The organism is Streptomyces sp. NPDC047886 (assembly GCF_043204435.1).
Taxonomy (GTDB): domain Bacteria; phylum Actinomycetota; class Actinomycetes; order Streptomycetales; family Streptomycetaceae; genus Streptomyces.
In genome coordinates this window covers 345,531-401,898 of record NZ_JBIDCF010000002.1, presented here as the reverse complement: position 1 = coordinate 401,898, position 56,368 = coordinate 345,531, and the positions used below count along the sequence as shown (strand labels likewise).

50 protein-coding genes (2 of these 50 only partly in view) are annotated in these 56,368 nt (G+C 71.9%); 25 read left to right on the top strand and 25 right to left on the bottom strand.

What is annotated here, in order from left to right:
- The 3 genes from atpD to ACGF5U_RS07480 all read left to right on the top strand — a co-directional run.
- Positions 1-1,178, top strand: partial view of a F0F1 ATP synthase subunit beta gene (gene atpD / locus ACGF5U_RS07490; RefSeq protein WP_392711100.1) — the 3' portion only. 265 nt of this gene lie to the left of the window's left edge; the window shows 1,178 of its 1,443 coding nt (coding positions 266-1,443); the start codon falls outside the window, past its left edge; the stop codon is at positions 1,176-1,178.
- Positions 1,179-1,447: 269 nt separating this feature from the next.
- On the top strand, positions 1,448-1,822 hold the full coding sequence (locus tag ACGF5U_RS07485) for a F0F1 ATP synthase subunit epsilon (protein ID WP_392711098.1): 375 nt from the start codon (positions 1,448-1,450) through the stop codon (positions 1,820-1,822).
- A gap of 127 nt (positions 1,823-1,949) precedes the next feature.
- Positions 1,950-2,396, top strand: a complete 447-nt coding sequence (locus ACGF5U_RS07480) for a DUF2550 domain-containing protein (protein ID WP_392711097.1) — start codon at positions 1,950-1,952, stop codon at positions 2,394-2,396.
- Between the two features lie 68 nt (positions 2,397-2,464).
- Here the strand turns inward: ACGF5U_RS07480 and ACGF5U_RS07475 are convergent, their stop codons facing one another.
- The 4 genes from ACGF5U_RS07475 to ACGF5U_RS07460 all read right to left on the bottom strand — a co-directional run bounded on the left by ACGF5U_RS07475 (position 2,465) and on the right by ACGF5U_RS07460 (position 7,150).
- On the bottom strand, positions 2,465-4,327 hold the full coding sequence (locus tag ACGF5U_RS07475) for a glycosyl hydrolase family 18 protein (RefSeq protein ID WP_392711095.1): 1,863 nt from the start codon (positions 4,325-4,327) through the stop codon (positions 2,465-2,467).
- Positions 4,328-4,463: 136 nt separating this feature from the next.
- Positions 4,464-5,129 carry a response regulator gene (locus ACGF5U_RS07470; RefSeq protein WP_392711094.1) on the bottom strand — a complete coding sequence of 222 codons (666 nt, stop codon included), beginning with the start codon at positions 5,127-5,129 and terminating at the stop codon, positions 4,464-4,466.
- Positions 5,126-6,373, bottom strand: coding sequence for a sensor histidine kinase (locus tag ACGF5U_RS07465; RefSeq protein ID WP_392711092.1), 1,248 nt, complete (start codon positions 6,371-6,373; stop codon positions 5,126-5,128). Before ACGF5U_RS07465 ends, ACGF5U_RS07470 begins: the two co-directional genes overlap by 4 nt.
- Positions 6,374-6,577: 204 nt before the next feature.
- Positions 6,578-7,150 (bottom strand): cob(I)yrinic acid a,c-diamide adenosyltransferase, encoded by a 573-nt coding sequence (locus ACGF5U_RS07460; RefSeq protein WP_392711091.1) that lies wholly within the window; start codon positions 7,148-7,150, stop codon positions 6,578-6,580.
- A 211-nt stretch (positions 7,151-7,361) separates the two neighbouring features.
- On the opposite strand from ACGF5U_RS07460, the gene ACGF5U_RS07455 reads away from it, so the two are divergent.
- The 3 genes from ACGF5U_RS07455 to ACGF5U_RS07445 all read left to right on the top strand — a co-directional run bounded on the left by ACGF5U_RS07455 (position 7,362) and on the right by ACGF5U_RS07445 (position 11,958).
- Positions 7,362-8,210, top strand: coding sequence for a 3-hydroxyacyl-CoA dehydrogenase family protein (locus ACGF5U_RS07455; protein WP_392711090.1), 849 nt, complete (start codon positions 7,362-7,364; stop codon positions 8,208-8,210).
- A gap of 141 nt (positions 8,211-8,351) precedes the next feature.
- Positions 8,352-8,675 carry an STAS domain-containing protein gene (locus ACGF5U_RS07450; protein ID WP_392711089.1) on the top strand — a complete coding sequence of 108 codons (324 nt, stop codon included), beginning with the start codon at positions 8,352-8,354 and terminating at the stop codon, positions 8,673-8,675.
- A gap of 430 nt (positions 8,676-9,105) precedes the next feature.
- On the top strand, positions 9,106-11,958 hold the full coding sequence (locus tag ACGF5U_RS07445) for an ATP-binding protein (RefSeq protein WP_392711088.1): 2,853 nt from the start codon (positions 9,106-9,108) through the stop codon (positions 11,956-11,958).
- A gap of 170 nt (positions 11,959-12,128) precedes the next feature.
- On the opposite strand, the gene nucS is transcribed toward ACGF5U_RS07445, so the two are convergent.
- On the bottom strand, positions 12,129-12,800 hold the full coding sequence (gene nucS, locus ACGF5U_RS07440) for an endonuclease NucS (RefSeq protein ID WP_392711087.1): 672 nt from the start codon (positions 12,798-12,800) through the stop codon (positions 12,129-12,131).
- A 218-nt stretch (positions 12,801-13,018) separates the two neighbouring features.
- Here nucS and ACGF5U_RS07435 point away from each other — a divergent pair, with 218 nt between their 5' ends.
- Positions 13,019-13,411, top strand: coding sequence for an SCO5389 family protein (locus tag ACGF5U_RS07435; RefSeq protein ID WP_392711085.1), 393 nt, complete (start codon positions 13,019-13,021; stop codon positions 13,409-13,411).
- A 72-nt stretch (positions 13,412-13,483) separates the two neighbouring features.
- Here ACGF5U_RS07435 and ACGF5U_RS07430 read toward each other — a convergent pair whose 3' ends face one another.
- Positions 13,484-14,533 carry an LLM class flavin-dependent oxidoreductase gene (locus ACGF5U_RS07430; RefSeq protein WP_392711084.1) on the bottom strand — a complete coding sequence of 350 codons (1,050 nt, stop codon included), beginning with the start codon at positions 14,531-14,533 and terminating at the stop codon, positions 13,484-13,486.
- 217 nt (positions 14,534-14,750) lie between these two features.
- Here ACGF5U_RS07430 and ACGF5U_RS07425 point away from each other — a divergent pair, with 217 nt between their 5' ends.
- A complete protein-coding gene (locus ACGF5U_RS07425) occupies positions 14,751-15,086 on the top strand; it encodes an ATP/GTP-binding protein (protein WP_392711082.1) in 336 nt (111 codons plus the stop codon).
- 141 nt (positions 15,087-15,227) lie between these two features.
- On the opposite strand, the gene ACGF5U_RS07420 is transcribed toward ACGF5U_RS07425, so the two are convergent.
- From ACGF5U_RS07420 to mce, 7 genes are all read right to left on the bottom strand, one after another.
- Positions 15,228-16,094: an ABC transporter permease subunit gene (locus ACGF5U_RS07420; RefSeq protein ID WP_392711080.1), complete on the bottom strand. Its 867-nt coding sequence runs from the start codon at positions 16,092-16,094 to the stop codon at positions 15,228-15,230.
- A complete protein-coding gene (locus ACGF5U_RS07415; RefSeq protein WP_392711078.1) occupies positions 16,091-17,245 on the bottom strand; it encodes an ABC transporter ATP-binding protein in 1,155 nt (384 codons plus the stop codon). Before ACGF5U_RS07415 ends, ACGF5U_RS07420 begins: the two co-directional genes overlap by 4 nt.
- A gap of 175 nt (positions 17,246-17,420) precedes the next feature.
- The gene (locus tag ACGF5U_RS07410) at positions 17,421-18,200 is read right to left on the bottom strand and encodes an ABC transporter permease (RefSeq protein ID WP_392711077.1); all 780 of its coding nucleotides are present in this window, start codon (positions 18,198-18,200) and stop codon (positions 17,421-17,423) included.
- Between the two features lie 3 nt (positions 18,201-18,203).
- Positions 18,204-19,136, bottom strand: coding sequence for an ABC transporter ATP-binding protein (locus tag ACGF5U_RS07405; protein WP_392711076.1), 933 nt, complete (start codon positions 19,134-19,136; stop codon positions 18,204-18,206).
- 151 nt (positions 19,137-19,287) lie between these two features.
- Entirely contained in the window at positions 19,288-20,226 is a 939-nt protein-coding gene (locus ACGF5U_RS07400) for a cellulose-binding protein (RefSeq protein WP_392711074.1), read from the bottom strand.
- A gap of 115 nt (positions 20,227-20,341) precedes the next feature.
- Positions 20,342-24,331, bottom strand: coding sequence for a polarized growth protein Scy (scy, locus tag ACGF5U_RS07395; RefSeq protein WP_392711073.1), 3,990 nt, complete (start codon positions 24,329-24,331; stop codon positions 20,342-20,344).
- 176 nt (positions 24,332-24,507) lie between these two features.
- The gene (mce, locus tag ACGF5U_RS07390; protein ID WP_392711072.1) at positions 24,508-24,948 is read right to left on the bottom strand and encodes a methylmalonyl-CoA epimerase; all 441 of its coding nucleotides are present in this window, start codon (positions 24,946-24,948) and stop codon (positions 24,508-24,510) included.
- A 146-nt stretch (positions 24,949-25,094) separates the two neighbouring features.
- Between mce and ACGF5U_RS07385 the strand changes: the two genes are divergently transcribed.
- Together ACGF5U_RS07385 and meaB are read left to right on the top strand one after the other, a co-directional pair.
- Positions 25,095-26,297: an acetyl-CoA C-acetyltransferase gene (locus tag ACGF5U_RS07385; RefSeq protein ID WP_392711071.1), complete on the top strand. Its 1,203-nt coding sequence runs from the start codon at positions 25,095-25,097 to the stop codon at positions 26,295-26,297.
- Positions 26,298-26,322: 25 nt separating this feature from the next.
- The gene (gene meaB, locus ACGF5U_RS07380; protein WP_392711070.1) at positions 26,323-27,279 is read left to right on the top strand and encodes a methylmalonyl Co-A mutase-associated GTPase MeaB; all 957 of its coding nucleotides are present in this window, start codon (positions 26,323-26,325) and stop codon (positions 27,277-27,279) included.
- 171 nt (positions 27,280-27,450) lie between these two features.
- On the opposite strand, the gene ACGF5U_RS07375 is transcribed toward meaB, so the two are convergent.
- From ACGF5U_RS07375 to ACGF5U_RS07360, 4 genes are all read right to left on the bottom strand, one after another.
- Complete coding sequence (locus tag ACGF5U_RS07375) at positions 27,451-27,927, bottom strand: MarR family winged helix-turn-helix transcriptional regulator (RefSeq protein WP_392711069.1); 477 nt, start codon at positions 27,925-27,927, stop codon at positions 27,451-27,453.
- Positions 27,928-28,058: 131 nt separating this feature from the next.
- A complete protein-coding gene (locus ACGF5U_RS07370; RefSeq protein ID WP_392711067.1) occupies positions 28,059-28,847 on the bottom strand; it encodes an AIM24 family protein in 789 nt (262 codons plus the stop codon).
- Positions 28,844-29,494 carry an AIM24 family protein gene (locus tag ACGF5U_RS07365; RefSeq protein WP_392711066.1) on the bottom strand — a complete coding sequence of 217 codons (651 nt, stop codon included), beginning with the start codon at positions 29,492-29,494 and terminating at the stop codon, positions 28,844-28,846. Before ACGF5U_RS07365 ends, ACGF5U_RS07370 begins: the two co-directional genes overlap by 4 nt.
- Positions 29,494-30,126, bottom strand: a complete 633-nt coding sequence (locus ACGF5U_RS07360; RefSeq protein WP_392711306.1) for an AIM24 family protein — start codon at positions 30,124-30,126, stop codon at positions 29,494-29,496. The genes ACGF5U_RS07365 and ACGF5U_RS07360 overlap by 1 nt, the downstream gene beginning before the upstream one ends.
- A gap of 164 nt (positions 30,127-30,290) precedes the next feature.
- Between ACGF5U_RS07360 and ACGF5U_RS07355 the strand changes: the two genes are divergently transcribed.
- From ACGF5U_RS07355 to ACGF5U_RS07340, 4 genes are all read left to right on the top strand, one after another.
- The gene (locus ACGF5U_RS07355) at positions 30,291-30,635 is read left to right on the top strand and encodes a DUF3817 domain-containing protein (RefSeq protein ID WP_392711064.1); all 345 of its coding nucleotides are present in this window, start codon (positions 30,291-30,293) and stop codon (positions 30,633-30,635) included.
- Positions 30,632-30,925, top strand: coding sequence for an MTH1187 family thiamine-binding protein (locus tag ACGF5U_RS07350; protein WP_392711063.1), 294 nt, complete (start codon positions 30,632-30,634; stop codon positions 30,923-30,925). Before ACGF5U_RS07355 ends, ACGF5U_RS07350 begins: the two co-directional genes overlap by 4 nt.
- Before the next feature lie 202 nt (positions 30,926-31,127).
- Positions 31,128-32,894: a glycosyltransferase family 2 protein gene (locus ACGF5U_RS07345; RefSeq protein ID WP_392711062.1), complete on the top strand. Its 1,767-nt coding sequence runs from the start codon at positions 31,128-31,130 to the stop codon at positions 32,892-32,894.
- Between the two features lie 3 nt (positions 32,895-32,897).
- Entirely contained in the window at positions 32,898-34,853 is a 1,956-nt protein-coding gene (locus ACGF5U_RS07340) for a galactose oxidase-like domain-containing protein (protein ID WP_392711061.1), read from the top strand.
- Positions 34,854-34,991: 138 nt separating this feature from the next.
- Here the strand turns inward: ACGF5U_RS07340 and ACGF5U_RS07335 are convergent, their stop codons facing one another.
- Complete coding sequence (locus ACGF5U_RS07335) at positions 34,992-36,023, bottom strand: glycoside hydrolase family 6 protein (RefSeq protein ID WP_392711059.1); 1,032 nt, start codon at positions 36,021-36,023, stop codon at positions 34,992-34,994.
- A 194-nt stretch (positions 36,024-36,217) separates the two neighbouring features.
- On the opposite strand from ACGF5U_RS07335, the gene ACGF5U_RS07330 reads away from it, so the two are divergent.
- From ACGF5U_RS07330 to ACGF5U_RS07315, 4 genes are all read left to right on the top strand, one after another.
- Complete coding sequence (locus ACGF5U_RS07330; protein ID WP_392711057.1) at positions 36,218-36,727, top strand: MarR family winged helix-turn-helix transcriptional regulator; 510 nt, start codon at positions 36,218-36,220, stop codon at positions 36,725-36,727.
- A 64-nt stretch (positions 36,728-36,791) separates the two neighbouring features.
- Positions 36,792-37,130 carry a DUF3817 domain-containing protein gene (locus tag ACGF5U_RS07325; protein ID WP_392711055.1) on the top strand — a complete coding sequence of 113 codons (339 nt, stop codon included), beginning with the start codon at positions 36,792-36,794 and terminating at the stop codon, positions 37,128-37,130.
- An 80-nt stretch (positions 37,131-37,210) separates the two neighbouring features.
- A complete protein-coding gene (locus ACGF5U_RS07320) occupies positions 37,211-38,911 on the top strand; it encodes a methylmalonyl-CoA mutase (RefSeq protein ID WP_392711053.1) in 1,701 nt (566 codons plus the stop codon).
- Positions 38,912-39,013: 102 nt separating this feature from the next.
- Positions 39,014-39,532, top strand: a complete 519-nt coding sequence (locus ACGF5U_RS07315) for a GNAT family N-acetyltransferase (protein WP_392711304.1) — start codon at positions 39,014-39,016, stop codon at positions 39,530-39,532.
- 34 nt (positions 39,533-39,566) lie between these two features.
- Here ACGF5U_RS07315 and ACGF5U_RS07310 read toward each other — a convergent pair whose 3' ends face one another.
- The gene (locus ACGF5U_RS07310; RefSeq protein ID WP_392711051.1) at positions 39,567-40,211 is read right to left on the bottom strand and encodes a TetR/AcrR family transcriptional regulator; all 645 of its coding nucleotides are present in this window, start codon (positions 40,209-40,211) and stop codon (positions 39,567-39,569) included.
- Between the two features lie 285 nt (positions 40,212-40,496).
- Here ACGF5U_RS07310 and ACGF5U_RS07305 point away from each other — a divergent pair, with 285 nt between their 5' ends.
- The 4 genes from ACGF5U_RS07305 (at position 40,497) to ACGF5U_RS07290 (ending at position 44,735) form a co-directional block, all read left to right on the top strand.
- A complete protein-coding gene (locus ACGF5U_RS07305) occupies positions 40,497-41,498 on the top strand; it encodes a tetratricopeptide repeat protein (protein WP_392711049.1) in 1,002 nt (333 codons plus the stop codon).
- A gap of 604 nt (positions 41,499-42,102) precedes the next feature.
- Complete coding sequence (locus ACGF5U_RS07300; protein ID WP_392711047.1) at positions 42,103-42,762, top strand: DUF6230 family protein; 660 nt, start codon at positions 42,103-42,105, stop codon at positions 42,760-42,762.
- 94 nt (positions 42,763-42,856) lie between these two features.
- Entirely contained in the window at positions 42,857-43,402 is a 546-nt protein-coding gene (locus ACGF5U_RS07295; RefSeq protein ID WP_392711045.1) for a DUF6114 domain-containing protein, read from the top strand.
- On the top strand, positions 43,392-44,735 hold the full coding sequence (locus tag ACGF5U_RS07290) for a hypothetical protein (protein ID WP_392711043.1): 1,344 nt from the start codon (positions 43,392-43,394) through the stop codon (positions 44,733-44,735). Before ACGF5U_RS07295 ends, ACGF5U_RS07290 begins: the two co-directional genes overlap by 11 nt.
- Positions 44,736-44,896: 161 nt before the next feature.
- On the opposite strand, the gene pyk is transcribed toward ACGF5U_RS07290, so the two are convergent.
- The 3 genes from pyk to pta all read right to left on the bottom strand — a co-directional run bounded on the left by pyk (position 44,897) and on the right by pta (position 49,874).
- Positions 44,897-46,327 carry a pyruvate kinase gene (gene pyk / locus ACGF5U_RS07285; RefSeq protein ID WP_392711041.1) on the bottom strand — a complete coding sequence of 477 codons (1,431 nt, stop codon included), beginning with the start codon at positions 46,325-46,327 and terminating at the stop codon, positions 44,897-44,899.
- A gap of 119 nt (positions 46,328-46,446) precedes the next feature.
- A complete protein-coding gene (locus ACGF5U_RS07280) occupies positions 46,447-47,712 on the bottom strand; it encodes an acetate kinase (protein ID WP_392711039.1) in 1,266 nt (421 codons plus the stop codon).
- The gene (gene pta / locus ACGF5U_RS07275; protein ID WP_392711037.1) at positions 47,709-49,874 is read right to left on the bottom strand and encodes a phosphate acetyltransferase; all 2,166 of its coding nucleotides are present in this window, start codon (positions 49,872-49,874) and stop codon (positions 47,709-47,711) included. Before pta ends, ACGF5U_RS07280 begins: the two co-directional genes overlap by 4 nt.
- Before the next feature lie 281 nt (positions 49,875-50,155).
- Between pta and ACGF5U_RS07270 the strand changes: the two genes are divergently transcribed.
- Entirely contained in the window at positions 50,156-51,181 is a 1,026-nt protein-coding gene (locus ACGF5U_RS07270) for an ATP-dependent 6-phosphofructokinase (protein ID WP_392711035.1), read from the top strand.
- A gap of 203 nt (positions 51,182-51,384) precedes the next feature.
- Entirely contained in the window at positions 51,385-52,662 is a 1,278-nt protein-coding gene (locus tag ACGF5U_RS07265; protein WP_392711034.1) for a helix-turn-helix domain-containing protein, read from the top strand.
- A gap of 4 nt (positions 52,663-52,666) precedes the next feature.
- Here ACGF5U_RS07265 and ACGF5U_RS07260 read toward each other — a convergent pair whose 3' ends face one another.
- From ACGF5U_RS07260 to ACGF5U_RS07250, 3 genes are all read right to left on the bottom strand, one after another.
- Positions 52,667-53,278, bottom strand: a complete 612-nt coding sequence (locus ACGF5U_RS07260; RefSeq protein WP_392711302.1) for a helix-turn-helix domain-containing protein — start codon at positions 53,276-53,278, stop codon at positions 52,667-52,669.
- Between the two features lie 186 nt (positions 53,279-53,464).
- Positions 53,465-54,142, bottom strand: a complete 678-nt coding sequence (locus ACGF5U_RS07255; protein ID WP_392711032.1) for a response regulator — start codon at positions 54,140-54,142, stop codon at positions 53,465-53,467.
- Positions 54,139-55,872: an ATP-binding protein gene (locus ACGF5U_RS07250; RefSeq protein WP_392711030.1), complete on the bottom strand. Its 1,734-nt coding sequence runs from the start codon at positions 55,870-55,872 to the stop codon at positions 54,139-54,141. Before ACGF5U_RS07250 ends, ACGF5U_RS07255 begins: the two co-directional genes overlap by 4 nt.
- 160 nt (positions 55,873-56,032) lie before the next feature.
- Between ACGF5U_RS07250 and ACGF5U_RS07245 the strand changes: the two genes are divergently transcribed.
- Positions 56,033-56,368, top strand: partial view of a cation:dicarboxylate symporter family transporter gene (locus tag ACGF5U_RS07245; protein ID WP_392711028.1) — the start only. The gene runs 1,026 nt beyond the window's last position; only the first 336 of its 1,362 coding nucleotides appear in the window; the start codon lies at positions 56,033-56,035; the stop codon falls past the right edge of the window.

The window sequence follows — 56,368 nt, the reverse complement described above, 5'->3', positions numbered from 1 at the left end:
TGGGCATCAGCGTCCCGGTCGGCGACTTCACCAAGGGCAAGGTGTTCAACACCCTCGGTGAGGTGCTGAACCTGCCGGAGGAGAACGCCAACGTCACCGAGCGCTGGCCGATCCACCGCAAGGCCCCCGCCTTCGACCAGCTCGAGTCCAAGACCGAGATGTTCGAGACCGGCCTGAAGGTCGTCGACCTTCTCACCCCGTACGTCAAGGGTGGAAAGATCGGTCTGTTCGGTGGTGCCGGTGTCGGCAAGACCGTGCTGATCCAGGAAATGATCATGCGTGTCGCCAACCTCCACGAGGGCGTCTCCGTCTTCGCGGGCGTCGGCGAGCGCACCCGTGAGGGCAACGACCTCATCGCGGAGATGGAAGAGTCCGGCGTTCTGGACAAGACCGCGCTGGTCTTCGGCCAGATGGACGAGCCCCCGGGCACCCGTCTGCGCGTCGCCCTGGCCGGTCTGACCATGGCGGAGTACTTCCGCGATGTGCAGAAGCAGGACGTGCTCTTCTTCATCGACAACATCTTCCGGTTCACCCAGGCCGGTTCCGAGGTGTCCACCCTGCTCGGCCGCATGCCGTCCGCGGTGGGTTACCAGCCGAACCTGGCGGACGAGATGGGTCTCCTCCAGGAGCGCATCACCTCGACGCGCGGTCACTCGATCACCTCGATGCAGGCGATCTACGTCCCCGCGGACGACCTGACCGACCCGGCGCCGGCCACCACCTTCGCCCACCTCGACGCGACGACGGTTCTCTCCCGTCCGATCTCCGAGAAGGGCATCTACCCGGCCGTGGACCCGCTGGACTCCACGTCCCGGATCCTGGACCCGCGCTACATCGCGCAGGACCACTACGACGCCGCCATGCGCGTCAAGGGCATCCTGCAGAAGTACAAGGACCTCCAGGACATCATCGCGATCCTCGGCATCGACGAGCTGGGCGAGGAGGACAAGCTCGTTGTCCACCGCGCCCGTCGCGTCGAGCGCTTCCTGTCCCAGAACACCCACGCGGCGAAGCAGTTCACCGGCGTGGACGGTTCGGACGTTCCGCTCGACGAGTCGATCGCCGCGTTCAACGCGATCTGCGACGGTGAGTACGACCACTTCCCCGAGCAGGCCTTCTTCATGTGCGGTGGTCTCGAGGACCTCAAGAAGAACGCCAAGGAGCTCGGCGTCTCCTGAGCCCCTCCTGGGACTCTCCCGGGGGGCGACCCCCGGACCCCCGGTGCACGACCGGGGCCCGGCCGCGAGGCCGGGTCCCGGTCGCCCGGACCCCCGGCAGGGGTGGGTCCTGACGCTCCAGCGTCCTGACCCCTACGCAGTGTTTTCCCGGGGGGCGACCCCCGGACCCCCGGCAGGGGTGGGTCCTGACGCTCCAGCGTCCTGACCCCTACTAGACTTATGACCCAACACCCGGCGAAACCGTCGGGTGGTGACCCGAGGAGCCACCCTTGGCTGCTGAGCTGCACGTCGAGCTGGTCGCCGCGGACCGGAATGTCTGGTCCGGCGAGGCCACCCTGGTCATCGCGCGCACCACCTCCGGCGACATCGGCGTCATGCCCGGCCACCAGCCGCTGCTCGGTGTGCTGGAGTCGGGCCCGGTGACGATCCGTACGAGCGACGGCGGGACGGTTGTCGCCGCGGTGCACGGCGGTTTCATCTCGTTCGCCGACAACAAGCTGTCGCTGCTCGCGGAGATCGCCGAGCTGTCGGACGAGATCAACACCGAGCGTGCCCAGCGTGCGCTGGACCGCGCGAAGGCGGAGTCGGACGCGGCCGCCGAACGGCGCGCCGAGGTGCGGCTGCGCGCGGTAGCGGTGCGCTGACGCGCCGCACCGCAACAGTTGTGCCCTCAGCCGCGGCTCGGGCTGGATTCTCCAGACCGGGTCGCGGCTGAGGCGATGCGGGTGCAGGTTGGAACCGGAACGGGACGATGCGAGGAGGTCGGTGGAGATGTTCCTCGCTCTGCTTGTGAGCGCCGTGGTCGTCGCACTGGTGGTGATCGGGCTCTTCGTGTTCGGGCTGCGCCGGCGGTTGATCCAGCGCTCGGGCGGCACCTTCGACTGCAGCCTGCGCTGGAACGTACCGGAGGACGGGGATGTCTCCGGTAAGGGCTGGGTGTACGGAGTCGCCCGCTACAGCGGTGACAGGATCGCCTGGTTCCGGGTCTTCTCGTACGCGCCGAGGCCGCGCCGTGTCCTGGAGCGCTCCGCCATCGAGGTGCTGGCGCGCCGGATGCCGGAGGGCGAGGAGGAGCTCGCGCTGCTGTCGGACGCGGTGGTCCTCGGCTGTCTGCACCGGGGTACGCGTCTGGAGCTGGCGATGAGCGAGGACGCGCTCACCGGCTTCCTCGCCTGGCTGGAAGCGGCTCCTCCCGGCCAGCGAGTCAATGTGGCCTGACCTCTCGTGGCGTAAACGATCGAGCCGCACCCGTGGGGGTGCGGCTCGACCGTTTTCCCGGAGGGGGTCTAGCGGAGGCCGGTGCTGATCGCGCTCACCAGTTCTCCGTTGGCGGTGTCGCCGCTGAACTCCCAGAAGAACGCTCCGCCCAGGTTCTGGGTCTTGGCCCAGCTCATCTTGGACGTGATCGTCGCCGGGGTGTCGTAGCTCCACCAGTTGGTGCCGCAGTGCGCGTACGCCGTGCCGGCGACGGTGCCGTTGGCCGGGCAGGAGTTCTTGAGGACCTTGTAGTCCTCGATGCCCTGCTCGTACGTGCCGGCCGCCGGGCCCGTCGCCGTGCCGCCCGGCTCCTTCTGCGTCACACCGGTCCAGCCGCGGCCGTAGAAGCCGATGCCGAGGAGGAGCTTCGCGGACGGGACGCCCTTCGCCTTGAGCTTGGCGATCGCCTCGGCGGAGTTGAAGCCCGCCTGCGGGATGCCGGCGTACGAGGTGAGCGGGGAGTGCGGGGCCGTCGGGCCCTTCGCCGCCCAGGCGCCGAAGAAGTCGTACGTCATCACGTTGTACCAGTCGATGTACTGGGCCGCGGGGCCGTAATCGGCGGCGTCGATCTTGCCGCCGGAGGAGGCGTCCGCCGTGATCGCGGCGGTGACCAGGTTGTTCGCGCCGAACTTGGCGCGCATGGCCTTCATCATGTGGGTGAAGGCGGCGGGGCCGCTGGTGTCACAGGTCAGACCGCAGGCGTTGGGGTACTCCCAGTCCAGGTCGATGCCGTCGAAGACATCGGCCCAGCGCGGGTCCTCGACCAGGTCGTAGCAGGACTGGGCGAACGCGGTCGGGTTCTGTACGGCCTGGCCGAAGCCGCCGGACCAGGTCCAGCCGCCGAACGACCACAGCACCTTGATGTGCGGGTACTGGGCCTTGAGCTTGCGCAGCTGGTTGAAGTTGCCGCGCAGCGGCTGGTCCCAGGTGTCGGCCTTGCCGTCGACGGACTGGTCGGCGGTGTAGGCCTTGTCGTAGTCGGCGTAGGCGTCACCGATCGTGCACTTGCCGCCCTGGACGTTGCCGAAGGCGTAGTTGATGTGCGTGATCTTGGCGGCGGAGCCGGACGTCACCAGGTTCTTGACGTGGTAGTTGCGGCCGTAGACGCCCCAGTTGGTGAAGTAGCCCAGGTTGACCTTGGAGGACGGGCCGGGGCCGGGGCCCGGGTCGGTGCCGCCGCCGGTGGTGCGGACCTTGACGGAGCCGCTGACCGGGCCGGTCTGGTCGGCGGTGTCGCGGGCCTGGACGCTGTACGAGTAGTCGGTGCCCGCGGTCAGTCCGGTGTTCGTGTACGTCAGACCGGTCACCGTGGCGATCTTGGCGCCGTCGCGGAGGACGTCGTAGTTCTTGACGCCCTTGTCGTCCGTGGCCGCGGTCCAGGTGAGTTTCACCGAGGTGTCGGTGACGCCGGAGGCGGTCGGGGTGCCCGGCGCGGAGGGCGGGGTGTCGCCCGGCTGGCTGGGGCCGCCGTCGCAGGAGCCGCCGTTGAGCTTGCAGCCGGAGGGCGAGCCGCCGCCGGTGCCGTTGAAGCCGAACGAGACGGAGGCGCCGGGGGCGAGGGTGCCGTTCCAGCCGACGTTCTTGGCGGTCCAGTGGGTGCCGCTGCTGGTGACGGTGGCGTCCCAGGCGGAGGTGACCGAGGTGCCGGAGGGGAAGTCCCACTCGACGGTCCAGGAGCTGAGGGAGGTGGTGCCGGTGTTCTTCACCGTCCACTTGCCCTCGAAGCCGGATCCCCAGTCGGAGACCTTGGTGTACGTGGCGGTCGCCGAGGTCGCGGCCTCGGCGGGGGAGGCGAGGCCGACCATGGCCGCCAGGGGTATCAGCAGAGCGGTGAGTCCGGCCGTGGCTCTGGCCCGGAATCTCGTTCTGCGGGGAAGTGCTTGAGTGCTCAACGGTGCTCCTCAAGTTGCGGACGGACAAGGTGGGGGTCGTTAAGTCCGTGAAAGGTGCGCGCCGTGAGCGTAGGAAGGTCTGGACCAATCGTCAATAGGTCCAGACCACAGGCGAACGTTCCGGTGGATCGTCCGATCAGGCCCCCAACTCCTGGGCGAGTACGGCCGCCTGCACCCTGCTCCGCAGGTCGAGCTTGCCGAGCAACCTGCTGACGTGCGTCTTCACCGTCGCCTCCGCCATGTCGAGCCGTACCGCGATCTCGGCGTTGGACAGCCCGTCGCCGAGGCAGGACAGCACCTCGCGCTCCCGCCGGGTCAGGACGTCCAGGACCGCCGGATCCGGCCCGCCCGCCGCCCGCACCGGGCGCGGCGCGGCGAACTCGGCGATCAGGCGCCGGGTCACCGCCGGGGCGATCAGCCCCTCGCCGCGCGCCACCGTCCGTACCGCCTCGATCAGGTCCCGGGCCTCCGTGTTCTTCAGCAGGAACCCCGCAGCCCCGGCGCGCAACGCGCCGAAGACGTACTCGTCCAGGTCGAACGTCGTCAGGACGAGGACGTCCGCGACGCCCGCGCCGACCACCTCGCGGGTGGCCGAAACCCCGTCGAGCAGCGGCATCTGAACGTCCATCAGGACGAGGTCGGGGCGCAGCTCGCGGGCCAGCCGCACGGCCGCCTCGCCGTCCCCGGCCTCGCCGACCACCTCGATGTCCGGGGCACTGCCCAGGATGAGCACCAGCCCGGCCCGTACGGCCTTCTGGTCCTCGGCGACGACCACGCGGATCGTCCGTGCCGTGTCTGTCATGCCGATGGCTCCTTGTCGTCCTCCGCCACGGGCAGCACGGCCCGCACCCGCCAGATCGCGCCCCCGGTCTGGCCCCCGGTCACGCCCCCGCTCGTGCTCCGGTCCGCCGGTCCCGCCTCGAACTCACCGCCCAGCAGGGCGATCCGCTCCCGCATCCCCACCAGCCCCGCCCCGGAACCGGGCGCACGCGGCCCCGCCTCCCGCCCCCGGCCCGTCGTGAACGGGCTCGTCACCTCGACGGTCAGCGCGTGCTCGGTACGGTCCAGGGCGACCAGCACCTCGCCCGCGTCCGCGTGCTTGAGGCTGTTCGTCAGCGACTCCTGCACGATCCGGTACGCCGCGAGCTCCACCGGCGCCGGGAGGGGCGCGTCCCCGGGGGAGCGGCGGTCCGCGAGGGCGAACGTCAGGCCGCCGTTCGCGCCGTTCGCGCCCGCCTGGCGTACCAGGGCCGCGAGCCCGGCGAGGGTCGGCGCGGCCGCCGGCACGTCCTGGGCTCCGCTGTCCCGCAGCAGGCCGATCAGCCGGCGCATTTCGGCCAGCCCCTCGACACTGCTCTCGCGGATGACCCCGAGCGCCTCGCGGCTGGTCCCAGCATCGTCCAGGGACAGCGCGGCGGTGGAGTGGATGGCGATCGCGGACAGGTGCCCCGCCACCATGTCGTGCAGCTCACGGGCCATCCGGGCCCGCTCGGCCACCACCGCCTGCGTACGGTCCATCTCCGCGAGCAGCGCCGTCTGTTCCGCCCGCAGCCGCGCCGCGTCGGCGGCCTGCCGGTGGGTGCGGACGATGGCGCCCGTGGTGGCCGGCACGAACGACACCAGGCCCGTGAGGACGCCGATCAGCAGCGCCTCGGCGTCCCGGAACCAGGCGAGGAAGCCGACGGACACGCCGACGGTGATCAGCCCGGTGGTGACCGGAATGCGACGGGCGGAGGCGGGGGTTCCGTACACCACGGCCGCGTAGACGAGGTCCGTGAACATCAGGATCGTCGCGATGTTGCCCCGGGTGAGCTGGTCCGCGACGACCGCCGCCGTGCCGACGAGCAGGGCGGTGCGCGGCAGGGTGCGGCGCACCAGTTCCAGCGACGCCATCACGAACAGCGGCACCAGCAACGGCCAGGTGCTGTGGAACAGGGCGTGCCGCTCACCCTGCATGTGCAGGCCCAGCGACCACAGCAGCAGACCGCCCCCCAGCCCGGTGGCGGACATCAGGACGTCGTCGCGGTGTGGTCGGGGGAGCGTCACGGACCCATCCAACAGGGTGCGACGCCGCCCGCCGTCCTCACCAGGGTGGACGAGCCTCTCCGTCGAAGGGTGCAGTCGCGCGGGCCGTCCGCGAGCCACCCTGTGTACGCGTGGCCGCGTGCGCTCCTCTCCATGGCCGGCTCCGCGTCCGTACGCGCAGCACCCGCCAGGGGGAGGCGGCGGACGGAACTGCCCGCCCGCGGCTCAGCGCTCGCCGCCCGGTACCCACAGCACGTCGCCGACCTCCTTGTTGGCCACCCGCGCCAGGATGAACAGCAGGTCGGACAGCCGGTTGAGGTAGGTCGCCGTCAGGGCGTTCATGGTGTCGCCGTGCACCTCCAGCGCCGCCCACGTCGAGCGCTCCGCGCGGCGGACGACCGTGCACGCCTGGTGCAGCAGCGCCGCGCCCGGGGTGCCCCCCGGGAGGATGAAGGAGCGCAGCTTCTCCAGCTCCTCCAGGAAGCGGTCGCAGTCCGCCTCCAGCTTGTCGACGTACGACTGCTCCACCCGCAGCGGCGGGTACTGCGGGTTCTCGGCCACCGGCGTCGACAGGTCCGCGCCCACGTCGAACAGGTCGTTCTGGACGCGGACGAGGACCTTGACGACGTCCTCCCGGAGCCGGCCGAGCGCGATGGCGGTGCCGATGACCGCGTTGGCCTCGTTGGCGTCGGCGTACGCCGCGATCCGCAGATCCGTCTTGGCGGTGCGGCTCATGTCGCCGAGAGCCGTCGTGCCCTTGTCACCGGTGCGGGTGTAGATACGCGTCAGATTGACCATACGGCCAGCGTAGTTACGCCAGGGCCCGTCCGGGCACCACGTGTGCCCACCGTCACGGCCGGGGGCCCGTTCGGCTCACTCGGGACCCCGTCCCGGTGTGATGTCCGTCATCTGAGACGTGACGCGCATCTCTTCACCGCCACAGCACCGCTCCCGGGCGCTAACCTCCCGCCGAAGAGGCGAATTGTGAACGCGTGTTAAGGGGTAGATCGTGGCCAGGAAGCTCGCCGTCATCGGGGCCGGACTCATGGGGTCCGGAATCGCGCAGGTCTCGGCCCAGGCGGGCTGGGACGTCGTGCTGCGCGACGTCACCGACGAGGCCCTCACACGGGGCACGGACGGCATCAAGGCGTCGTACGACAAGTTCGTCTCCAAGGGGAAGCTCGACGCCGCCGACGCCGAAGCCGCGCTGGCCCGCATCACCACGTCCACCGACCTCGAGGCGGTCGCCGACGCCGACATCGTCGTGGAGGCCGTGTTCGAGAAGCTGGAGGTCAAGCACGAGATCTTCCGCGCCCTCGACAAGCTGGTGCGCGACGACGCCGTCCTGGCTTCCAACACCTCCGCCATCCCGATCACCAAGATCGCGGCGGTCACCGAGCGCCCGGAGCGCGTCGTCGGCACGCACTTCTTCTCGCCGGTCCCGATGATGCAGCTGTGCGAGCTGGTACGCGGCTACAAGACGAGCGACGAAACCCTCGCCACCGCACGTGAGTTCGCCGAGTCCGTCGGCAAGACCTGCATCGTCGTCAACCGGGACGTCGCCGGCTTCGTCACCACGCGCCTCATCTCCGCGCTGGTCGTCGAGGCCGCGAAGCTGTACGAGTCGGGCGTCGCCAGCGCCGAGGACATCGACATCGCCTGCAAGCTGGGCTTCGGTCACGCGATGGGCCCCCTGGCCACCGCCGACCTCACCGGCGTCGACATCCTCCTCCACGCCACCAGCAACATCTACACCGAGTCGCAGGACGAGAAGTTCGCCCCGCCGGAGCTGATGCGCCGGATGGTGGACGCGGGTGACATCGGGCGCAAGAGCGGGCAGGGCTTTTACAAGCACTGAGCGCCATCGGCCATACCGCCGTCACCCCATAGGGTGAATTCGGTATCGGTTCGCTTACAGTCGGCAACTTCTCGGCAGGTCCGGGAGTCAGTTGTTGCAAAAGAAAGACCTGACGTAACGAAGCACTCTCGGGGAGCGCATATGCACATCAGGGGCGACCACACCGAGCTGGTCGTCGGGGGCCGCCTCGATGTCCGCAGCGCGGCGGACGCCCGTACGATCCTGCACTCGGCCGTCGACGACGGAGCCGGCGACCTGGTGCTCGACCTGGCCGGGCTCGACTCCTGGGACGCGACCGGGCTCGGGGTCATCATGGGCGCGCACCGGCGGGCCGGCCGTTGCGGCAGGCGGCTGGTGCTGCGGGGCGTGCCGCCCCAGATGCAGCGCCTGCTGGTGGCCACCCGGCTGCACCGCATCCTCGCGATCGAGGGCGGCATCGCCGCTGAATCGTTGCCCCGCGTCTGACCCGTCTCCGACTGTCTTTGACTGTCTCCGACCCGTCTGCGATCCGCGTGCACCCGCGTCCGCCCTCCGTCCGACCCGTCCGACCGTCCGACCGTCCGAGCGGTATCCGGCCCCCGGCACCCGGCCGGCGGCGGTGCGCGAAGCACCCCCGTCGGCCGCGGATCGACGGCCGCCGCCCGGAGCGTCCTACCGGCCGGTCACATGCGGGGCCAAAACGCCCCAGGCGGCCCCAGGCGCGCATTCCTCATGAGACCGTGATGTCTTGGGCGGCCCGGCACCCCGAAGGTTCCGGGATGCCCGACGAGCGTCTAGGGTTCGAACGTCTGCCAATTGACGGACCCACACGGCGGGCACCGGACCAGAAGCGACAGCGAGCGTGCAGATCGGCCGGGAGGGGCTTCGACGCGGCGCTTTTGGGGGCTTTTCACCGATGGACCCGATGAACCGGGGGCCGGAAGACCACGGCCACCACGACACCGCGGCAAACGGCGCGGGCACCGGCGCCGTCGGCACGGGCGGCGCCGCCGCACGGCCACGCGCCCCCCGCGACGAACTGACGCCCGGCCTCGGCCAGCCGGCACCCGCCGCCACGGCGCGCACCGCCCAGCTCATCTCCGGCGACTTCCTGCTGACGGTCAACCCCGTCGACGGCAGCGAGATCGAGCCCTGCCCGCCCGGCCGCCACCCCGAGCCGCCCGCCCGCCACACCCGCGCCGAGCGCGCCGAGATCGCCCGCGCCGCCGCCCCTCCCGTACCGCCGGGCCCCCCGGCGCCTCGGCTGCCGCTGCTGGACCGCCAGGAAGAGCGCGAGCGGCTCGTACGGCTCCTGTCGCACGGCCGTTCCGTACGGCTCACCGGACCCGCGGGATCCGGACGCACCAGCCTCCTCGACATCGTCGCCGACGACTGCGCCGACCTCGCGCCCGACGGAGTCGTACGGCTCTCCGGGCGCCACCGCACCCCCACCGAGCTGCTGTACGAACTCGTCGCCGCCGTCCACCGCGTCCCCGCCCACCGGCCCGACCGCGCCGGGCTGCTCGCCCTCGTCCGCGAGATCGGCGCCGTCGTCCTCGTCGACGACCTGGAGTTCGGCGGCGGCGCCCTGGACGAGCTGCTCGACGCCGCGCCCGAGTGCGCGTTCCTGCTCGCCACCAGCCCGGCCGTCGCCGCGCCGTCCGCCGACGCCGCCATCGAAGAGGTCTTCCTCCCCGGCCTCGGCCGTGGCAGCACCCTCGAACTCCTGGAACGCGGCGTCGACCGGGCGCTCACCGACGACGAGGCCAACTGGGCCGGCGACCTCTGGTTCGAGTCCGAGGGCCTGCCCGTGCGGTTCGTCCAGGCCGGCGCCCTGCTGCGGCAGCGCGACGAACTGCGCGCCGGACCCGGCGACCCGGACGACGACGACACGGAGAACGTCTTCACCGACGTCCGGGACGTCCTTCCCCTGCCGTCCGTCGGCGAGGGCGCCGCGCCCGCCGTCCTGCTCGCCTCCCGGCTCTCCGAGTCCGCCCGCGAGACCCTCCGCTTCGCCGTCGCGCTCGGCGGCGAGATACCGCACCAGGCGCACCTGCCCGCGCTCGTCGGCGACACCCACGCGGACGCCGCGGTCGGTGAACTCCTCGGCTGCGGACTGCTCACCCCGGTCGGCTCCCGGTACCGGCTGGCCAACGGCGTCACCGAACAGCTCGTGGCAGGCGGATACGGCGAGGGTGCCGTCGCCCGCGCCCACACCGCCGCCCAGCACTACGCCTGGTGGGTCGCCCACCCGTCGGTCACGCCCGCGCGGGCCGCCGCCGAGGCGGACGCCGTGCTCGCCGCACTCGCCGCGCTCGTGCCCAGCCAGGAGGCCGGGCACGCCAGCGCCGCCGTCCTGCTCGCCAGGGGCGCGGCCCCCGCGTTCGCGGCCGGCCTCCACTGGAACGCCTGGGAGCGGACGCTGCGCAGCGGCCAGGAAGCCGCCAGGATCGCCGGCGAGGTCGCCGAAGAGGCGTACTTCCACCACGAGTTGGGCGTCCTGGCGCTGTGCGCGGGGAACCTGGACCGGGCCCGCGCCGAACTGGAGGCGTCCATCGGCATGCGCGGCGCGCTCGCCGACAAACGCGGCACGGTCGCCGGACGCAGGGCGCTCGCCCTCGTCGCCGACCGCGAGCGCGGCATCGTCTACGGCGGGCTCGGCGGGGCGCTGGACGACCCGCCCGCGACGCCACCGGCCGGGTCCCCCGGGCGGGGCGGCGGTGCGGTGGCGCCCACCCCGGCGAACCGGGGCGCGGGCCCGCTCGCCAAGGGCCCCGGCGGCGGAGCACCGACCCCGGGCGGCCCGGCCCTGGGCGCGGGCGGCACGGGTACGAGCGACATAGGTGCGAGCGCCATGGGCACGAGCGGCATGGGCCCGGCCGGCACGGGCCTCGGCGGCACCGCCCACGGGGCCGGCGCTCACGGGGCCGGCGTTCACGCGGCAGGCGCCTTCGGCGTGACCGGGTCTACGGGCCGCACCGAACCGGGCCCGGGCAGCGGTGGCACCGCCCCCACCCTCGTCTCGCACACCGGCCCCCCGGCCGGGCGCCGCCGCCCCTTCCCCGTACTCACGGGCACCCGGCGGAACCTGGTCGCCGCCGGAGCGGGCGCCGTCCTCGCGGCCGTCCTGGGCACCGTGGTCACCCTGGGCGCGACCTCCGGCGGCGAACCCTCGGGGACGGGCACCGGCACGGTCACCACCGATCGCACGCCCGACTCCGACGGCAGCGGCAGCGGCGGCCTGGACACGGACACGCCCGACGACGACTCCGCGCCCGCCGACGACACGGGCGACACCCCGGTCCAGCCCGGTTCGTCGGCCCAGCCGGGCGGCGCCGGGAGCGGCGGAGCACCGTCCGCGCCGGGCACGCCCACGAGTCCGGGCGCCACCGCGTCCGGCAGCGGCAGCGGCTCGGCCACGACCTCGCCGTCCGTCGGCGGCAGCGGTTCGCCGTCGACGAGCGGCACACCGACCAGCGGCGGCGGTTCCACCGGTGGAACGGACTCCGGCGGCTCCGGCAGCGGCGGCACGGACACCGGGGGCACCGACACGGGGGGCACGGACACCGGCGGGACCACCTCCGGCGGCACCCCGACGGGCGGCTCGGACAGCGGCGGTACGACCTCCGGCGGCGACAGCGGCGGCACGGACACCACCGGCGGCGTCACCACATCGGGCGGGGCCGGCGGCGGCACCACCACGGGCGGCGACAGCACCGGCGCGGCAGGCGGCGGCACGACCCCCAGCGGCAGCGCGCCCAGCGACTGAGCGGCGGCGGCCGACCGGTCGGCGGACCGGAAACGACCTACGGCACCCGGCATACGGCGGCCGACGGACGGCAGACGACGGAAGGCCCCGGGCGGCGGCGTGTTCGCCGCCCGGGGCCTTTCCGGATCACCGACAGGGGCCGCCGGACCGAGGGGTCGGGGGACCGGCGGTCAGAAGAGCCGCAGCTTGTCGTCCTCGATGCCGCGCAGCGCGTCGTAGTCCAGCACCACACAGCCGATGCCCCGGTCGGTCGCCAGCACGCGGGCCTGCGGCTTGATCTCCTGCGCCGCGAAGACGCCCTTCACCGGGGCCAGGTGCGGGTCGCGGTTCAGCAGCTCCAGATAGCGGGTGAGCTGCTCCACGCCGTCGATCTCACCGCGCCGCTTGATCTCCACGGCGACGGTGCCGCCGTCCGCGTCCCGGCAGAGGATGTCGACGGGACCGATGGCCGTGGGGTACTCGCGGCGGATGAGGGTGTACCCGTCGCCGAGTGTCTCGATCCTGTCGGCGAGAAGCTCCTGGAGGTGTGCTTCCACGCCGTCCTTGATGAGGCCCGGGTCCACCCCGAGCTCATGCGACGAGTCGTGGATGATCTCCTCCATCGTGATGATCAATTTCTCGCCCGCTTTGTTCACGACCGTCCACACGCCCTCTGTCTCACCGTCGCCCTCCTTGAGGGTGCACGGCGGCGACATCCAGTTGAGCGGTTTGTACGCCCGGTCGTCGGCATGGATCGAGACGCTGCCGTCTGCCTTGACCAGGATCAGACGGGGGGCGGAGGGCAGGTGGGCGGTGAGCCGGCCCGCGTAGTCCACGGAGCAGCGGGCGATGACGAGACGCATGGTCGGCAACGCTACTCGACACATGCGCTTGTGCGCGATTCGGCTCTAAACACCCTTGGTTCGATGGCCTGTTGTGCCCCAATCTCCTGGTGCGGTCCGGACAGCGCGCTTACCGTGGAAGCGGGAGGTTGTCGCTCGTGCACTCTGCGTGTCGTACGGGGGCGTCCTCCGGCCCTGCCCGTAAGACCTCGCTCCGCGGGGTCGCGAGAGGAGAACCCATGTCGCTCGACGTCTCACCGGCGCTGTTGGAACAGGCCGAGCGAGGCGAGGTCGACGAAGCCGACTTCGTCGACTGCGTCCGGACCTCCCTGCCCTTCGCATGGGAGATGATCAGCTCTCTGGTGGCCCAGCTGAAGGTGGACGGCGGTGCGTTCGCCGACAACCAGACGCCGCCCCCGGACGAGCAGGCACGCGGTCAGCTGCTGCGCGCGCTGGCGAGTGACGCGATCCGGGGTGCGCTCCAGCGGCACTTCGGCGTCCGTCTGGCCTTCCAGAACTGCCACCGCGTCGCGGTGTTCCCGCTGGACTCCTCGGCCGACGAGCGGCTGGCCCGCTTCACCTCCGTCCGGGGCCAGCTGCTGAACCAGTCGCCCGAGCTGCGCGACTGCTGACGCCGTGCGCTGCCGCTCCGCATCGCGGGAGGTGCAACAGGTGCCGGAGCGGCGGCCTTCACGCACACCGGATCAGGGCGCGTCCGGTGGTTCGAGGAGCGGCAGCACTTCACCGCCCAGCCGTCGTACGTTCTCCTCCGTGGCCGAAACCTGCCCCGAGCCCTCGACCAGCAGCGCGAAGCGCCGGATGCCGGTCCGCTCGGAGGTCGCCGCCAGCCGGTCGGCCGCCGCCCGGGGCGAACCCACCGGGTGCAGCCGGCACAGCAGCTCCGTGTACGCGACGGGATCGCGCATCGCCCGGTGCCGGCCGTCCACCGTGACATGGGCGTCCAGTCCCTGCTTCAGCCAGCCGGGCAGGGCCTTCACCAGCGTCTCCGCCGCGTCCGCCGTACGATCCGCGATCTGGGCCACGCCCGCCGACACATGACGGGCCGCGATGGCCGCGACGACGGGGGGCGTGTGACCGGCGGCGAGCGCCTCCGTACGCCACCGTGCGACCATCTCCGCCTTCTCCTCGTCGCCGCAGTGCATGCCCAGCAGCATGGGCAGTCCCCGCTCGGCGGCGAGCTTCAGGCTCGTGAGCGAGGTGCAGGCGACGACCGTCTCCGGCCCCGGGTGTCCCTCGATCGCCTCGTCCGGTCTGGGGACGACCGCGACCTCCCGGAACCGGTAGCGCTCGCCGTGCGCCGCGACCCGGGGCTCGCGCAGCCAGCGCAGCAGCAGGTCCAGCGCCTCGGGGAACCCCCGCTCGTAGGCATCCAGGCCGGAGCCGAAGACCTCCAGGTCCACCCACGGGCCGCCCCGGCCGACGCCGAGGGTGAAGCGCCCGCCCGAGGTCAGGTGCAGTAGCGCCGCCTGTTCGCCCAGCGCCACGGGGTGGGCGGTCGGCAGTACGCTGACCGCGGTGCCCACCCGGATGCGGCGCGTCCGTCCGAGCAGCAGCGCGGCGAGCGTGATGGCGGAGGGGCACACGCCGTACGGCACGAAGTGGTGTTCGGCGAGCCATACGGAGTCGAGCCCGCACTCCTCGGCGACCTCGGCGGACCGCACCGCGCGGTGCAGCGTCTCACCCTGGCCCTGGCCGGGAAACTGGGCCGCCAGTACGAAAGTTCCCACGCGCATCGCCTTATGCCTCCTTGACGGCCGACGCGGCTCCCCTCACGGGCAACAACGCCTGACACGTGCCAAAGGCAACGGCCACGGGTGAAGTTCTTGCGATTTTCCGCTAACTGCCCCTGACGGGGATGTCGGTAGGGCGGCGCGGGTGCCGGGACGGCCTTCCCGGGCCCGTACGCTGGACGGGTGTTTTCGTCCGTCTCCGGCCCCTGTGAGGTGTTCCGTGTCCCCGCGCCGCAACCGCTCCTCGAAGAGGGGCGGCGAGAAACCGACCGAGACCTCGGGCGACGCGGGAGACCGCTACGGCGGTTTCCAGCGGACCGAGGCATGGCAGGGCGAGGACTGGTCGGTCCGCCATGTGGCCGGGGCGAGCGCCGAGGGCAAGCGGTACCGCTGCCCCGGCTGTGACCAGGAGATCCCCTCGGGTATCGCCCATGTCGTCGCCTGGCCCGAGTACGGCGGCGTGGACGACCGGCGCCACTGGCACAGGGCGTGCTGGAACGCCAAGGACCGCCGCTCCACCCGGACGCAGCGGTCCCGCAGCGCGCCCCGGTACTGACCGCCCGGCCGCCGGGGCGGCTGGGACCGCCGGGACCGCCGGCCGGCCCGTGTCCCACCCGGGGGGTGTCCGGCGGACCCTGCCGGGCTCGCCAGGGAGTGTCCGGCGGATCATGGTGGCATCGGAGCCGCCGGAGACGATCTAGACGTCCCGGCGGGTGAGTGACAGAAAGGCGCCGCCGAGCGCGACCGCGGTCACCGCGGCCATGATCAGGAGCGGTTCCCACGCCGTCGGCCCCCCGAACGAGGTGCCGCTGTCGTAGAGCACGGCGAGCTGGTTCGGGATCGAGTACTCGATGAGCGCGTTGCGCAGGTCGGCCAGCGACTCCGTGTACATCGAGATCGCCAGGACGAACGGCAGCAGCATCAGACCGATCATGGTGGTGATCGCCCCGGCCGAGTGCCGCAGGAGCGCGCCGACGGCCAGCGACAGCAGCCCGAGCAGCGCCATGTACAGGCCCACGCCGACCGTCGCGCGCAGCCAGTCCCCGTCGGTCGCCGAGCCGTCGGTTCCCACGATCGTGGTCTGCGCCATGGCGACCGCCGTGCCGACCACGGTCGTGAGAACGAAGACGAGCAGGAAGAAGACGACCGACTTCGCGACGAGCACCCGGCCCCGGCTGGGGCACGCCGTCAGCGTCGTACGGACCAGGCCCGTACCGAACTCCGAGGTGATCGTCAGCACGCCCAGGGTGATCACACAGACCGAGCCGAGCATCATGCCCACCATGCCGAGACTGAGGACCGACCCCGTCTCCTCGGCCGGCGGCTCGCTCTGGTCGCCGCCGATGGCGACCAGGAACGCCAGCAGCACGCCGAGGCCCGCCACGACCACCGTCATCACCCCGAGTGTCCACATCGTGGACCGCACCGACCGGATCTTGGTCCACTCGGAGGCCAGCGCGTCCCCGAGGTGGGCGCGCCGGATCGCGATCGGCGACTCGTACGAGGGGTGGGCGTCGGCACCGCCCGGACGGTACGGCGCCTGCTGCCGGTGCGGGGCGGTCATCGGACGTCCTCGGTGTTCAGGTCCAGCGGCCTCGGCCGCGCGTGCTCGGTCGCGTGGGGGTCCGGCTCCGTGCCGGGGGCCGGGCCCGCGGAAGGCGCGGCCGGCTCCGGGGGTGCCGCCGCCGGATCCGGGGGCGGCGGCGGAACGTACCAGCCCTGCTGCGGGACGTCGGGGACCACCGGCTCGGCCGGGACGAGGTCCGTCGGGTCCTCGGCGAGCCCCGCGCGCTCGTCGGTCGTGGAGCGGTAGTCCACGGCGCCCTGCGTCATCCGCATGTACGCCTCCTCCAGCGACGCCTGGTGCGGGGACAGCTCCCACAGCCGGACGGCCGCGCCGTGCGCCAGGTCGCTGATCCGCGGCAGGGGCAGCCCCGCCACCCGCAGCGCCCCGTCCCGCTCAGACATCACATGGGCGCCGGCCTCGGTCAGTACGGAGGTGAGCTTCTCGCGCTGCTCGGGCTCGGTGTCCGGTGTGCGGACCCGGGCGAAGCCCGCCGAGTTCGCCGCGATGAAGTCCTTCACGCCCATGTCGGCGAGGAGCCTGCCGCGGCCGATCACGATCAGGTGGTCGGCGGTCAGCGCCATCTCGCTCATCAGATGCGAGGAGACGAACACCGTGCGCCCCTCGGCCGCCAGCGTCTTCATCAGATTGCGCACCCAGAGGATGCCCTCGGGATCCAGGCCGTTGACCGGCTCGTCGAAGAGCAGCACCTGCGGGTCGCCGAGCAGCGCGGCGGCGATGCCCAGCCGCTGGCCCATACCGAGCGAGAAGCCCTTCGACCGCTTGCGGGCCACGTCCTGGAGTCCGACGACGCCGAGCACCTCGTCCACCCGCCGGGCGGGGATGCCGGCGAGCTGCGCCAGCGAGAGCAGGTGGTTCCTGGCCGTACGCCCGCCGTGCACCGCCTTGGCGTCGAGCAGCGCGCCGACCTGCCGGGGCGCGTTCGGCAGCTCGCGGAACGGGTGCCCGCAGATGGTGACGCGCCCCGCCGTGGGCCGGTCGAGCCCGAGGATCATGCGCATGGTGGTCGACTTGCCCGAGCCGTTGGGGCCCAGGAACCCGGTCACGGTGCCGGGCCGTACCTGGAAGGAGAGGTCGTCCACGGCGGTCTTGGCGCCGAAACGCTTGGTCAGGCCGACTGCCTCGATCATTCTTCAGCCCCATCGACAGGTCGGTTCATCGGCGGGCAGTGGCACGACGGCCCATGGCTCCCCGTAAGAGGTAAGAGGATATCGAGAGCTTGACGGTTCCGGATATGGCCGAAAGACCCATGGACGGCGACGGGCCCCATGGAGCAGCGGGTCCCCGTGCGGCGCGGGGCACCGGTCAGGCGTCGCGGTGCTTGATCACCACGAACCCGCCGGCCAGCGCCGCCGCCACCCACAGGACCATGATCCCCAGCCCGCCCCACGGCCCGTACGGCGACGGCCCGCTGTTCATCGCCTCCGGGACCACCTGCATGATCTTCGAGCCCGCCTGGTCGGGGAAGTACCTGGCGACCTCCTTGGCCTTCGGCACGGCCGACAGGATCTGCGAGACCAGGAAGAAGAACGGCACCAGGATGCCCAGCGACAGCATCGACGAGCGCAGCATCGCGGCCACGCCCATCGAGAAGAGGGCGATCAGCCCCATGTAGAGGCCGCCGCCGAGCACGGCGCGCAGGACGTTGTCCGCGCCGATGTCCGTACCGTGCTCGCCCAGCAGCGCCTGGCCGAGGAAGAAGGACAGGAAGCTCGTCGCCAGGCCCACCACCAGGGCCAGCACCCCGGCGACCGCGATCTTGGCGAACAGGAACGTGGCCCGCTGCGGTACGGCCGCCAGCGACGTACGGATCATGCCCGAGCTGTACTCCGTGCCGACCACCAGCACCCCGAAGACGACCATCGCCAGCTGTCCGAGCACCATCCCCGAGAAGCTCACCAGCGTCGGGTCGAAGGTCGCCCGCTCCAGCGGCGGCAGCTCGTCGAACGTCGCGTTGAGCAGCGCGCAGAGCGCGGCGCTCATCGCGACGGTGACGACGAGCGCGCTGGCCAGCGTCCACACGGTCGAGGAGACCGTACGGACCTTCGTCCACTCCGACCGCAGGACCGCGGGAACCGCTGCCATCGTTCAGACCCCCTTGGTCCCGGCGCCCCACTCGGGGTGCGCGTGGTATTCGACGCTGGCGGCCGTCATCCGCATGAAGGCCTCCTCGAGCGAGGCGCGCTGGGCGCTCAGCTCGTGCAGCACGATGCCGTGCTCGGCGGCGAGCTCGCCGATCCGCTCGGTGGTCGCACCGTCGATCTCCAGCGCCCCGTCGTCCGCCTGCACGGGGGTGAGCCCGTCGCGCTCCAGGACGTCCCGTACGCGTTCGGGCTGCGGGGTGCGCAGCCGTACGTAACTGCGGGAGTTGCGGTGGATGAAATCCGCCATGGAGGTGTCCGCGAGCAGCCGGCCCTGCCCGATCACGATCAAGTGGTCGGCCGTCAGGGCCATTTCGCTCATCAGATGGCTGGAAACGAAGATCGTTCTTCCCTCGGCGGCCAGGGACTTCATCAGATTGCGGATCCAGTGAATTCCCTCGGGGTCCAGACCGTTGACGGGTTCGTCGAACATGAGAATGCGCGGGTCACCGAGCAACGCGGCGGCGATTCCCAGCCGCTGACCCATGCCCATCGAAAAGTTCTTCGGCTTCTTCCGGGTCACCGCCGAAAGACCTACGAGCTCCAGGACCTCCGGGACCCGGCTCTCCGGGATGCGGTTCGACTGCGCCAGACAGAGCAGGTTGTTGTACGCGCTCCGCCCGCCGTGCATGGCCTTGGCCTCCAGCAGCGCGCCGATGCACTTCAACGGCTCGTCCAGCTCACGGTAGTGCCGGCCGTCGATCCGCACGGTCCCGCTCGTCGGCAGGTCCAGACCGAGCACCATCCGCATCGTGGTCGACTTGCCCGCCCCGTTCGGCCCGAGGAAACCCGTCACCACGCCCGGCCTGACCTGGAACGACAGCTGATCGACCGCTGTCTTCGCGCCGAACCGTTTGGTGAGGCCCTCCAGCTCAATCATGCGGGCCACGCTAATGGCGCACAAAGCCCCCCGCCACCGGAATGACGGGGGGCCACATGGAGGGCCGGATTCAGCCACCGGACCTCAGGACGGACTACGGGAGCCGGCCCTCACGGGGGAACAGGACCGGAACACCACCGGAGTACGGGCGTCAGCGGGTCTGCTGCGCCGGGACACCACGGGTGACGGGCTCGTCGTCCACCGGGGAACCGGCGGCGGCGACGGCCGCACCGGTCAGCGTGGCCAGCATCTCGCGGACGTTGGTCAGCTGCGCGTTGATGGAGTCGCGGCGGTTGGTCAGCGCCGCCAGCTCGCGCTCCGATTCGCTGCGGATACGGTCCGCCTTGGCGTTCGCGTCCGCCACGATGTCCTCGGCCTGGCGCTGCGCCGTCTCCACCGTCTGGCGCGCCCGGCGCTCCGCGTCCGTACGCAGCTTCTCGGCCTCCAGGCGCAGCTGCTCCGCCCGGTGCTCGATCTCCGCGAGGCGCTTCTCCGCCTTCGCCTGGCGCGAGGCCAGGTCCCGCTCCGACTGCTCGCGCCGCTTGGCGAGGTTCGTCTCGAAGTCGGCGGCGGCCTGCGCGGCCTTCGCGCGGGTCTCCTCGAAGAGCGCGTCCGCCTCCTCGCGCTTGGACTGCGCGTCCTTCTGCGCCTCGGCACGCAGCGAGTTCGCCTCGCCCTGCGCCTTCTCGACGATGCGGACGCCCTCGTCCTCCGCCTTCTGCTTGCGCTCGGCGGAGAACGCCTCGGCGTCGTTGCGCACCTGCTGGGCCGCCGACTCGGCGAGCTCACGGTGCTGCTCGGCGGCGCGACGGGCCTCCTCGCGCAGGTCCTTCGCCTCCTCCTCGGCGAGACGGAGGATCTTCTCGACGCGGGCGCCGAGGCCGGCGTACGACGGCTCGGCGTCGCTCACCTGGGCCTGGGCGTTCTGCGTCTCGAGGTGGAGTTCCTCGATGCGCTTTTCCAGAGCAGTGATTCGGGCCAGAGCACTGTCACGGTCGGCGACGAGCTTGGTAATGCGGTCGTCCACCTGACCGCGGTCGTAACCACGCCGCACGAGCTCGAAGCCGAAGGGGGAGGAAGTGTCGCTCATGGGGTTCCTGTCGAATGAGACCGGTGAGGTGTTAGGGGGAATCCTAGGGGCCGAAGCGGCGTGTCATCGAGCGGATGACCGTTTGATTGGGAGAATGTCCAGCCTTTTGAGTGGCTTAGCCTTCGTTTGACTTGCCACTCGAACGGGTAGCGCCTGCCGCCGCGGCTGCCTTGACACCGCCCTCCTTCGTACCCCCCGTAGGCGCTTCGAAAGATTCCAACGCCTCCAGCACGTCCTGGACACGGGAGATCTCGGCCTGAATGTCCTCCCGCCGGCGCACCAGAACCTCCAGCTCCCGCTTCCCCTCCGCGACGAGCTGCTCGGCCTCCCGCTCCGCCTCCGCCTTGACCTTCTCCGCCTCGCGGGTCAGCTCGGCCTTCTTCTGGTTGGCCTCCTTCAGGAGGCCCTCCGCCTTCTTCACCGCGGCGATCCGGACCTTGCTCGCCTCCGAGTTGGCGTCCGCGATCAGCTCCTTGGCCTTCGCCTCCGCCTCGGCCTGCTGCTCGGCGGCCGCCTTCACCAGCTTGTCGACCCGCTCGCCGGCCGTCCTCATCTGCTCGGCGCTCTCCTGGCGGGCCCGCTCGTGCAGCTCCTCGATCTCCGCCTCGGTCCGGGTACGCAGCTCCTCCATGCGCTCCCTTATGGCGTTGGCGTCGCTGCGCGCCCCGACCAGCAGCTCGTCCGCGTCCGTACGGGCCTTCTCCACCAGGGTGTTGCCCTCGATGGTCGCCTCGGACACGATCCGCTCGGCCTCCTTGCGGGCCGCGCCGACCATCGTGTCTGCCTGCTCCTCCGCCTCGGTCGTCGCCCGCAGCGCCTCCTCGCGGGCCTTCGCGATGAGCTGGTCCGCCTGCTCGGCCGCGTCCGCGCGGCGCTTGGCCGCCGCCTCGCGCGCCTCGTCGATCAGACGGTCCGCCTCCGCGCGCGCCTCGGAGCGCAGCTGCTCGGTGGTCTCCTCGGTCCGCTTGAGCCGCTCCGCCGCGTCCTTGCGGATCTTCTCCGCCGTCTGCTGCGCGTTCCCCACCGTCTCGGCGGCCTCGGCCCGCAGCCGCTCCGCCTCGTCCGACGCCTCGCTGATGAGCTGGTCCGCCTGCTCGGCCGCGTCCGCGCGCCGCTTGTCGGCGGCCTCGCGGGCCTCGTCCAGCACCTGCTCGCCGTCGGCCCGCGCCGCTTCGCGCAGCCGCTCCGCCTCGGCCTCGCCGTCCGCCTTGACCTGGACGGCCTCCTCCCGGAGCCGGGCGGCGTCCCGCTCCGCCGACGCCAGCACATCGGCGGCCTCGGCCGCGATCCGCTCCGCCTCCGTCGTCGCGTCGCCGACCAGCCGCTCGGCCTCGCCCGACGCCTCGGTGACCAGCCGGTCCGCCTGCTCGGCCGCCTCGGAACGGATCCGGTTCGCGTCCCCGCGGGCCTCCGCCCGGGTACGCGCCGCGTCCTGCTCGGCCGAGGCGAGCGAGTCCGACGCCTCCGTCCGCACCCGCTGGGCGTACTCGGCGGTGTCCGCCTTCAGCCGCTCCGCCTCCGCGATGGCGTCCGTGACGGTCCGCTCCGCGAGCGCCTTCGCCGCCTCCGACTCCTCCTGGGCGCGGGCCCGTACCCGGCCGGCGTCCTGCGAGGCGCGCTCCCGCTCCTCGTAGGCGTCGGCGCGGACCCGGTCCGCCTCCTCCTGCGCCTCCGCCCTCGTCCGCTCCGCAGCGTGCTCGGCCGCCGACCGCAGCCCGGCGATCTCCTCCTCGGCCTGCTCCTGGAGCCCGGCGACCGAGTCCCGTACCGCCTGCGCGTTCTGCTCGGCGGCCGACACCATCTCCGTGGCCCGCTGGTCCGCCTCCTCGACCAGCCGCACCGCCTCGGCCTGCGCCTCCTCGACCCGCTTGCGGGCCGACGCGAGCAGTTCCTCGCTCTGCTCCCGCGCCCGGCTGCGCTCCTGGTCCGCCTCCGCCCGAGCCGCGCCGAGGGTCTCCTCGGCCTCGCGGCGGCGCCGGCCGGCCTCCGCCTGCGCGGCGGCCAACTCCTCGGCGGCTTCCGTCTTGAGCCGCTCGGCGGCGGCCTGGGCCTCGGCCCTGACCCGGTCGGCGCTCTCCTGCGCCTCGGCCTTCAGCCGCTCCGCCTCGCCCGCGGCCTCGCTGCGCAGCCGTACCGCGGCGTTCTCCGCCTCGGCTCGGGCCGTCGACGCGTCCGCCGCGGCCTCGGTGCGCAGCCGCTCCGCCTCCTGCTCGGCCTGCTCCCGCAGCGTGCGCAGCCGCTCGGCGGCCTCGGCGCGCTGCCGTTCGGTCTCCTCGGCCGCCTCGCGGCGGATCCGCTCGCCCTCGGCGCGGGCGTCCGTGAGGGTCTGCTCGGCGGTGGTGAGCCGCTCCTCGGCCTCCGCGTGCAGCCGGGACAGCTCATCGGCGGCCTCCGCCTCCCGGGCCGCGACGCCCCGCTCGGCCTCCTCGCGCAGCGCGGCTGCGGCCTCGTCGGCGGCGGTCCGCACCGACTCGGCCTGCTCCTCGGCCTCCGTACGGAGCCGCTCGGCCTCGGCGCGGCCGCGCTCCAGGGTCTCCTCGGCCTGCTTGCGCAGGTTCGTCGCCCGCTCGATGGCCTCCGTGCGGACGCGCTCGGACTCGGCGGTCGCCGCCGTCCGCAGCTCGTCCGCGTCCGCCTTCGCCTTGGTGAGGAGCTCCTCGGCGGTCTTCGCCGCCTCCTCGATCTGCTGGACGGCCTCGCGCCTGGCCTCGCCGCGGATCCGCTCGCCCTCGGCGATGGCCTCCGCCCGCAGCTGCTCGGCCTCGCCGCGCAGCCGGCGCGCCTCCTCCTGGAGCTCGACGGTCTTGGCTCGGTACTCGGCGGTGTCGTCCTTCGCGGCGCCCTTGAGCTGCTCGGCGGTGGCGGCGGCCTCGTCGCGCAGCCGGTCGGCCTCGGACTGGGCCTCGCGGCGGATCCGCTCGGCCTCGTCGGACGCCTTGCGGGTGGTGGCCTGGGCGTCCTCCGACGCCCTGGTGAGGATCTCCTCCGCGCTGCGGGCCGCCTTGGCGAGCTGCGCCGCGGAGTCCTCGGCGGCCGCCGCGCGGGCCTTCTCGGTGGCCTGCGCGACCAGCTTCTCGCCGGCCTCGCGGGCGTCGGCGAGCGCCTGCTCGGCCTCCGCCTTGAGCGCCTCGGCCTCCTTGGTGGCCTCGCCGACCAGCCGGGCGATCTCCGCCTTGGCGGTACGGGTGCGCTGCTCGTTCTCCGACTCGGCGCTCGCCAGCCGCTTGGCGGCCGCGTCCCTGGCCTCGGCGACGACCTTCTCGGCGTGCGCGCGGGCCTCCCGGAGCCGCTCCTCGGCCTCCTGCATCTGCTGGGACGCGGCCCGGTTGAGCTCGGCCGCGTTCTGGCGGGCCTGCTCGGACTCGGCGGTCGTGGCGGTACGCAGCCGCTCGGCGTGGCTCGCGGCCTCCTGCGCCTGCGTCGACGCGGCGTTCAGCAGCCGCTCGGCGTCCTTGCGGGCGCGCAGCAGCAGCGCCTCGGCCTCGGCGCGGGCGGCCTCGGACTCGGCCGCGAGCCGCTGGCGGGCCTCGTCGGCGAGCCGGGTCGCCTCGGCGCGGGCGGCCGCCAGGGACTGGGTCGCCTCGGCGCGGGACTCCTCCAGCAGACGGCGGGCCTGCGACTCCGTACGGGCGCGCAGCTGCTCGGCCCAGGCCACGTTCTCGTTGACGTGGGCCTCGACGGTCTGGCGGCGCTCGGCCAGCTCCTGGTCGAGCTGCTGGCGGCGCTGCACCGCCTCGGCGTGCAACTCGGCCTGGAGGCGGGCCTGGTGCTCGGCGTGCTCCTGGAGGATCCGCTGGGTCTGGGCGCGGGCCTCGCGGAGCTCGCGCTCCGCGTCGGAGCGCATCTGGTCGGCCTGGAGCTGTGCGTTGCGCAGCAGCTGTTCGGCCTGGTAGCCGATGTCCGCGTTGTCGTAGGCGGGCCTGGACGCGATGGTGCGGCGCGCCTCGTGGAGCTTGGCGCGCAAGACCTCGACCTGGTAACCGAGGTCCTCGGCGTGCTGGACGGCCTTCTCCCGCTCGGTCTTCAGCCGGTCCATCTCGGCTTCGAACCGCGAAAGGTGGTCGTCGTCAGCCCGGTGGCTCTCCTGGCGTTCGTAGCCCCGCACTGCGCGGTCCCATCCGTCCCCTGGTCGCGAACTCTCTTCGTACGGGCACCGTCCGCCCGCGGACGGCCCCCCGGGGAATGGTGTCAGATCGATTGTCCGACGACGACGCCGCGGCACGGCCCCGATCCGGCCCCGGCCCGGAGCCGCCCACTCTACCGGGCCGGGAATACGTCGGGTCAGTGCTCCGCTGAGGAGGGGTCAGCCGACGTGACGAGCTCGGTGAGGACCCCGTGACAGTCCTTGGGGTGCAGGAACGTGATGCGGGAGCCCATGGAGCCGATGCGCGGCTCGTCGTAGAGGACCCGTACGCCCTTGCCGCGGATGGCGTCGGCGTCGCCGTCGACGTCCGCGGTGCCGAAGGCGATGTGGTGGACGCCCTCGCCGTTCTTGGCGAGCCACTTGCCGACGGCCGAGTCCTCGCGGGTGGGCTCCAGGAGCTGGAGGTAGGAGGCGCCGCCGTCGGACGTCTCGTTGATCTTGAGCATGGCCTCACGGACGCCCTGCTCCTCGTTGACCTCGGTGTGGAAGACCTCGAACCCGTACGTGGCACGGTAGAAGTCGACGGTCTTGTCGAGGTCGAAACAGGCGATCCCGATGTGGTCGATTCGCGTCAGCATGGCACCAGTGCAGCGCTCCGGAGGTGGTTACGCAACGTGCGCGCCATCACACCGGCTGCCCGGTGACCCGGCCCCGTACCGCTCAGTACATTGGCGGTAAACCCTCGTTCACTCCTCAGCCCCAGGCTGGAAGGGGATCGTGCCTCATGTCTGGAACGACCGGTACCACCTCCGTCATCGTCGCGGGCGCCCGTACGCCCATGGGCCGGCTGCTCGGCTCGCTGAAGTCCTTCTCGGGCGCCGACCTCGGCGGCTTCGCGATCAAGGCAGCACTCGACCGGGCCGGGATCGGCGGCGACCAGGTCCAGTACGTGATCATGGGACAGGTGCTCCAGGCGGGCGCCGGGCAGATCCCCGCCCGCCAGGCCGCCGTCAAGGCCGGCATCCCCATGAACGTGCCGGCGCTGACCGTCAACAAGGTCTGCCTCTCCGGTCTGGACGCGATCGCGCTGGCCGACCAGCTGATCCGCGCCGGTGAGTTCGACATCGTCGTGGCCGGCGGCCAGGAGTCGATGACCAACGCCCCGCACCTGCTGCCGAAGTCCCGTGAGGGCTTCAAGTACGGCGCGATCGGGATGCTGGACGCGATGGCCCACGACGGTCTCACCGACGCCTTCGAGAACATCGCCATGGGCGAGTCCACCGAGAAGCACAACTCCCGCCTCGGCATCGCCCGCGCCCAGCAGGACGAGATCGCGGCCCTGTCCCACCAGCGCGCCGCCGCCGCGCAGAAGAACGGCCTGTTCGAGGCCGAGATCACCCCGGTCGAGATCCCGCAGCGCAAGGGCGAGCCGGTGGTCTTCGCCAAGGACGAGGGCATCCGCCCCGAGACGACCGTCGAGTCGCTCGGCAAGCTGCGGCCCGCGTTCGCCAAGGACGGCACGATCACGGCCGGCACCTCGTCGCAGATCTCGGACGGCGCCGCCGCCGTCGTGGTGATGAGCAAGGCCAAGGCCGAGGAGCTCGGTCTGGAGTGGATCGCCGAGATCGGCGCGCACGGCAATGTGGCGGGTCCGGACAACTCGCTGCAGTCCCAGCCGTCCAACGCCATCGCGCACGCCCTGAAGAAGCAGGGCCTCACCGTCGACGACCTCGACCTGATCGAGATCAACGAGGCGTTCGCGGCGGTCGCCGTCCAGTCCATGAAGGACCTCGGCGTGTCGCCCGAAAAGGTGAACGTCAACGGTGGCGCGATCGCCCTGGGCCACCCCATCGGCATGTCGGGTGCCCGTATCGTCCTGCACCTGGCGCTGGAGCTGAAGCGGCGGGGCGGAGGCACCGGCGCCGCGGCCCTGTGCGGTGGCGGCGGCCAGGGCGACGCCCTGATCATCCGCGTGCCCGGCAACTGACTGAACCCGAGGAGCTCTGTACGTGATGGTGGACGTCCCCGCACTGGTCGCCCAGGCACGGGAGGGCCGGCCGCGCGCCGTGGCCCGGCTGATCTCGCTGGTGGAGGGGGCGTCCCCACAGCTCCGTGAGGTGATGGCGGCGCTCGCCCCGCTCACCGGCGGCGCCTATGTGGTGGGCCTGACCGGGTCGCCCGGCGTCGGCAAGTCCACGTCGACGTCGGCGCTGGTCTCCGCGTACCGCAGGGCCGGCAAGCGGGTGGGCGTCCTGGCCGTCGACCCGTCGTCGCCGTTCTCCGGCGGCGCGCTGCTCGGCGACCGCGTCCGGATGTCCGAGCACGCGTCGGACCCGGGCGTCTACATCCGTTCCATGGCCACGCGCGGCCACCTCGGCGGCCTGGCGTGGGCGGCGCCGCAGGCGATCCGCGTCCTGGACGCGGCGGGCTGCGACGTGGTCCTGGTCGAGACGGTCGGCGTCGGGCAGTCCGAGGTGGAGATCGCCTCGCAGGCGGACACGTCGGTGGTGCTGCTGGCCCCCGGCATGGGCGACGGGATCCAGGCCGCCAAGGCGGGCATCCTGGAGATCGGTGACGTGTACGTCGTGAACAAGGCCGACCGGGACGGCGCGGACGCGACGGCCCGCGAGCTGAACCACATGCTCGGCCTCGGCGAGTCGCGTGGGCCGGGCGACTGGCGGCCGCCGATCGTCAAGACGGTCGCCGCCCGGGGCGAGGGTGTCGACGAGGTGGTCGAGGCGCTGGAGAAGCACCGCGCCTGGATGGAGGAGCGCGGTGTGCTCGCCGAGCGCCGCCGGGCCCGTGCCGCCCACGAGGTGGAGACGATCGCGGTCACGGCGCTGCGCGAGCGGATCGGCGACCTCCACGGGGACCGCCGTCTGGAGACGCTGGCCGAGCGGATCGTGGCGGGCGAGACCGACCCGTACGCCGCGGCGGACGAACTGGTCGCGGGCCTGACGGGCAACTAGCCGGTCCGGCGGGCCACACAGCGCGGATCACCGGCGCGGGGTCCGGCGGGCCACACAGCGCGGGGTCCGGCGGGCGAACCGGCGCGGGTCCGGCCGTCGAACCGGCTCGTCTCGCGCACGGGAACGGCCGAGGGCCGGGGGTTCGCCCCCGGCCCTCGGCCGTTCGCCGCGCTACGGCCTGCCGCGCAGCCCCCGGAGCTGCTCCGCGACGGGCAGCAGCGAGGTGTGCAGCTCGCCGAGCGCCTCGGCGGGCAGCAGGTCGATGAAGTGCTTGCGCACGGATTCGACATGGTGCGGGGCGACCTTCCGCATGGTGTCCATGCCGTGCTCGGTGAGGACCGCGTACAGCCCGCGCCGGTCCGACTCGCAGTTCTCGCGGCGGACAAGTCCGGCGTTCTCCATGCGGGTGATCTGGTGCGAGAGCCGGCTCTTGGACTGCAGGGTCGCCGAGGCCAGGTCGCTCATCCGCATCCGCCGCTCGGGGGACTCCGAGAGGTTCACCAGGATCTCGTAGTCGTTGTTGGTCAGGCCGAACGGCTGGAGGTCCTTCTCCAGCTGGTAGGTCAGCAGTCTGGTGACGTCCAGATAGGTACGCCACGCGCGCTGCTCGGTATCACTCAGCCAGGGGATGGCCGTCTCGGTCTCCATATATGGATTCTACCTAAGATGTTGAAAACTGGACGAGTTTGGGTGACGCCGGGCCGCACCCGTCCCCCGTCCCCGCTTCTGCCCGACAGGGGCGCAGACGTTCGAGTGCGTCACACTCCGCAGACTACCGCTCACAGCCCGAAGCGGCGCTGGAGGTCCCCCAGCTGTCCGGGAAGACGCGGTACGGACCCCGCCGCACCATGGCCGGAACCATGCCCCGCCGGCGCTCCGCCGCCCGGGACGCCCGGCTCGTGCGGCACCGCGCCCGTCGCCTGCTCCGGCATCAGCGTCTCCGTCGACTGGAGCAGCACCGTCCCGGCGCCCACGAACTCGAACTGGTGCTCCTCGCCCGACGCCCCGCCGATCCCGGTCAGCGCCCGCAGGCCGCCCATCACGCCGCTCATGTAGCCGTGGTCGTAGTGGTGGCACGGCGAGGGGCAGTCCGCCCAGCCCACCAGCGCCTGCGGGTCGACCCGGATGGGCGGCTCCATGAAGACCACCGGGCCGTTCGACGCGGCCACGAACTTCCCCGTGCCGATCAGCGTCAGGAAGCCCGGCACGATCGACTGCTTCAGCGCCAGCGACGGCTGGAACGCCAGCAGGTTCCCGGCCCGGATCGTCAGGTTGCCGTCGTCCAGGTCGTACGAGTTCACATCGAACGCCCGGTCCGCGAGCAGCATCTTGCCGCTGCCCTCCGCCACCACCCAGTCGCTCGCGTGCAGCGGCGAGTGGAAGCTCGTCCGCACCAGCCGGTCCAGCCTGCCGTGCCCGATGCCGTTGAAGTCGATGCGCCCGTAATAGGCGATCATCTTCCCCTTCTGCAAGAACCACTGGGATCCCTTGAGCTCCACGCAGAACGTGTAGGAGTCGACGTTGTCGTCACTGGGCAGCGACACGGGATCGAACACCACAGACGTCACAGCTTCTCCTCCGAGGCCTGCACGTACACCGCACCACTGCCGCTCAGCTCCAGCTGGAACGCCTCGCCTGAGCCGCGCCCCACCATGTCGCGCCAGCCCAGCGCCGTGGAGAGCTTGTTCCGTACGTCGCCGTGGTGCGCGACGTACGCCTGCGGGTCCACATGGACCGGCCGGCCCGGCGTGACGGGCAGCTCGATGACGCCGCCGTGCGCCATCACCGCCACCGCGCCGTGCCCCTTCAGGGTCGTGGTGAAGAGCCCCTGCCCGGTCACCTGACCGCGCACCATGCCCATCACGCCGCCCTGCGAGCCCATGAACATCGTGCCCTGCTCCAGCGTCCCGTCGAACGCCAGCAGCCGGTCGGCCTCCACGTACAAGGTGTCACCGCTCAGCCGGATCACCTGCACATGGTGCCCGCCGTGTCCGAACATCACGGTGCCGTCGCCCTCGACCGTCATCAGCGGCGCGGCCTCACCGGCGGCCCGGCGGCCGATCATCGCCATGACACCGCCCTGACCACCGGTCAGGTTCGGCGTGAAAGTGACGTCCCCCCGGTACGCGAGCATCGCGCCGCGCTGGCTGAACATGCGCTGTCCCGGCACGACGGTGGCCTCGACCATCTTCGAGTTGATCTCGCGGAACGGCATCAGACGTCACCCCCCACCGTGTTGCGCTCGCTCGGCTGCACGTACACCAGGCCGTCGCCCTCGAAGCGGATCTGGAACGCCTCGCCACCGCCCTCACCGATGAACGTGCGGAACGTCACACCGGACTGGAAGCTCTGCTGGAGGTCGCCCTGATGGGCTACGTACGCGCCGGGGTCCACGGACAGCGGGTACTGCGGTGTCACGCGCAGCACCACCGCCGGCCCGTCCGACATGATCGCGACCTGCCCGGAGCCCTCGGCGGTCGTCGTGAACAGCCCGTTCCCGGTGGCGCCGCCGCGCAGCCCGGTGAACGAGGTCCCCGTCCTGAGCCCCCCGTCGGCACACAGCAGGTTGCTGGCCTCCACCCACAACTTCTCGCCGGTCAGGGCGAGCAGGGTGATGTCGGAGGCCCGGTCGGCGAAGTAGCAGGTGCCCTGCCCCCTCACCTCCATCACTTCCATCTGCTCTCCGGTGAGCCGGCGGGTCACCATCCCGCGGATGCCCTCACCGCCGCCGCTCATCTTCTTGAAGGCCATCTGGCCGTCGTACGCCACCATCGAGCCGTTCTTGGCCTTGACGGCGTCGCCGGTCATATCGACGGCGAGCACTTTGCTGCCTTGGAGTCGGAACATTGCCACGCCCCGAAGGTAACCGGTGGACCGGCGCGTCGACAGAGCCCGGGGGAGGAACCCGACCCTGACAAAGAACGGGCAAAGCCGCCTGCCACAATGTGTACGGCGCATGTGAGCGCATTCACAAGATCGCCCGACCGTTCCGACGCCGAAGGTGCCTGCCCGTGGACATCAAGACCGCCTCCTCCCTCCACCGCCTGCGACTGGTCTCCGCCCCGGAGGCCGTCTCCTTCATCCTGCTGCTGGTGTGCTCGGTGCTGAAGCGCACGACGGAGTTCAACGCGGTCCCGGTCATGGGCGCCGTCCACGGCGTGCTGTTCATCCTGTACGTGCTCTTCTGGCTGGACGCCTGGAACCGCACCAAGTGGGACCTGAAGACCGCCGCCCTCTACTTCGTCCTCTCGGTCCTGCCCTTCGGCGGCTTCTACGCCGAGCGCAGGCTCAAGCGCGACGCCCAGAACGCCGTCATCGCCGCGCGCGCCCGCCGCGAAGGCGTGGTGGAGGCGTGATCGTCGCCTTCTCCGTCACCCCGCTCGGCGTCGGTGACGAGGTCGGCGCGTACGTGGCCGACGCGGTCCGCGTCGTCCGCGAGTCGGGCCTGCCGAACCGTACGGACGCGATGTTCACCTCCGTCGAGGGGGAGTGGGACGAGGTGATGGACGTGGTGAAGCGTGCCGTCGCCGCGGTGGAGGCGCGCGCGCCGCGCGTCTCCCTCGTCCTCAAGGCGGACATCCGCCCAGGCGTCACCGACGCCCTGACGTCCAAGGTGGAGACGGTGGAACGCCACCTGTCCGCCTGAGACGGCCGACGGGGCGGCGCCCCGGCCGGGCGGCGGCCGCGAGCAGGCCCGCCCGCCCCCGGGGCGTCTCCGACGCTCCGTCAGGCACCCCCGTGAAACACACGCCGCGAAGAACCGCCCGCTCGGACGACTCCAGTCGACACGCTGAGGAATGTCCCCTTTTGTGGGGATATAGCGACCTCGCTCGACAGGTGGAGGCACCGTGCGGTCGGAGGCCTACGACTACGACACCTACAGCCGTCTCGCCGGACCACTGACGGAACCCGACAGGGTGGCCTACACGGTCCAGTACCGCAGCCTGCTCTCCAAGGAGCCGCACCGAATAAGAGCCGTGCTGCTGATGGGCCTCGCGCCCGTCCTGTCGGCGATCCTCCTGGCGTACCTCGTCTGGCCCACGCACTGGACCCGGCGCGAGGGCGGCGACCGCTGGCTCGTCGTCTTCGACACCGTCATGCTCGTGTCGATCGGCCTGATCTGCCTCTTCATGCTGATCAACGTCGTCTCGATCGCCCACGCCACCCTCGTCGCCCGCGACCCCGTACCCGTCTTCCCCGAGCGCGCCACCCGTGTCGCGTTCCTCACCACCTACGTCCCGGGCAAAGAGCCCCTCGCGATGGTCCGCGCCACCCTCGAAGGCGCCGTCCGGCTGCGCCACCAGGGCAAGCTGCACGTCTGGCTGCTGGACGAGGGCGACGACGACCAGGCCAAGGCGCTCTGCGCGGAGCTCGGCGTACGCCACTTCACCCGCAAGGGCGTCCCCGAGTGGAACCGTGACAAGGGCGTCCACAAGGCGCGGACCAAGCACGGCAACTACAACGCCTGGATCGCCATGCACGGCCGCGGCTACGACTACTTCGCCTCGGTCGACACCGACCACGTCCCGCTCCCGGACTTCCTGGAGCGGATGCTCGGCTACTTCCGCGACCCGGACGTCGCCTTCGTGGTCGGCCCCCAGGTGTACGGCAACTACGCCTCACCCGTCACCAAGGCCGCCGAGTCGCAGCAGTTCCTCTTCCACGCGCTCATCCAGCGCGCCGGCAACCGCTACCGGGCGCCCATGTTCGTCGGCACCAACAACGTCGTACGGGTCAGCGCGATCCGCCAGATCGGCGGCCTGTACGACTCCGTCACCGAGGACATGGCCACCGGCTTCGAGCTGCACCGCCGCAGGAACCCGCTGACGGGCCACTACTGGCGGTCGGTCTACACCCCGGACGTGCTCGCCGTCGGCGAGGGCCCCGCCTCCTGGACCGACTTCTTCACCCAGCAGCTGCGCTGGTCCCGCGGCACGTACGAGACGCTCATCAAGCAGTACTGGAAGGCCCCCTTCCGCGTACCGCCCGGACGGCTCCTCAACTACACGCTCATGCTCGTCTACTACCCGATGACCGCCGTCAACTGGTTCCTCGGCGTCCTCAGCTGTGTGCTCTACCTCTGGCTCGGGGCCTCCGGCACCCAGGTGTCGTCGTCGGTCTGGCTGATGCTCTACAGCGACGCCGCGGCCCTCCAGATCTGCCTGTACCTGTGGAACCGCCGCCACAACGTGTCGCCGCACGAACCGGAGGGCTCCGGCGGCGTCGCCGGCATGGCGATGTCCGCGCTCTCCGCGCCCGTCTACCTCAGATCGCTCTGCTCGGCGCTGCTGCGCACGCGGGGCGGCTTCGTCGTCACCCCCAAGGGCGGGGAGACCAGCCCCGACCGGCTGCTGACCTTCCGCATCCACCTCTGCTGGGCCGCCGTGCTCATCAGCGCGCTCATCGCCTCCGTCCACTTCGACCACACCCACGCGGCGATGCGCACCTGGGCGGTCCTCGCCCTGCTCGTCTCGCTGGCACCGGTCTCCGTCTGGACCTGGACCTCGCTCCAGGAGCGCCGGGCGCGCCGGGAAGGCACCCGCCCCCACGCCGTCGGGTCCACACCGGGGGAGGAGCCCGAGCCCGCTCTGGCCACGACCACAGGAGGGAACTGATCCATGCCCTACCGGCCGTCGAAGAAGTTCAAGAAGACGCTGCTGGGCGGCGGAGCCGTGGTCGTGCTCGCCGGGCTCAACGCCCCGGCCGCGCTGTCCTTCGCCGAGGAGAAGTACCACGCCTACAAGATCGCGCAACCCGGCTACAAGGCCAGGTACGGCTCCTGGCAGGAGGTCGACGTCCCCGGCGGCCACCGCCTCAACGCCATCCACGCCGCCCTCCTCCGCACGGGCAAGGTGCTGCTCATCGCGGGCTCGGGCAACAACCAGCGGAACTTCGACGCGGGCAGCTTCAAGACGATCCTGTGGAACCCGGCCGACAACAGCTTCACCGCCGTCGACACCCCCGAGGACTTCTTCTGCGCGGGCCACAGCCAGCTCCCCGACGGACGGCTCCTCGTGGCCGGCGGAACCGCACGCTACGAGGTGCTCGACGGCGAGGTGAAGCGGGCGGGCGGCGCCATGCGGGTGAAGAACGAGAGCCCCGACAAGGCCGTCACCCTCAAGAAGGGCACGGTCTTCCGCTCCCCGTCGGGCGTCGAGTACGTCTCCAAGTTCGATGTGACGGTGCCCAAGGCCAAACGCGACTTCACGATCACGTACTACGCGAGCGGCCGGATGAAGCCCTGGGAGACCAAGGTCACCGCGGCGGAGGCACGGGTCTTCGTCGAAGCGAGGAAGGAGGGCCCCAAGGGCCTCACCACCCAGGCCGCGCAGTACGAGGTGGTCGGCCTCAAGGGCAAGGACGCCGACAACGTCTACGGCCTCGCGCAGAAGCTCACCACCGAGAAGCAGGACTTCCAGGGCATCAAGGCCGCGTACGAATTCGACCCCGCGGCGGAGAAGTACGTTCCCGTCGCCCCGATGAAGGACGCCCGCTGGTACCCGACGCTCGTCACCCTCCAGGACGGCAAGGTCCTCGCCGTCTCGGGCCTCAACGACGTCGGCGACGTCGTCCCCGGCGACAACGAGATCTACGACCCCGCGACCAAGAAGTGGAGCAAGGGCCCCTTCCGCTACTTCCCCACCTACCCCGCCCTCTTCCTCACCCAGGGCGGCAAGCTGTTCTACACCGGCTCCAACGCCGGATACGGCCCCGCCGAAAAGGGCCGCATCCCCGGCGTGTGGGACCTGAAGAAGAACGTCTTCCAGGAGATCCGCGGCATCGCCGACCCCGACCAGCTGGAGACCTCGGCCTCCCTGCTGCTGCCGCCGGCGCAGGACCAGAAGGTGATGGTGCTCGGCGGCGGCGGCGTCGGCGAGTCCGCGCTGTCCACGGCCCGCACGGCCATCATCGACCTGAAGTCCGAGAGCCCCGTCTTCCGCGCGGGCCCCAGCCTGCCCCAGGGCACCCGCTACCTCAGCAGCGTGCTGCTCCCCGACGACACGGTCTTCACGACCGGCGGATCCCGCGACTACCGCGGCCGCAGCGGCAGCGACATCCTCAAGGCCCAGTTCTACGACCCGGAATCCAACACCTTCCGGGAGGCGGCCGACCCGACCGTCGGCCGCAACTACCACTCGGAGGCGCTGCTCCTCCCGGACGGGCGGGTCGCCACCTTCGGCTCCGACCCCCTGTTCGGCGACAAGGACAACACCAAGCTCGGTACGTTCGAGCAGCGCGTCGAGGTGTACACGCCGCCCTACCTCCACGGCGCCGAGGGGAAGCGGCCGGTGCTCGGCGAGGGGCCGCGCGAACTCGACCAGAACGGCCGGGCCACGTTCCGCACGAAGGACGCGGCCAGGATCACCAAGGCGCGGCTGATGCGCCCGAGCGCCGTCACCCACACCACGGACGTCGAACAGCGCTCCATCGAGCTGAACCTGACCAGGACGGAGGACTCGGTGACGGTGGAGGCGCCGCTGGACCGGACGGTCGTGCCGCCCGGCTGGTACATGCTGTTCGTCCTGGACGGGGAGGGGCGCCCGTCCGTGGCGAAATGGCTCCAGGTCGACTGACGGAGGCGGGCCCGGCGGGCGGGGCGGTGGTGGCCGCCGTCCGGGAGGCCGGCGGGCGGCGGCGGTCGGCGGGCGGTGGGGGGCGGGCGGTGGGGGGGGGGGGGGGCGACGGGCGGTGGGGGGCGACGGATGCGGCGGTCAGCGGGCTCGGCGGGCGAGGCCGAGCGCGTACTCCGGCCACCAGGTGCCCGCCGCCGGGCCGCCCCGGCACGGGCCGTCCGACTCGCCGGGCCGCTTGATCCACAGGTACGCGTCCACCAGCGTGTCACCCGTCCGCAGCGTGGGCGGCGTACCGAGCGCCCGGCCCGGCGGGTTGCACCACGCCTCCTCGCCGTCACCGGGCAGCGGGCCCGCGCCGTTGCGGCTGGTGTCCACCGTGAAGTGGGCGCCGCCCAGCAGCCCGGACAGCTCCGTGCCGAACGCCTCGACCGTCTCGTTCGTCTGGAAGTTGGACACGTTGAGCGAGAACCCGTCCGCCCGGTCGATCCCCGCCCGCCGCAGCGGCTCGACCAGCTTGCCCGCGTCCTTGATCCAGGCGGGGTTGCCCGCGTCCAGGTACACCGTCGTGTTCGGCTGCCGCTTCAGCCGCGCCACCGCCTCCGCCAGCAGCGTGTACCGCTCGTCGTGGCTCTGGGCCGGAGTGCAGCCGTCCACGAGGTGCGGCACGGCGTCCGGCTCCAGCACCACGATCGCGGTCGCGTCGCCGATGGCACCCGCGAACGAGTCGATCCACTGCCGGTAGGCCGCCCCGTCGGCGGCGCCGCCCGCCGAGTAGAGTCCGCAGTCCCGGTGCGGGATGTTGTACGCGACGAGGACCACCGTCCGCCGCTCGCCCGCCGCGCCCCGCACCGCCTTCTCGATCTGCGGTACGGGATCGTCGCCGGCCGGCCACACCGCGGCGGGGCGCTCGGAGATCCGCCGCAGGACCTTCGCCTCCTCGTGGCGGCCCCCGGCCTCGTACTCCTTCACCTGACGGGCGGCGGGACTGCTCGGGTCGACCCAGAACGGGGAGCCGGCCGAGGGGGCCGCCTCGCCCCGGCCGGGCGCCTTGACCCTGCCGGAGTCGGCCGGGGACGCGGCGCCGTCCCCGCCGGACGCGCAGCCCGCGACGGCCAGCACGGCGGCCAGCGCCAGGGCGGTGAGAACACGGGACGATCTGCGGCCGGACATCCAGCCCCCTCGAATGACTGATCGGACAGGCCCGGACATCGTGACATAACGGTCACACGGTGTGGTGGCGCGACACCGCGGCGACCGGAACGGCCCCCGGCGCGGCCGCGGCGGTGCCCCGGCGCGGGCAGACCGAGGGACCGAGGAGTGAGACCGGGCTGACCGGAATATGACCAGTCGGTAAGGTCATGGGCGTGCCGAAACCGCTCAGTCTCCCGTTCGACCCCATCGCCCGCGCCGACGAGCTCTGGCAGCGGCGCTGGGGGCCGGTCCCCTCGATGGCGGCGATCACCTCCATCATGCGCGCCCACCAGATCCTGCTGGCCGAGGTCGACGCCGTGGTCAAGCCGTACGGACTGACCTTCGCGCGGTACGAGGCGCTGGTGCTGCTCACCTTCTCCAAGGCGGGCGAGCTGCCCATGTCGAAGATCGGCGAGCGCCTCATGGTCCACCCCACGTCCGTGACGAACACCGTCGACCGGCTGGTCAGGTCCGGCCTGGTCGGCAAGCGCCCGAACCCCAACGACGGGCGCGGCACCCTCGCCTCCATCACCGACAAGGGCCGCGAGGTCGTGGAGGCGGCCACGGCCGACCTGATGGCCATGGACTTCGGGCTCGGCGCCTACGACGACGAGGAGTGCGGCGAGATCTTCGCGCTGCTGCGCCCGCTGCGGGTGGCGGCGGGGGACTTCGAGGAGAAGTAGCGCCGCGACCCGGCGAGGGGGGTCGCGCGAAGATCGCCCGGAACGGGTGGTTACGCTCGATGCCATGAAATCCAGCGTGCTGACCCGTTACCGGGTGATGGCCTATGTCACCGCCGTCATGCTGCTCGTGCTGAGCACCTGCATGGTTTTCAAGTACGGGTTCGACATGGGCGAGGACGTGACCTTCATGGTCTCCCAGACCCACGGCGTCCTCTACATCATCTACCTGGTCTTCGCCTTCGACCTGGGTTCCAAGGCGCGCTGGCCGTTCGGCAAGCTCCTGTGGATCCTGCTCAGCGGCACCATCCCCTTCGCCGCGTTCTTCGTGGAGCGCAAGGTGGCCCGCGAGGTCGCGCCGCTGATCGCCGGCGCCGCGTCCGGGCCCGCTCCCGTCAAGGCGTAACAGGCCGTCCGACCGTCACGCACGAGGTGTGTGGCGGTCAGCCATCGACATTTACTAGGACGTCCTAGTAAATTCGAGGTATGGACGCTGACGCCATCGAGGAAGGCCGCCGACGCTGGCAGGCCCGCTACGACGCCGCCCGCACGCGCGACGCGGACTTCACCACGCTCTCCGGCGATCCCGTGGAGCCGGTCTACGGGCCGAGGCCCGGTGACACCTACGACGGCTTCGAGCGGATCGGCTGGCCCGGTGAGTACCCCTTCACCCGGGGTCTGTACCCGACCGGCTACCGGGGCCGCACCTGGACCATCCGCCAGTTCGCCGGGTTCGGCAACGCCGAGCAGACGAACGAGCGCTACAAGATGATCCTGGCGAACGGCGGCGGCGGCCTGTCCGTCGCCTTCGACATGCCGACGCTCATGGGCCGGGACTCCGACGACCCCCGCTCGCTCGGCGAGGTCGGCCACTGCGGTGTCGCCATCGACTCCGCCGCCGACATGGAGGTCCTCTTCAAGGACATCCCGCTCGGCGACGTCACCACCTCCATGACGATCAGCGGCCCGGCCGTCCCCGTCTTCTGCATGTACCTGGTCGCCGCCGAGCGCCAGGGCGTCGACCCGTCCGTGCTCAACGGCACGCTCCAGACGGACATCTTCAAGGAGTACATCGCCCAGAAGGAGTGGCTCTTCCAGCCCGAGCCCCATCTGCGGCTGATCGGCGACCTGATGGAGCACTGCGCGGCCGGCATCCCCGCGTACAAGCCGCTCTCCGTCTCCGGCTACCACATCCGCGAGGCGGGCGCGACGGCCGCGCAGGAGCTGGCGTACACACTGGCCGACGGGTTCGGCTACGTCGAGCTCGGCCTCTCCCGGGGCCTGGACGTCGACGTGTTCGCCCCCGGCCTGTCCTTCTTCTTCGACGCGCACGTCGACTTCTTCGAGGAGATCGCCAAGTTCCGCGCCGCGCGCCGGATCTGGGCCCGCTGGATGAAGGAGGTCTACGGCGCGCGGAGCGACAAGGCGCAGTGGCTGCGCTTCCACACCCAGACCGCGGGTGTCTCGCTCACCGCGCAGCAGCCGTACAACAACGTCGTACGGACCGCAGTCGAGGCCCTCGCGGCGGTGCTCGGCGGCACCAACTCGCTGCACACCAACGCCCTGGACGAGACCCTCGCCCTGCCGTCCGAGCAGGCCGCGGAGATCGCGCTGCGCACCCAGCAGGTGCTGATGGAGGAGACCGGCGTCGCCAACGTCGCCGACCCGCTGGGCGGTTCCTGGTACGTCGAGCAGCTCACCGACCGCATCGAGGCCGACGCCGAGAAGATCTTCGACCGGATCAAGGAGCGCGGCCTGCGCGCCCACCCCGACGGGCAGCACCCCATCGGGCCGATCACCTCCGGCATCCTGCGCGGCATCGAGGACGGCTGGTTCACCGGCGAGATCGCCGAGTCCGCGTTCCGCTACCAGCAGGCCCTGGAGAAGGGCGACAAGCGGGTCGTCGGCGTCAACTGCCACCACGGCTCGGTCACCGGCGACCTGGAGATCCTGCGGGTCAGCCACGAGGTCGAGTGGGAGCAGGTCCGGGTGCTCGGCGAGCGCAAGGCCCGTCGCGACGACGCCCGCGTGCGCGCCGCGCTCGACGCCATGCTGGTCGCGGCGCGGGACGGCGGCAACATGATCCCGCCGATGCTCGACGCGGTCCGCGCGGAGGCGACGCTCGGCGAGATCTGCGGCGTCCTGCGCGACGAGTGGGGCACCTACACGGAGCCGCCCGGCTTCTAGCGGCCCCCGAGGAGCCCCCCGGGACTACGGCACTTCGCCCGGCGGCCCGTCGGAAACCCCGTCGCACCTGCGGCTTCCGGCGGGCATGCTGGGCGCATGCGCATCGAGATCAGGGAAGCCACCCCTGAGGACTGGCCGGCGATCTGGCCGTTCTTCCACACCATCGTCGCCTCGGGCGAGACCTTCACCTTCCCCACCGGCCTGGGGTTCGAGGACGGCCGCGACTGGTGGCTCCTGAAGGCCCCCGCCCGTACGGTCGTCGCCATCGCCGTCGACGTGGACGGCGGGGCCGCCGGGGACGGGGCGGGCACCGTCGTCGGCTCCGCCAAGATGAACCCCAACCAGGCGGGCAACGGCGCGCACGTCGCCAGCGCCAGCTACATGGTCGACCCGGCGCACGGCGGCCGGGGTGTCGGCCGGGCGCTCGTGGAGCACACCCTGGAATGGGCGCGGGCCGCCGGGTTCCGGGGCATGCAGTTCAACGCGGTCGTGGAGACCAACGAGCACGCGGTACGGCTCTACGAGGACCTCGGGTTCCGGGTGGTCGGCACGGTCCCGGACGGCTTCCGCCACCCGGCGCTGGGATACACGGGGCTGCACATCATGTACCGGGCGCTCTGACGCCGGGCTCCGGGGCGGGGCGCCGGGGCGCCGGTCAGGCCCGGGACACGGCGCCGAGCCCGCCCATCAGGAGCGCGGTGAACCGCTGGACCCACTCGGCGTCGACGGGCTCCGCGCTGACCAGCGCCCGGTGGACCACGGCGCCCGCGATCACGTCGAAGATCAGGTCGTCGGTGCCGCCTGCCGCCCCCGGGTCGGGGGGCGCGGGCAGCTCGCCGCGGAGCTGGGCGCGTCTGCGGCCCTCCTGCACCAGCCGCTTCTGCCGGTCCACGATGGACGCGCGGATCCGTTCCCGCAGCGGGGCGTCACGGGTGGACTCGGCGACCACGGCCATCAGCGCCGTCTTCGTCTCGGGGCGTTCGAGCAGCTCGGCGAACTGCCGGACCACTCCCTCGATGTCGGCGGTCAGGCTGCCCCGGTCGGGCAGTTCGAGCTCGTCGAAGAGGACCGCGACGGCGTCCACGACGAGCTCGTTCTTGCCGGCCCAGCGCCGGTACAGGGTGGTTTTGGCCACTCCGGCGCGGACGGCCACGTCCCCCATCGACAGCTTGGACCAGCCGAGTTCGACCAGGGCGGCGCGGGTGGCCTCCAGGATGGCCTCGTCCGCCGCGGCGCTGCGCGGGCGTCCGGGCCGGCTCGGGGTGCCGGCGGGGCCGGTGGGGCGGCTACGGCTGCACATGACGGACGACCATACCGGCGAGTAGGTCCGACGCCCCGGACCCGTACGTGTGAGCCAGTTCACGCGTCGGGCCCGCCATGGCCCCTCGGCTTCGAGTTACGCTACGAGCCGTAGCGAAAGGCCGTGATGGTCCCGGGTGGACGTCCCGGGGCAGGCCGCAGCGACGACCACAGGCGCCGAGTGGGGACCCGGCGCCGCGGCCGTGCCGGATCGCGTGGACGCGCTCCGGCCACGGCTTGTGCGATGGCTTACCGGTTACGTGCGCGGAAGGGGGAGGATGTACGCATGCAGCCTAGGAACATGTCCATGAGCGGCGTCGTCGACCTCGCCGCGGTGAAGGCGGCCGGAGAGGCCAAGGCGAAGGCGGAGCAGGCGCGCGCGCAGGCCGCCCGCGAGGGCGGCGGCGGAGCCGTACCCCCGTCCGCCCTGGTGATCGACGTCGATGAGGCGGGCTTCGAGCGCGACATCCTCCAGCGCTCCGCCGAGGTGCCCGTCGTCATCGACTTCTGGGCCGAGTGGTGCGAGCCCTGCAAGCAGCTCGGCCCGCTGCTGGAGCGGCTGGCCGTCGAGTACAACGGCCGCTTCCTCCTCGCCAAGATCGACGTCGACGCCAACCAGATGTTGATGCAGCAGTTCGGGATCCAGGGCATCCCGGCCGTTTTCGCGGTGGTCGCCGGTCAGGCGCTGCCGCTCTTCCAGGGGGCCGCGCCCGAGGCGCAGATCCGCCAGACCCTGGACCAGCTCGTGCAGGTGGCCGAGGAGCGCTTCGGGCTCACCGGCATCGCGGTCGACCCGGACGCGCGGGCCGCCGGCGGTGCCGGGTCCGGTGAGGGCGCGGACGCGGGTGCCGGCCGGACGGTGCCCGCCGGCCCGTACGACGCCCTGCTGGAGGCGGCGGTCCGGGCGCTGGACGCCAACGACTTCGCCGGCGCGATCCAGGCGTACAAGAACGTCCTGGTGGACGACCCGGCCAACACCGAGGCCAAGCTCGGGCTCGCGCAGGCGGAGCTGCTGGCGCGCGTGCAGGACATGGACCCGCAGCAGGTCCGCAAGAACGCGGCCGACGACCCGGCGAACGTGACGGCGCAGCTGGCCGCCGCCGATCTGGACCTGGTCGGCGGCCATGTGGAGGACGCGTTCGGCCGGCTCGTGGACACCGTGCGGCGCACGGCGGGCGACGACCGGGACACGGCGCGGGTGCGGCTGCTGGAGCTCTTCGAGGTGGTCGGCGGCGAGGACCCGCGGGTGATCTCGGCGCGTTCCGCGCTCGCCCGGGTGCTGTTCTGAGGGGCGTCCGTACGGCACGTCCCGCGCCTGGGTCGCGGCTCGCCGATATGGCGACAGAGTGACAGAAGGCGGCCGCGCTTTGCCAAAACTTGGTGAACGCGGCCGCTGTTACTTGCAGTAAATCAACACCCTCTTTATGTCCGGCTATCGCCGATGAAATCACCTTCTGTCGAACTGGCGGGTAGCACCCTGAGTGCCCGCGCGACGGCGCCCCGTCGCAGCCTGTTTATCGAGCCGTTACTAGCGGGTAACGAACCCCCTTGTGCACCGGCCCGGAATGCACCACGATCGGCGACGCTCGGTCCAATACCGCACCAGCCCGGCAACCAGTCGCGCACGGCGGCTGTTGGGTCCCCACCGAGTGGGCCGGCGGCGCAGTGACGCCGGCCGTGGACAGGGGGGTTCCTGCTGACCGGCAGGGCCTGTCCAGCGGGTTGCGCGAACGCGTGGCCAGTGGTTGTCGCTCGGGGGTGATCGCCGGTGATTCGGACGCTGCTCGCGCCTGATCCACGTGCGCTTCCCTTCCCGAGGACGTAGCACTTCTCCCATCCCAGGACGGGCCCCTGGGCCCCTCCGGAGATGTACGTCCGAGAAGGAGGAATCTATGCAGTCCCAGGTTCGTGGTGGGACCAGATGGAAGCGGTTCGCCGTTGTCATGGTGCCGAGCGTGGCCGCGACGGCCGCGATAGGCGTCGGTCTCGCACAAGGCGCGCTCGCCGCGTCGTTCGCGGTCTCCGGCCAGGAGTTCAAGGTCACGGCCGGCCACCTCGAAGGTACCGGGTTCGCCCAGTACGGCGGCGTCGACATGGGGTACGCCGACCTCAAGGAGGGTGACAAGGTCGTTCCGCGGCCGGTCGCCATCTCCACGTTCAAGCACGCCGAGATCACCAAGATGTGCCAGTCGGTGGTCACGCCTGACGTACCGGTCTTCGGCAAGATCACGCTGAAGCTGACGGCCGGCAACAAGTCCCCGGTCGTCGCGGACAACCTGTACCTCGACGTCACCGACCTCGACGCCGATGCGACGTTCACCAACATCGACATCGGTATCGCGGCCAAGCACACCGACGACAAGGGCATCGGCAAGGGCCCCGCCGTCAAGGACGCGAACATCAACCACAACGGCTTCGCCCAGCAGGCGGACCGTGCGGTGCTCACGGACGTGAAGCAGAAGGCGTGGGCGACCACCGCCGGCACCTTCAAGCTCAGCGGTCTGAGCATGCGCCTGCACAAGGGCGATGGCCCGGGCGTTGAGTGCTACTGACCGGTGAGTCATCGCGGGCGGGCGTGGATGCCCACGGTAGTCGCGCCCGCCCGTGTCCCTCTCCACACAGCAAAGCAGTTCCAGGGAGCTTTCCATGAGCGCCGAGTCACCGGGGCAGAACGAGCACTACCTTCGCGTCGTCAAGCGGCGCTTCCGTGACTGGCGGGGCGGCCGTCCCTTCTGGGCGGGCCTGTTCACCCTGCTGGGCGGGATCCCCATCGCCTACTTCCCGTACGCGACCCTCAAGCTCGGGCACATGACCCTGTCGATGGCGACGACCGCCGGCGCGGGGTCGCTCATCATCGGGGTGCTGCTGGTCACCCTGGGCCTGACCATGTGGTTCCAGCAGGTCGTGCGGGTCTTCGCGGGTGTCGCCGCGATCCTGCTCGCGCTGGTCTCCATCCCCGTGGCCAACCTGGGCGGCTTCGTCATCGGCTTCCTGCTGGCCCTGATCGGTGGAGCCCTCTCCATCGCCTGGGCCCCCGGGGACCCCGAGGCCGAACCCGCCCGCCCGGCCGAGCCCGCGGGCCCGGCCCCCGGCGCCACGGTGCCGGATCACAGGGTCCCGGGTCACGGCGAGGACGTGTACGAGACCGAGAAGACTGTCGACGCCAACGGCGGGAGGAACAGTGCGGGGTGATGAGACTCGGCCGGAGACGGCCGAGGACGAGCCGGCTCCGGTGCGGAGAGGCCCGCGTCACGCGGCCCCCCGCAAGTCGTTGCTGACCAGGCTGCACGCTCCGGCCGGCAAGGCGATAGCCCTGGCCGCCATGCCCACCGCCGTCCTCGTCGGTCTCGGCCTCACGCCCAGGCTGGCCATCGCCGACGACAAGGACATCCCGTTCGCGCCGGGCCCCTGTGTGACGCGGTCCGACGAACCGGACGCCTCCGCGTCGCCGACACCCTCGCAGACCCCGTCGGCCAAGCCGTCCCCGAGCGCCACAGCGCCGGCCGGCCAGGACGGCGACCAGGGTGACGACGGCAAGGGCGACGACGGCAAGGGCGACGGCGGCGAGCCCGACCCGTCCGCGAGCCCGTCGGCGGGCGAGACGGCCGGGACGTCCCCCGTGCCGAACACCGGCACCAAGCCGGGACCGACCGCCACCCCGACCCCGACCCCCACGCCCACCGCGACGCGGAACCCGCTCGACCCGCTGGGCGTCGGCGACACGATCAAGGACTTCTTCGACGGCCTGGGCGGCAAGGAGGCGGCCGCCGAACCCGCCGCCGGCAGCACGGCCGCGGACGAGCCGGCACCCCAGCCCTCCGCGCCGTCGCCGGAACCGACCACCGACCCCACCGTCGAGCCGGACACCGACCCGGTGACCAGGCCGGTGACCAAGCCGGTGGGCGACGCCGCGGACCGGACGAAGGAAGCCATCCAGGAGGCGGCCGACAAGGCCGGCGCCACCGTGCGCGAACTCCCCGAGGACGTCAAGGGACTCGACCCCAAGAAGGACGAGGACATCCCGGACGGCGCCAAGCCGCGCTTCCCCTGCCCGACCGCGGACCCCGAGGCGCTCGCCGCCGCCGACCAGGAGCCCGGCCTGCCGCGGCTCCCGGACGAGCCGTGGCGGCTGGAGAGCACGATGCTCACCCTGCGCGGGCTGAAGTACCACGGCATCGTGGAGGTCACCACGGGCAGCGGCGCGACCAAGAAGGTCCTCAAGTTCACCGCGTCCGAGGTGGACATCAAGGACCTGCACCAGCTGACGGTCCACTCCCCGGGACGTACGGGCCACGTCACCTCGCGGCCCGGCTCGACGTCCACGATCCGGGGCGGCACGGTGACGATGTACACCGAGGAGCTGAAGGGCAACCTGTTCGGGATCATCCCGATCACGTTCAGCCCCGCGACGCCGCCGCCGCTCGACGTGCCGTTCGCGTTCTTCACGAACGTCAAGGTGACCCAGGCCGGCCAGTTCGGCGGGGACCTGACGGTGCCGGGGCTGCGCAACTTCATCGAGAGCTGACGGAGCCGGAGCGGGTCGGGACCCGGCGGACCGGTTCCGGAACCGGCGGACCGGTCCGGGAGCCGGGCGAACGGCCGCGGGCCGCACCCCTCGGGAGGGGCGCGGCCCGCTGTCGTACGCCGTCACGCCGGTGACCCGGCCCGTACGGGGCTGACGTGGCGTCAGTCGCGCTGGCCGCCGCCCAGGTGGTGGACGCGGACCATGTTGGTGGTGCCGGGAACGCCGGGGGGCGAACCGGCCGTGATCACCATGGTGTCGCCCGCGTTGTAGCGCTGGAGCTTCAGCAGCTCGGCGTCGACCAGCTCCACCATGGCGTCGGTGTTGTCGACGTGCGGGACGACGAAGGACTCGACGCCCCAGCTCAGGGCGAGCTGGTTGCGGGTGGCGACGTCCGTGGTGAAGGCCAGGATCGGCTGCTCCGCGCGGTAGCGGGACAGGCGGCGGGCCGTGTCACCGGACTTGGTGAAGGCGATCAGGGCCTTGCCGTTGAGGAAGTCCGCGATCTCGGCGGCCGCGCGGGCCACCGAGCCGCCCTGCGTCCGCGGCTTCTTGCCGGGAACCAGCGGCTGGAGGCCCTTGGAGAGCAGCTCCTCCTCGGCCGCCGTGACGATCTTCGACATCGTCTTGACGGTCTCGATCGGGTACGCGCCGACCGAGGACTCGGCGGACAGCATGACCGCGTCGGCCCCGTCCAGGATCGCGTTGGCGACGTCGGACGCCTCGGCGCGCGTCGGACGCGAGTTGGTGATCATCGACTCCATCATCTGGGTCGCGACGATCACCGGCTTGGCGTTGCGGCGGCACAGCTCGATGAGCCGCTTCTGCACCATCGGGACCTTCTCGAGCGGGTACTCGACGGCTAGGTCGCCGCGGGCCACCATCACGCCGTCGAACGCCATCACGACGTCCTGCATGTTGGCGACCGCCTGCGGCTTCTCCACCTTGGCGATGACCGGGACGCGGCGGCCGACCTCGTCCATGACCTTGTGGACGTCCTTGACGTCGTTGGCGTCCCGGACGAAGGACAGGGCGACCATGTCGCAGCCCATCCGCAGCGCGAAGCGCAGGTCCTCGACGTCCTTCTCGGACAGGGCCGGCACGTTGACCGCCGCGCCGGGCAGGTTGATGCCCTTGTGGTCGGAGATGACACCGCCCTCGACGACGATGGTCTTCACCCGGGAGCCGTCGACCTCGACGACCCGCAGTTCGACGTTGCCGTCGTTGATCAGGATCTGGTCGCCCTTGGAGACGTCGCCCGGCAGGCCCTTGTAGGTGGTGCCGCAGATGGACTTGTCGCCGGGGACGTCCTCGACGGTGATGGTGAACTCGTCGCCGCGGACCAGCTCGACCGGTCCCTCCGCGAACGTTTCCAGACGGATCTTCGGACCCTGGAGGTCGGCCAGCACGCCCACGGCGTGTCCGGTGTCCTCGGCCGCCTTGCGGACGCGGTGGTACCGCTCCTCGTGCTCAGCGTGGGATCCGTGGCTCATGTTGAAACGGGCCACGTTCATGCCGGCCTCGATGAGCGCTTTCAGCTGCTCGTAGGAGTCGACGGCGGGGCCCAGTGTGCAGACGATTTTGGAACGGCGCATAAGGCGATCCTATCGGTTTGTTTCAGTGCGGAATATTCCGTCTGGTGGAATGTACAAATGGGCGGTGTGCCGCTCAGTCGAGTTCCCGTTTCGGGGTGTTTCGCGCCCTCTCCGGGGCGTCAGTCATTTACCAGTGAGTAGGTTTGCGTCGCGATTTCCAGCTCCTCGTCCGTCGGCACCACCGCCACCGCCACCCGCGCGTGCTCCGGCGAGATCAGTCGCGGTTCGCCGGACCGTACGGCGTTGAGCCCGGCGTCCACCGACAGGCCCAGGCCCTCCAGGCCGGCGAGGGCAGCTTCCCGCACCTGCGCGGCGTTCTCACCCACACCCGCCGTGAACGCCACCGCGTCCACCCGGCCGAGCACCGCGTAATAGGCCCCGATGTACTTCTTCAGCCGGTGGATGTAGATGTCGAAGGCCAGCCGGGCGCGCTCGTCGCCCCGGTCGATCCGCCGCTGGATCTCCCGCATGTCATTGTCGCCGCACAGCCCCACCAGACCGCTCTTCTTGTTCAGCAGGACATCGACCTCATCGGCCGACATTCCGGCGACGCGCTGGAGGTGGAACGTGACGGCGGGATCGACGTCGCCCGAGCGGGTGCCCATGACCAGTCCCTCCAGCGGGGTCAGGCCCATCGACGTGTCCACGCACCGGCCCCCGGCCACCGCCGAGGCCGAAGCCCCGTTGCCCAGGTGCAGCACGATCACGTTCACCTCGGCCGGGTCCCTGCCGAGCAGCCGCGCGGTCTCGCGGGAGACGTACGCGTGCGACGTGCCGTGGAAGCCGTAGCGGCGGATCCGGTGCGCGTCCGCGGTCTCCGTGTCGATCGCGTACCGGGCCGCGTACTCCGGCATGGTCGTGTGGAACGCCGTGTCGAAGACCGCCACCTGCGGCAGGTCGGGGCGCAGCGCCCGCGCGGTGCGGATCCCGGTGATGTTCGCCGGGTTGTGCAGCGGCGCCACCGGCACCAGCCGCTCCACCTCGGCCAGCACCTCGTCCGTGACGACCGTCGGCGCGGAGAACCGCAGGCCGCCGTGGACCACCCGGTGGCCGATCGCCGCCAGGTCGGGGGAGTCCAGGCCCAGGCCGTCGGCCGCCAGCTCCGCCGCGACCGCCTTCAGCGCGGCCGTGTGGTCCGGAATCGGAGCCGTGCGCTCACGCTTCTCCCCGCCGTCGCCGAGCGGGGTGTGCACCAGCCGCGAGGTGGCCTCGCCGATCCGCTCCACCAGCCCCACGGCCAGCCGCGAGCTGTCGCGCATGTCGAGCAGCTGGTACTTCACCGACGACGAGCCGGAGTTGAGGACGAGGACGCGGGTCGCGCTGGTCACGGATGCGGTGCTTTCTGTGGTGGGGGCGGGGGTGGGGGCGGGGACGCGGGAGGTCATACGGGGCCGGCGGCAGCGGCGGCCGGGGCGGCAGCGGCCGGGGCGTCGGCCGCGCCCGGAGCGTCGGCGGCCGCCGGGGACGCTCCGGCGACCGGCACCGCCTGGGCCTGGATCGCGGTGATCGCGACCGTGTTGACGATGTCGCTGACGAGCGCGCCGCGCGACAGGTCGTTCACCGGCTTGCGCAGGCCCTGGAGCACGGGTCCCACCGCCACCGCGCCGGCCGAGCGCTGCACGGCCTTGTAGGTGTTGTTGCCCGTGTTGAGGTCCGGGAAGATCAGCACGGTCGCCTGGCCCGCCACCTCCGAGTCCGGCAGCTTCGTGGCGGCGACGGACGGCTCGACGGCCGCGTCGTACTGGATGGGCCCCTCGATCCGCAGCTCCGGGTGCGCGGCCCGCACCAGCTTCGTCGCCTCACGGACCTTGTCGACGTCCGCGCCGGAGCCCGACGTTCCCGTCGAGTACGACAGCATCGCGATCCGGGGCTCGACGCCGAACCGGGCGGCCGTGGCGGCCGACTGGACCGCGATGTCGGCGAGCTGCTCGGCGTCCGGGTCGGGGTTGACCGCGCAGTCGCCGTACACGAGCACCTTGTCGGCCAGGCACATGAAGAAGACCGACGAGACGATCGACGCCTCCGGCTTGGTCTTGATGATCTCGAACGCGGGGCGGATCGTCGCGGCCGTCGAGTGCACGGACCCTGACACCATGCCGTCCGCCAGTCCCTCCTGCACCATCAGCGTGCCGAAGTAGTTCACGTCCGACACCACGTCGTACGCCAGCTCCACCGTCACGCCCTTGTGGGCGCGCAGCCCCGCGTACCGCTCGGCGAACCGCTGGCGCAGTTCCGAGGTGGACGGGTCGATCAGCTGCGCCGCTGACAGGTCGACGCCCAGGTCGGCCGCCTTCTTGCGGATCACCTCGACATCGCCGAGCAGCGTCAGATCGCATACGTCCCGCCGGACGATGACGTCCGCCGCCCGCAGCACCCGCTCCTCCGAGCCCTCCGGCAGGACGACCCGGCGGCGGTCGGCGCGCGCCTGCTCCAGCAGCTCGTGCTCGAACATCATCGGCGTGACCCGGCCGCTGCGCGCCACCGACAGCCGGCTCAGCAGGTCGGCGGTGTCCACGTGGCGCTCGAACAGACCCAGCGCGGTCTCCGCCTTGCGCGGGGTCGCCGCGTTCAGCTTGCCTTCGAGCGCGAAGAGTTCCGCGGCCGTCGGGAAGCTGTTGCCGGGCACCGAGATGACCGGTGTGCCCGGGGCGAGGCGCCCGGCCAGGGTGAGGATCTCCTGGCTCGGCTGCTCGTTCAGGGTGAGCAGGACGCCCGCGATGGGCGGCGTACCGGCCGAGTGGGCGGCCAGCGCCCCCACCACCAGGTCGGCGCGGTCGCCGGGGGTGACGACGAGGCAGCCGGGGGTCAGGGCGTTGAGGAAGTTCGGCAGCATGGCGCCGCCGAACACGAAGTCCAGGGCGTCCCTGGCCAGCCCCGAGCCGTCGCCGAGCACGACCTTGGCCCCCAGCGCGTGGGTGATCTGCGCGACCGTCGGCGCGGAGAGGGCCGGCTCGTCGGGCAGCACGTAGCAGGGCACCGGCAGCCGGGCGGCCAGCCGTTCCGCTATCAGCTCGCGGTCCTCGGCCGCCACCCGGTTGGTGACCATCGCCAGCACGTCGCAGCCGAGCCCGTCGTACGCCCGGAACGCGTTGCGCGTCTCCGCCCGCACCGCGTCCGCAGGCTGGCCCTTGCCGCCGACGACCGGGATCACGGAGGCGCCGAACTCGTTGGCCAGCCGCGCGTTGAGCGCCAGCTCGTCGGGGAGCTGCGTACCGGCGAAGTCCGTACCGAGGACGAGGACCACCTCGTAGTCCCTGGCGACCATGTGGAACCGGTCCACCAGCCGGGACACCAGCTCGTCGGTGCCCTGCTCGGCCTGGAGCGCGGACGCCTCCAGATAGTCCATGCCGTACACGGACGCCGGGTCCTGGGAGAGCCGGTAGCGGGTGCGCAGCAGATCGAAGAGGCGGTCGGGGCCGTCGTGCACCAGCGGCCGGAACACCCCCACACGGTCCACCTGGCGGGTCAGGAGCTCCATGACTCCCAGCTCCACGACCTGCCGGCCGTCTCCGCGGTCGATCCCGGTCACGTACACGCTGCGCGCCACGCCATGCTCTCCTGTCAAGCGAGTGCGAACAAAAAACCCCGTTAGGGTCGCATTACCCTCTTGACAATACCTCTGCCACTGGCTAAAGCGCTTTCCGGACGGGTGGTCCGGGAACATCGGGGAACAATGGCCCGGACGAGGGCCGGAAGTCCTTCGGCCCGGCGGCGGTGAGCGGCTCGGCCGCGGTCGCCGTGGGACAATTCGGGAAGGCGCACCCCGGCTTCCGCCCATGCGGACCGGCCCCCGCGAACCCACGACACCTGAGCAGGAGACACAGCACGATGCGTATCGGAGTTCTCACCGCAGGCGGCGACTGCCCCGGCCTGAACGCCGTGATCCGGTCGGTCGTGCACCGCGCGCTCACCGGCCACGGCGACGAAGTCATCGGGTTCGAGGACGGGTTCAAGGGCCTCCTCGACGGTCACTACCGCCCCCTCGACCTCAACGCCGTCAGCGGCATCCTCGCCCGTGGCGGCACCATCCTCGGCTCCGCCCGCCTGGAGCGCGACCGGCTGCGCGAAGCCGCCGAGAACTGCGGCGAGTTGCAGCAGCGGTACGGCATCGACGTCCTCATCCCGATCGGCGGCGAAGGCACCCTGACGGCCGCCCGGATGCTGTCGGACGCCGGGATGCCCGTCGTCGGCGTACCGAAGACCATCGACAACGACATCTCCTCCACCGACCGCACCTTCGGCTTCGACACCGCCGTCATGGTCGCCACGGAGGCCATCGACCGCCTCAAGACGACCGCCGAGTCGCACCAGCGCGTCATGGTGGTCGAGGTGATGGGCCGCCACGCCGGATGGATCGCGCTGGAGTCCGGCATGGCAGGCGGCGCGCACGGCATCTGCCTGCCCGAGCGGCCGTTCCAGGTCGACGACCTGGTGAAGATGGTCGAGGAACGCTTCGCGCGCGGCAAGAAGTTCGCGGTCGTCTGCGTCGCCGAGGGCGCGCACCCCGCCGAGGGCACCATGGAGTACGCGAAGGGCGAGATCGACCAGTACGGCCACGAGCGGTTCCAGGGCATCGGCAACCGGCTCGCGAAGGAACTGGAGAAGCGGCTCGGCAAGGAGGCCCGCCCGGTCATCCTCGGCCACGTCCAGCGCGGTGGCACGCCGACCGCGTACGACCGTGTGCTCGCCACCCGGTTCGGCTGGCACGCGGTGGAGGCCGCGCACCGCCGGGAGTTCGGCAGGATGACCGCGCTGCGCGGCACCGACGTCACGATGGTGCCGCTCGCGGAGGCCGTCACGCGGCTGAAGACCGTGCCCGAGGACCGGATGTTCGAAGCGGAGTCCGTTTTCTGAGGGACGAACGTCCCTCGTTCGACACCGAGCGGTCCCGATCGGCGCCCCCGTGGCCGACCGGGACCGTTCGTGTTCTCGCCGCCACGCGGCCGGTTTCCACTCTTGAGGCCCGTCGGGGATTCAACAAGGCTGGACGCTGTCCCGGACATGTCCCGACGCCGTCCCACACCGTCCGGGACCGAGGCGGAGGGGAGGGAGCGCGGATGGCCGACGGGGAGAGCGCCCCCGACCCACGGGAGGCACGCGACCCCGCCGGGTTCGTCGACCGGTTGCAGGCCCTCAAGGACTGGTCGGGCCTCACCTACCGCGAACTGTCCGCGCGGGCCGACGCGATGGGTGACGTACTGCCCCGCTCGACGGTCGCGAACATGCTGTCCCGTACGACGCTGCCCCGCGAGGAGCTGCTCAGCGCGTTCGTCCGCGCGTGTGGCGCGGGCCCGGCGGAACTGGAGGTGTGGCTGAGGGTCCGCAAGGACCTGGCGGCCCGCCCCCGCCATGACCTCCTGTCCTGGGCGGCCGCCCCGGGCGACCCGCCCCGGGACCCGGACGGCACGCGTACGGGCGGGGAACCGCCCCCCGACCCGGACGCCGACCCCGACCCCGACCCGGACGCCGACCCCGGCCCCGACCCCGACCCCGACCCCGGCCCCGACCCCGGCCCCGGCCCCGGCTCCGGTTCCGGACCCGGGCGGGCGGCCCCGTCGGCCGCCCCGCAGGGCACGGACGCGGACCCGCGCGACGACCGCGGGCGCACGGCGGCCCCACACGCGGAGCCGTGGGACGAGCCGTCCCCGGATCCGCGCGACGAGCCGTCCCCGGACCCGTGGGGCGAGCCGCCTCCGGAGCCGCGCGACGAGCCGCCCCCGGAGTCGCGCGGCCGGCCGCGGCGGGACCTGCGGTGGGCTGTGCGGTGGGGTGTGGTGGCGGGGGTGTGCGTCGCGACGGTGGTCATCGCCGTCATCACCCTCGTCGTGTACCTGGGCGGCGGCGACGAGGACAGCCACCGGGACGAGGAGGTCGCGGCACCCGTGGCGGGGCCCGTGGCGATCCGGGCCGTGCACTCCGGGCTCTGCCTCAACGAGCGGCCGGGGCAGCGGAGCGGTCAGGTGTACCAGGTGGCGTGCGCCGACGCCGTCGTCCCCCGCTACTCGCTCGTCGCGCTTCCCGGCGGCCTCTGGCGCATCCGGTCGGACCACCCCGACTTCGGCCCCGGCTGCTCGGGCATCCCGGTGGAGGCCGCCGAGGCGGACGGCGCGCCCCTCGTCGACCAGGAGTGCGGCGGGCGCGGCCCCCGCGAGGCGTTCCGCTTCGAGGCGTTCGACGGCGACCGGGCGCGCGGCCACCGCATCCGCGCGGCGTACTCGGAGCTGTGCCTGACCGTGCGGGACGCGTCCCGCGAACCGTGGGCGGACGTGTTCCAGAGCGCGTGCGCGCCCGACGGCGCCGGGCAGGTGTTCCGCCTCGACCCGGCCGGGCGGTGAGCGGTCAGTTCTGCACGAGCGCCCAGAAGTGGTCGGATATCCGGTCCAGGAACTCCCGGCCCGCCTCGCCGCCGCTGCCGCCGGAGTCGCCCCAGCTGAAGGTGGCGACCATACGGGCGTGGTAGTCGGCGTGCAGCTGCTGGAGCGCGCCCTCCAGCCGGCCCCGGTCCATCGGCACCAGCTTCGCGGCCGCCTTGACGTACGCCTGCCAGCGCGTCGTGGCCGCGTCCCGCAGCACCTCGGTCAGCTCGGCGTCCCGTCCGGTGGCCGAGAGCAGCTCGCGCGGGCCGAGCGCGAGCACATCGGCGAGCGCCGCCGTCTGGCGTTCGTTGCCGCGCCAGCGCCCCGACTCCTCCATCCGCTGGTACGCCTTGACGTCGACGCCGACCCGGCGCGCCAGGTCGTCGGGCGCGATGCCCCGGGCCATGCGGTGTTCCCGCAGCGTCGTCGCGGCGGCCAGCAGCTCGCCGGGCGAGCACCACAGCACGCCCGCGAGCGCGGTGAGCTCGCGCGAGTCCGGGGCGGCGACGCCGCGCTCCCAGGAGACCACCATGTCGGGTGTCACATGGAGCCCGTACTGGGCGCGCAGGCCGTAGGCGACATGGCCGGGGGCCATACCGAGGGCCTCGCGCAGCCGGCGCGCGGCGAGCGCGTTGAACGGCGGGGTGGGGTGGGCGGAGGAGGAGCGGGGAATGGGGTGCACGCGCACAAGGTAGGAGGCGATGGTGACATCTGGCTACGGTGGGTTCACCCAACGTCAAAAGTCGTAGGAACGTCCAGATCGCCCCTACTCGTCAGTAAATTACCGACTGGTCGTGATCCAGCGGTACTGGAGCTCGGGCCGGCCGATCTGCCCGTACTGCGGGCTCCGCTCCGCCCGCCCGGCCGTGACCAGGTGTTCCAGATAGCGGCGCGCGGTGATCCGCGAGATCCCGACCGCCGTACCCGCCTCGGTGGCGGTCAGCCCCTCGGGGCTGTCCCGGAGCGTCCGCGTGACGGCGGCGAGCGTGGGCGCGCTCAGGCCCTTGGGCAGCGAGGCGGGCTCCGGCGTACGGAGCGTGGCGAGCGCCCGGTCCACCTCGTCCTGACCCGCCGCCTCCCCGGCGGCCGCGTGGAAATCGGCGTACCGCGTGAGGCGGTCCCGGAGGGTGGCGAAGGTGAACGGCTTCAGGACGTACTGGACCACGCCGAGCGACACCCCCTCGCGGACGATCGCCAGGTCGCGGGCCGAGGTGACCGCGATGACGTCGGCGGAGTGCCCGGCGGCGCGCAGCGACCGCAGCAGATGCAGCCCGTGCCCGTCCGGCAGGTACAGGTCCAGGAGGATCAGGTCGACGGGCGTCCGCTCCAGGAGCCGACCCGCCGCCGTACGCGAGTGGGCGACGCCGACGACGTCGAAGCCGGGCACCCGCCGTACGTACAGGGCGTGCGCGTCCGCCGCGACGGGGTCGTCCTCCACCACCAGCACCCGGATGCTCATGACGGCACCTCGCCCGTGACGCTCCCGGCGACGGCGACGGCGGTGGCGGTGTCCCCGCGAAGGGAGCCCGTGCCCCGGCCGGCGGCGTCCGCGACCCCGGCGCTCGCGTCCCCGGTCCGCGCCCGCGCCGGGGAACCCAGCGGCAGCCGTACGGTGAACTCCGCGCCGCCGTCCCGGCCCCGGCCCAGCGCGACCGTGCCGCCCGCCCGCCGCGCGGCCTGCCGGACCAGGGCGAGCCCGAGCCCCCGGCCCGCGCCGCGGGTGGACCAGCCGCGTTCGAACACCGCCTCGGTGTCGTCCGCCGGGACGCCGGGCCCGTTGTCCGCGACGCCCAGCAGCAGTTCGCCCCCGTCCGTACGCGCCGTGACGGTGACCCGCGCCCCGCCCGCGCCCTGCGCCGCCTCCACCGCGTTGTCGATCAGGTTGCCCAGCACGGTCACCAGGTCCCGCACGGGCAGCGTCGGCGGCAGCACCCCGTCGTCGATCCGGCTGTCGCCGGTGAGGACCAGTTCCACGCCGCGCTCGTTGGCCTGCGCCGCCTTGCCCAGCAGCAGCGCCGCCAGCACGGGTTCGGCGACCGCGTCGACCACGCGGTCCGTCAGGGCCTGCGCCAGCTCCAGTTCGGCCGTCGCGAACTCGACGGCCTCGTCCACGCGGCCCAGTTCGATCAGCGACACCACGGTGTGCAGCCGGTTCGCCGCCTCGTGCGCCTGCGCGCGCAGCGCCTGCGTGAAGCCGCGTTCGGAGTCCAGCTCACCGGCGAGCGCCTGGAGTTCGGTACGGTCCCGCAGGGTGACCACCGTGCCACGCCGCTCGCCGCCGACGACCGGGCGGGTGGACACCACGAGCACGCGGTCGGCCGTCAGGTGCGGCTCGTCCACGCGCGGCTCGGACGCCAGCAGCGCCCCGGTCAGCGACGGGGCCAGACCGAGTTCGGCGACCGGGGTGCCGACCACGTCGTGGTCGAGCCCGAGCAGTTCCCGGGCCCCGTCGTTGATCAGCGCGACCTGTCGGCGCCCGTCGAGCATCAGCAGTCCCTCGCGTACCGCGTGCAGGGCGGCCTCGTGGTAGTCGTGCACCTGGCTGAGTTCGGCGGCGTTCATACCGTGGGTGTGCCGCCGCAGCCGGGCGTTGATCACATAGGTGCCGGCCCCGCCCAGCGCCAGCGCCGCGCCCGCCATCCCGAGCAGCGCGGTGACCTGCCGGCGCACCTGCTCGCTGATCCGGTCGATGGTGATGCCCGCGCTGACCAGGGCGACGATCCGGTCCCGGTCCCACACGGGCGTCACGGTCCGCACGGAACGTCCGAGCGTCCCCTCGTACGTCTCCGTCAGCGTGTCGCCCCGCTGGGCCTCGGCTATGTGGCCGAGATACGTCTTGCCGATCCGGTCCGGCTCCGGGTGCGTCCACCGCTTCCCGTCCGGGGCCATGATCACCACGAAGGTCACCCCGGCCTCGCCGGTGAGCGCGTCGGCGTACGGCTGGAGGGCCGCCGTCGGGTTGTCCGAGCGGACGGCCGCCACGACGGACGGCGAGCGGGCGACGGCGGTCGCGGTGGCCGCGGCCTGGCGGCGCGCCGTCTCCTCGGCCTGGGCGCGGTCGGTGACGTACACGAAGACGGAGCATCCGGCCACGATCGCCGCCACCAGCACGACCTGCATCGCGAAGAGCTGGCCGGCGAGGCTGCGGGGGAGGGCCCTGAGGCGGACCCGGTGGCGGGGAATGCGCATGCGTGCAGTGTGCCTGTCCGAAATCGTCTGAACGACCCCCGCGCCACAGTCTGGACGAAAGCGTGAACGAAACGAACGCAACGGTGACCGGCGTCACAGGCGTGATGGATAGTCGCGGGGATCCACCGGGACGTGGAGCGAACTCGACGAGGAGGACCCCGTGGCCGCACGACGGGACCGTACCCACTATCTGTATCTGGCCGTCATCGCCGCGGTCGTGCTCGGCATCGCCGTGGGCTTCGCCGCCCCCGGCGTGGCCGTCGAGCTGAAGCCGCTCGGCAGCGGATTCGTCAGCCTGATCAAGATGATGATCTCCCCGATCATCTTCTGCACGATCGTGCTCGGCGTCGGTTCGGTGCGCAAGGCCGCGAAGGTGGGCGCCGTCGGCGGACTGGCCCTCGGCTACTTCATGGTGATGTCGACCGTGGCGCTGGCCATCGGTCTGGCCGTCGGCAACCTGCTGGAGCCCGGCTCCGGGCTGCACCTGACGGAAGCG

Bases quoted from the DNA above. Each gene is read 5' to 3' on its own strand.
- ACGF5U_RS07480 (WP_392711097.1), top strand. From the start codon at position 1,950: ATGTTCCTCGCTCTGCTTGTGAGCGCCGTGGTCGTCGCACTGGTGGTG.
- ACGF5U_RS07470 (WP_392711094.1), bottom strand. From the start codon at position 5,129: ATGACAGACACGGCACGGACGATCCGCGTGGTCGTCGCCGAGGACCAG.
- ACGF5U_RS07460 (WP_392711091.1), bottom strand. From the start codon at position 7,150: ATGGTCAATCTGACGCGTATCTACACCCGCACCGGTGACAAGGGCACG.
- ACGF5U_RS07450 (WP_392711089.1), top strand. From the start codon at position 8,352: ATGCACATCAGGGGCGACCACACCGAGCTGGTCGTCGGGGGCCGCCTC.
- ACGF5U_RS07445 (WP_392711088.1), top strand. From the start codon at position 9,106: ATGGACCCGATGAACCGGGGGCCGGAAGACCACGGCCACCACGACACC.
- nucS (WP_392711087.1), bottom strand. From the start codon at position 12,800: ATGCGTCTCGTCATCGCCCGCTGCTCCGTGGACTACGCGGGCCGGCTC.
- ACGF5U_RS07435 (WP_392711085.1), top strand. From the start codon at position 13,019: ATGTCGCTCGACGTCTCACCGGCGCTGTTGGAACAGGCCGAGCGAGGC.
- ACGF5U_RS07430 (WP_392711084.1), bottom strand. From the start codon at position 14,533: ATGCGCGTGGGAACTTTCGTACTGGCGGCCCAGTTTCCCGGCCAGGGC.
- ACGF5U_RS07420 (WP_392711080.1), bottom strand. From the start codon at position 16,094: ATGACCGCCCCGCACCGGCAGCAGGCGCCGTACCGTCCGGGCGGTGCC.
- ACGF5U_RS07415 (WP_392711078.1), bottom strand. From the start codon at position 17,245: ATGATCGAGGCAGTCGGCCTGACCAAGCGTTTCGGCGCCAAGACCGCC.
- ACGF5U_RS07410 (WP_392711077.1), bottom strand. From the start codon at position 18,200: ATGGCAGCGGTTCCCGCGGTCCTGCGGTCGGAGTGGACGAAGGTCCGT.
- ACGF5U_RS07405 (WP_392711076.1), bottom strand. From the start codon at position 19,136: ATGATTGAGCTGGAGGGCCTCACCAAACGGTTCGGCGCGAAGACAGCG.
- ACGF5U_RS07400 (WP_392711074.1), bottom strand. From the start codon at position 20,226: ATGAGCGACACTTCCTCCCCCTTCGGCTTCGAGCTCGTGCGGCGTGGT.
- mce (WP_392711072.1), bottom strand. From the start codon at position 24,948: ATGCTGACGCGAATCGACCACATCGGGATCGCCTGTTTCGACCTCGAC.
- ACGF5U_RS07385 (WP_392711071.1), top strand. From the start codon at position 25,095: ATGTCTGGAACGACCGGTACCACCTCCGTCATCGTCGCGGGCGCCCGT.
- meaB (WP_392711070.1), top strand. From the start codon at position 26,323: ATGGTGGACGTCCCCGCACTGGTCGCCCAGGCACGGGAGGGCCGGCCG.
- ACGF5U_RS07375 (WP_392711069.1), bottom strand. From the start codon at position 27,927: ATGGAGACCGAGACGGCCATCCCCTGGCTGAGTGATACCGAGCAGCGC.
- ACGF5U_RS07365 (WP_392711066.1), bottom strand. From the start codon at position 29,494: ATGCCGTTCCGCGAGATCAACTCGAAGATGGTCGAGGCCACCGTCGTG.
- ACGF5U_RS07360 (WP_392711306.1), bottom strand. From the start codon at position 30,126: ATGTTCCGACTCCAAGGCAGCAAAGTGCTCGCCGTCGATATGACCGGC.
- ACGF5U_RS07340 (WP_392711061.1), top strand. From the start codon at position 32,898: ATGCCCTACCGGCCGTCGAAGAAGTTCAAGAAGACGCTGCTGGGCGGC.
- ACGF5U_RS07335 (WP_392711059.1), bottom strand. From the start codon at position 36,023: ATGTCCGGCCGCAGATCGTCCCGTGTTCTCACCGCCCTGGCGCTGGCC.
- ACGF5U_RS07325 (WP_392711055.1), top strand. From the start codon at position 36,792: ATGAAATCCAGCGTGCTGACCCGTTACCGGGTGATGGCCTATGTCACC.
- ACGF5U_RS07320 (WP_392711053.1), top strand. From the start codon at position 37,211: ATGGACGCTGACGCCATCGAGGAAGGCCGCCGACGCTGGCAGGCCCGC.
- ACGF5U_RS07310 (WP_392711051.1), bottom strand. From the start codon at position 40,211: ATGTGCAGCCGTAGCCGCCCCACCGGCCCCGCCGGCACCCCGAGCCGG.
- ACGF5U_RS07305 (WP_392711049.1), top strand. From the start codon at position 40,497: ATGCAGCCTAGGAACATGTCCATGAGCGGCGTCGTCGACCTCGCCGCG.
- ACGF5U_RS07300 (WP_392711047.1), top strand. From the start codon at position 42,103: ATGCAGTCCCAGGTTCGTGGTGGGACCAGATGGAAGCGGTTCGCCGTT.
- ACGF5U_RS07295 (WP_392711045.1), top strand. From the start codon at position 42,857: ATGAGCGCCGAGTCACCGGGGCAGAACGAGCACTACCTTCGCGTCGTC.
- pyk (WP_392711041.1), bottom strand. From the start codon at position 46,327: ATGCGCCGTTCCAAAATCGTCTGCACACTGGGCCCCGCCGTCGACTCC.
- ACGF5U_RS07280 (WP_392711039.1), bottom strand. From the start codon at position 47,712: ATGACCTCCCGCGTCCCCGCCCCCACCCCCGCCCCCACCACAGAAAGC.
- ACGF5U_RS07270 (WP_392711035.1), top strand. From the start codon at position 50,156: ATGCGTATCGGAGTTCTCACCGCAGGCGGCGACTGCCCCGGCCTGAAC.
- ACGF5U_RS07265 (WP_392711034.1), top strand. From the start codon at position 51,385: ATGGCCGACGGGGAGAGCGCCCCCGACCCACGGGAGGCACGCGACCCC.
- ACGF5U_RS07260 (WP_392711302.1), bottom strand. From the start codon at position 53,278: ATGGCCCCCGGCCATGTCGCCTACGGCCTGCGCGCCCAGTACGGGCTC.
- ACGF5U_RS07255 (WP_392711032.1), bottom strand. From the start codon at position 54,142: ATGAGCATCCGGGTGCTGGTGGTGGAGGACGACCCCGTCGCGGCGGAC.
- ACGF5U_RS07250 (WP_392711030.1), bottom strand. From the start codon at position 55,872: ATGCGCATTCCCCGCCACCGGGTCCGCCTCAGGGCCCTCCCCCGCAGC.